The organism is Stenotrophomonas sp. GD03654 (genome assembly GCF_029845105.1).
Taxonomy (GTDB): Bacteria; Pseudomonadota; Gammaproteobacteria; order Xanthomonadales; family Xanthomonadaceae; genus Stenotrophomonas; species Stenotrophomonas africana.
The window spans coordinates 1-54,072 of the sequence record NZ_JAOCLC010000007.1 but is presented as its reverse complement, the minus strand read 5'-3'; the positions used below and the strand labels follow the sequence as shown (position 1 = coordinate 54,072).

The following is a 54,072-nucleotide window of genomic DNA, read 5'->3' as shown; positions in this document are numbered from 1 at the left end:
GGCGACGACAGTGGCCGAGGCTCGCAGGTTGCATGAGTGCAGGTGAGGCCTTGCAGCTGTCAGATCCCTTTGCCCGTGGCAAAGGAATCTGACCTGACGCAGGCTGGCCTCATCGTTCCATTTTTGTGTGCAATATTTACTTGCGCGCCAGATTGGCAGGTCTAGAATGCGCCCCATGAACCGGATGCCGCTCCTGAAGTTTTTCACTCTGACCCGCGCGAGCGCGGAACGGGCGTGTCTGCCTGGAGCCCCACGAGGCCGTTGAATCGGCCATCGCTGGACCTTCGACAGAGCGCCCTCCGGGGCGCTCTTTTCGTTTTTGTTTCTTGTTAGTCGACTAACAGTCGACTCTACCCAGTCGACTCTACCTACTCGACGCTACCCAGCACTGCAAAGGAGAACGTGCCATGCACCAGATCGCCGAGACCGAACGCTAGCCGCGCACCCTGTCGCCAACCGGGATGTGCGGCCCCTGAAGTTGGCTTTGCAGGAACCTTTCTCATGAACACCCAAGTCCTTTCCCGCCGTCGCAACCTTGGCATCATTGCCCACATCGACGCCGGCAAAACCACGCTGACCGAACGCCTGCTGTGGAAAAGCGGCGAAATCCACCGCGTCGGCGAAGTGCACGACGGCAATGCGACCACCGATTTCTCGGCGATCGAACGCGAGCGCGGCATCACCATCGGCGCGGCCGCGGTTCAGGCGCAGTGGGCGCCGCGTGACCTGCCGCCGCATCGGCTGACCCTGATCGACACCCCCGGCCACATCGACTTCGCGATCGAAGTCGAGCGTTCACTGCGCGTGCTCGACGGCGCGGTGGCCGTGTTCTCGGCCGTGGACGGCGTGCAGCCGCAGTCCGAGACGGTGTGGCGCCAGGCGCGTCGCCATCGCGTGCCGCTGATCGCTTTCGTCAACAAGATGGACCGCGTCGGCGCGTCGTTCGAGCGCGTGCTGGAGCAGCTGCAGGACAAACTGCAGGCGCGGCCGTGGGCGCTGGGCGTGCCGCTGGGCAGCGAAAGCGGCTTCAACGGCTGGGTCGATCTGGTCGATGAGCGCGTGCTGCAGTGGCAGGACGGCGCGGCAGCGACGGTTACCCCGTGGGACGACGCGGCGCGGGCCCAGTGGCAAGCCCAACGCGATGCGCTGCTCGAGGCTGTGGCTGATCATGACGAGCAACTGGCCGATGCCTGGCTGGAAGGTCGCGTGATCGATGCCGGGATGCTGCGTGCGGCGATCCGCCGGGCGACGCTGGCGGGTGCGGGCGTGCCTGTGCTGGCCGGTGCTGCGTTCAAGGACAAGGGTATCGAGACGCTGCTGGACGCCGTGGTCGATTACCTGCCGTCGCCGCTGGATCGTCCTGCCGTCAGCGCCGAAAGCGATGAGGGCGAGGTGGTGCTGCCGCCGGATCCGGAGGGTCCGCTGGCCGGCCTGCTGTTCAAGATCACCCACCAGCAGCACGGCGCACTGAGCTTCGTGCGGCTGTACTCGGGCACCTTGAAGGTGGGCGACGCGGTGGCCAGTTCGCAGCATCCGCAGGGTCGGCGCGTCAGCCGACTGGTGCGGGTACAGGCCGACCAGACCCACGACATCGAGCAGGCCGTGGCCGGTGACATCGTCGCGGTGCTGGGCTGGAAAGATGCGGTCAGTGGCGAAACGCTGAGCGGCCGTGCGCAGCCGCTGCGCCTGGAGAACATCCAGGCCCAGGCGCCGGTGCTGGCCTGGCGATTGGAGCCAGCGCGTGCGGCCGACCTGATCCGGATGGCCCAGGGCCTGGCCAGCCTGGCCCAGGAAGATCCCTCGTTCCGCGTCGAAACCGATCGCGACACGGCGGAGACCCTGGTCTGGGGCATGGGCGAGCTGCACCTGGAGGTGATGGTCGAACGCCTGCGCAGTGAATGGAAGGTGGACGTGGGCGTGGGTGCGCCGCGCGTGGCCTACCAGGAGACGCCGATGCGTTCGATGACCGGTGTGGTCGGGCGGCTGGTCAAGCAGACCGGCGGCCAGGGTCAGTTCGCGCACGTGGTGCTGGATGTCTCGCCGCGCGAGGACGACCAGGTGGTGTTCAACGACCGCATCGTGGGTGGCGTGGTGCCGCGCAGCTTCATCGCCGCGGTGGAGAAGGGCGTACGTGCTGCGCTGTCGGAAGGGCCGCAGGGTCATCCGGTAGTCGGTATCGAGGTCAGTCTTGTCGATGGCCAGACCCACGCCAAGGATTCGTCGGAGATGGCGTTCCACCGTGCGGGTGCCGAGGCGATCAAGGCGGCGCTGGCCGAAGGTGGCACGCAGTTGCTGGAGCCGGTGATGGCGGTGACGGTGCACTCGCCGTCGGCGTCGGTGGGTGATGTGGTCGGCGACCTCAACCGTCGCCATGGTCGCATTGCCCGCATCGACGACCAGGAGGGTCGCGCCGAGGTCAGTGGCTTTGCGCCGCTGGCGCAGCTGGTGGGTTACACCACGTCGTTGCGTTCGCTCAGCCAGGGACGGGCGAGCAGCGAGGCGCACCTGCACGGCTACGAGCCGGTACGTGCTGCATGAGGAAGGAGAGGGGAGCCCGTTCGCGGGCTCCTTTTTTTGTGGCCGGAGCCGTACATCCACACATGGCGTGCATGCGGCCCTCGGGATGCGATTTTTTGCACTGCATCGCAACAAAACTGCAGAAAAAGCTGGATTAAAGTGATGCCTCACGATAAATTGCGCACCCCCCGTTGCTCGCCGCCGCCCGCACCCCTCTCATGCGTGATGACAAAGACCCCGGAACCCTGGAGCTGACCCTGCCGCGAAAGCGCGGGCGTCCGCCCAAGTTCGGGTACGCCATGAGTGACGCGCAGCGGGCGGCGCGGTACCGCGCACGCCGGGCAGGGCAGGCCAATCATGCCGATGTGCGTTCATGTTCGGACATGGTGCTGCTGGACAAGATCCGCGCTGCGGTCAGCGCGCGCGACACCGAACTGGCCGGATTCCTGGTTCATGTCCTCTGGCAGCGCTACCCCCTGCAGCTGAAATAGGCCGTCGGTGGGGTGGCCGTTGTCATCGAGCTTGTTGATAATGCGGGATTCAGGTTGTTCCCGCTGGCGCGCCCGGGATGGCAGGCGCGCATGATCGAATGGTTCCCAAGATGACCACCACCAGCGACACCACCACCGAAGCGGCGCCGAGCGGCGCCCCCCTGTTCTACACCCGTCCGGTGCCGCTGCAGGCCGATGTGCACGCCGATCTGCGCATCCTGCCGGGCAGGCTCGAGTTTGCTGCTGGCAACAACGCCATTCCGCTGGTGCTCGGTGAGTTCTCGCTGGCGCTGCACCACTTCCCGATCCTGTTCGCTGGCCCGACCGCCGTGCCGATGGCCGCCGTCGGTGTTTCCGACCAGAACCTGTTCATCAAGGACGGCCTGTGGGAAGACGAGGCCTACATCCCGGCCTACCTGCGTCGCCATCCCTTCATCTTCATCGACACCGGTGCGGACAACGACTTCCTGCTGGGCATCGACGAAGAGAGCTCGCGCGTGGTCAAGGGCGGTGACGAAGGCCAGCCGCTGTTCGTGGACGGCAAGGCCACCGAGATGGTGCAGCAGGCGCTGGAGTTCTGCGGCCAGTACACCCGCGAGCACGAACAGACCCAGGCCTTCTCCAAGGCCCTGATCGACAACGGCCTGCTGGTCGAGCGCAATGCTACCGTGCGCACCCCGGATGGCCGCGAGTTCAATCTCAACGGCTTCCTGGTCGTGGACGTCGAGAAGTTCGTGGCGCTGCCGGAAGCGACTGTGATCGAGTGGCACCGCAGCGGCTGGCTGGCCCTGATCCACCAGCACCTGATGTCGCTGGGCCGTTTCAACGATCTGACCCGTCGCCAGGTCGAGCATCTGGCGGCCTGATCAGTCAGGCGGCATGGCTTCCGTACTGCGGGAGCCATGCCAGCACTGCAGTACCTGCAGCAGACGCCGCACCTCGGCCCAGTCGGGTGCGGCGTCGTTCCCGAGCTCCCATAGATCGGCCGCGATTCCGACCTGACCGGTTGCACCGCAGAACTGCAGCGTGCCCTGCAGGCGGTGTGCATGATGGCGCAATGCCGTCGCATCGCATTCTTCGGTGGCCCGCGCGATGCTCAGCAGCTCGCCGTTGATGTCGTCCAGATACGCCTGATCCAGTGGCGCCACGGTGTCCAGAGTCGTTCCCCCGGCCGCTAGCGGCAGCTCGAGTGCCTGCAGCAGCTGCCCGATCTGCAAGGGCTTGGCCAGGACCGCATGGAAACCTGCATCGCGGCAGCGGGCCCGATGCCTGCGGCCTGTCCGGGCAGACAGCGCAATCAGTCGCGGCGACGCGCCGGGCTGTCTGCGCAGCTGCCGGGCCAGCGTGTAGCCATCCATACCCTGCAGGCCGATGTCCACCAGCACGATCCGTCGTGGGTACCGGGCCTGCTCGGCCAGCGCATCGGCAGCGTCGGCCAAGGCATGCACGCCGGCCCCGAGGCGACGCAGTTGCTCGGCGATGATCTGGCGGTTCATTGCGTGATCTTCGACCAGCAACAATTCCAGACCGGAAAGTGGCAGACCGAAGGGGGGCCGCTCCGCTGGCGGCACGCCGGTCTTCGCGATCCGTGCCGGCAATCGCAGGGTAAACCGGCTGCCGCGACCGGGCACGCTGTGCAGGGCCAGTGTGCCACGCATGGCGTGCGCCAGTTCCCGGGCGATAGCGAGGCCCAAGCCGCTGCCGCCGCGCGCCTGCCCATCCTTGCCCTGCTGGAACGGCTGGAACAAGCGTGCAGCCTGCCTGGCATCGATGCCGATGCCGCTGTCGATCACATCGATCAGCAGTTCCTGCGGATCGATAGCGGGCCGCAGCTGTACGCGCAGATCAATCCCGCCGATATCGGTGAACTTCACCGCGTTGGCCAGCAGGTTGTCGACAATCTGCCGCAGGCCTTCGGGATCGAGGATGACCGCGGGTGCTCGCTCTGGGATGGCTTCGAAGCGCAGCTCCAGCCCCTTCAGCAGCGCCTGTGGGCGGATGGCGTCCAGCGACTGCCGGCAGAGCAGAAGCACATCGCAGGGCTGTGCGAGCGGTATGAATCCGCCCTCGGCCAGACGCGCGAATTCCAACGAGCGATTCAACATGCCGCGCAACGCATGGCCAGCCGCCTTGGCGGCGGCAAGTAGTTCGCGCTGGTGCGTGGGCGTGGGCGATTGACCGAGTAGATCGATCGAGGCGAGCACGACCTGGGCCGAATTGCGTATCTCGTGGCTGATCACACCCGCTGCGCGCGCCTGCTTGCGCGGGTCACGGTCCCGCTGCGGGTGCCGCGAAAGCCAGAGCACGGGAAGTCCGGCCAGCAGGGCAAGCGCGGCCAACAGCCAGGCCTGGGGCGGCATGCGCATCCAGCCGATCACCTCATCGGCCTGGGCCGGAAGTATCTGCAATGCCCATAGCTGCAGCAGGCCGGCATGCTCTTCCAGTGTGATGTCGTGCAGGGCCTGGTCGATGCGCGCCAGCAATTGCTGGTCCTCCCGGCGGACCAGCAGGCGCATGTCGGTGGAGAATCCCATCTGGAACGGCTGCACCTGCAACGTGCTGGCGAAGTGTTGCCGGATCATCGGTTGCAGTGTGGTTTCCACTCCGATCGCAACATCGGCCATGCCGGCCTCCACGGCGGACAGGGTGGCATGGCGATCAGGCAGGTGCAGCAGCGGGACCCGCGGGTGATGGGCGGCCAGCCATTCGGCATACGGCCCGCCGTTGACCACCGCCAGTGTGCGGCCGTGCAGTTGTGTGATGTCGTGTGGCAATCGGTCATCCGTGCGCCCGGCCAGCAGGGTCCGGCCGCCGCGGAAGGGGGCAGAGGACGCCAGGTGGTTGCAGGGCGGCCGCGGATGCCCGGCCGCCCCGACCACCAGCACGAGGTCGGCGTCGCCACGGCATACGGCGTGCAGTGATGCGTCGGTACTGGGGTAGGGGTGCTCCTTGAACTGCAATCCGGAGTGTCGTGCCACGAGATCAGCGTAGCCGTGCGCGAGGGTGGGCAACGATGCCGTATCCGCCAGGCCTGCTGGCAATGGACGCAGCGACGGAGCGGTGGCGACGCGGACTTCGCGACCGGGCGGCCACCGATGCGACTGCGCGTCCTCGGCCGAAGCGGCCGGCAGCAGAAGCAGTGCCAGCAGCAGGAGGAAGGGGGCAAGCCGGCGGGGAGGATCGCGCCGCTTCACGGGGCGTCCTGCGAGCGCCGCATGGCGTAGATTTCGGCATCGTTGCGCAGCCCGAGCTTGCGTAGGACGGCGACCTTCTGCGTGCTGACGGTCTTGACGCTGCGGTGGCGGTGCCGCGCGATCTCGGAGACGGTCAGGCCCGTCAGCAGCAGGTCCAGTACCTCACGCTCGTTGCGGCTGAGCTCAGCGTAGTCCGCCGGAACGGAGTAGTCGGGTGGCAGCCGCTCCAGCCCCTGTGAAACACGAATGATTGCTTCGGACAGCATGGGAAGGGGCTCGGTTTTGCTGACGACGCCACTGATGCCTGCCATGAGCAGGTGGTGGAGACGAGTGCAGGGGGAGAGGGTGGCGAAGGCGAGCAGCGGTGTCTCCGGGAATGCAGCGCGCAGCAGGGGGATCAGTTCTGTGCTGCTGCGGTCGCCACGCGCCAGCGTCAGATCGATGACGGCGACATCCACCCGCGTCTGTTGCAGCGTCTGGATGAAGGCATCGCTGTGCCCATGGCTGGCGATGATCCTGAAGCGGGCGTCCTGTGACAGGTGCAGGGCAGTGCCACGACGGACGATTTCATGGTCGTCCAGGAGCGCAAGGCGCAGTCGGCGCGGTGCGGGATGTCCTTTCATGCGCAGGGAGGTGATCGGCGCCCGGGGGCGTGGCGATCATTCTGGCGCTGGCGCCCTGCTGATCATCGAATCTGCAGGTATTTTGCGATTATTCCTAAGAATCGATGGATTGTGACCATCGATTCGCACCGATTGATTGAACTGATGGATCGCCAGGCCGGCATCAAGCGATTCGCGGGCAGCAGGTAGGCGCCCTGCTTCTGGATGAGCGGGCAAACAAGGATGCGTTGTCTCACCACGAAATGTACTTGCGTGGTGAGGCGCATGTTCCATGCGAGCCGATGGCTTCCGCATGGAAGTCGGACGTATCAGCGTGACGCGTCATGTCGGGCGGCGCACCTCATGGACAGTTGCCATTTCCGTGCAGTGCACGCGCCATCTCGCTGGTTGCCACCCAGCCCAACCCGGCATACAGCGGAGTCGCCTGGGCAGTGGCATGCAGGATTGTGTAGCTCACCTTCCGTTCGGCGAACGCGTCATCGGCCATCTGCTCCAGTACGTCCGCTGGGCGGCCACTCTCGCGGAACATCGCCTCGCGATGGGCACAGATCAGATCCAGGTCAGCGGGGTGCAAGGGGCGAATCGCAAGGCCGTCCCATGCCTGCGCGTCTGTCTTTCCGGGGTGTTCGCTCATCGTCCGCCTCATCCGTTTAAACCTTTCTGGCAACCCCCTGCATCGTATCTGCATGGAGCATGGCGAACGCAGGGGGAGGCACCTTCCATGATGGGCTATTACCTGAAGCTGGCGCTGCACAACGCCAGGCGCAATACGATCATGACCGCATTGATGGTGCTGGCGGTTGCCGTGGGAATCGGCGCCAGCATGACCACGCTGACCGTCACCCACCTGCTTTCCGGAGATCCGCTGCCCGGCCGCAGCGATCGGATCTTCTATCCGCAGGTGGATGTCGATCCCGGATCGAAAGGCCGCGAGCCGCACGACGTGCTCGACTACCGGACCGCGCATGATCTCTGGTCATCCGGCCAGGCGGACCGCCAGACCATGGTGGTGGTCAATCCGCTGAAGCTCCGTTCGGATCTGGCCGGGATGGCGCCGCTGATGGGATCTTCGATCTCGACCACGGCGGACTTCTTCCCCATGTTCGAGGTGCCCTTTCAGTATGGCCGCGCCTGGACGGCCGAGGATGACCAGCGTCGCGGCCGCGTCGCGGTCATCTCGGCCCGGTTGAACCAGCGCCTGTTCGGGGGGCGCGACAGTGTCGGACAGACCCTTCGGGTCAAGGACACCCATGTGCAGGTCATCGGCGTGCTGGATCACTGGCGGCCCTCTCCCTTGTTCTACAAGATCAGGGGCGGGCGGTTCTCGGGGGGGGGAGACCTCAAGCTTCTACGCCGCGGCCGATGACATCTATCTGCCGATGTCGACCAGCCTGGATATCAACGAGGGCGACTTCCAGCCCTTCACCTGCTGGGCGATGCCCGAGACCCCTGGGGTACTGCAGAACTCGCCCTGCGTGGCGGTCGCGGTCTGGGTGGAGCTCGGCAGCCCGGAGAAGGTGGCCAGCTATCGTCACTACCTGTCCAACTACGCGGGCGAACAACAGCGTCTGGGGCGCATCCGGCACGCGGACAACACCCGGCTCCGTTCGTTGATGGAGTGGCTGGACTTCAACCAGGTGGTGCCAAGTGACGTGAAGGTGCAGACGGTGCTGTCCTTTGCGTTCCTGGTGGTCTGCCTGGCCAATGTCGTCGGGCTGCTGCTGGCGCGCTTCCTGCGCCACGGTGGGGAAATCGGCCTGCGGCGCGCGCTGGGTGCCAGCCGGCGTGCGGTGTTCACACAATGCATGCTGGAAGCGGGGCTGATCGGTGTCGCCGGAGGGGTGGGCGGGCTGCTGCTGACCCTGCTGGGCCTGTGGGTGATCCGTGTCCAGCCGGTTGCCTACGCGGACCTGATGCATCTGGACCTGGCCATGTTCATGACCCTCTTTGGCCTTTCCTTGTTGGCCAGCCTGGTGGCAGGCGCGATTCCCGCCTATCGCGCCAGTTCGATCCAGCCTGTGGCGCAGCTCAAGCTGCTGTAAAGGAAACGATCATGCAAACCGGACTGATCATCGCAGCGCTGCGCAAGCACCGGCTGGCCACCCTGTTGATCGCAATGGAGATCGCGCTGGCCTGCGCCGTGCTGTGCAATGCCATCTTCATGCTCACGCAGAAGGGGCGTGCACTGAGCCTGGACAGTGGCATCGCCGAGTCGTCACTGGGCATCGTGCAGCTCTCCGGATTCGACGCCGCGCAGGCCGCCGATCTGAATGCCCGTGTGACCGGCGCGCTGCACGCGATTCCGGGCGTAACGTCGGTCGGCATCATCAGCGCCGTTCCGTTCGGTGAACCGGGCGTTCGCGCAGGCGTTCATACCGATGAGAGCGGCAAGGTCTTCGGTGGGGTCCTCGACTTCTACCTGGGTGACGCGGCAGCGATCCAGGCGCTGGATCTGAAGCTGTTGGCCGGGCGCTTGCCGGATGCCGCCGAGTACGCGCCGATCGGGCAGTACGTGCCCGCCAATGCGCCGATCCTGGTAACCCGGCAGCTGGCGGAGCGCTACTGGCCCGGTGAGCCGGCAGTCGGACACAGCCTGTGGTCGATGGACAGCCGTTTCACCGTCATCGGCGTGGTCGAGCACCTGGCCGTATCACAACCCGGTGGAGGGGAGGCGCTGGGTAACGACTGGTCCGTGCTGATGCCGGCCAAGCCGGGTCCGCAGTTGGCGGGGCGCTACCTGGTGCGGGCCGCGCCCGGAGCGCTGCCCCGGGTGATGGCCGACGCACAGCGGGCGGTGGCGGCAGTGGCCCCCGACGTGGTGTTCGACCAGGCCGCCAGCCGCACCGTCGCCGAGCTGCGCGCGGGCTATTTTCACGGGGGACGGTTGATGATGGCCCTGTTGGCGGGCGTGATCGTCGCGCTGCTGGGGGCCACCGCGCTGGGCATTGTCGGCCTTGCCAGCTACTGGGTAGAGCAGCGGCGCAGGCAGATCGGGATCCGCCGTGCGCTGGGTGCAACCCGCCGCGACATCCTGCGTTACTTCCAGCTGGAGAACTTCCTGGTCGTGAGCCTGGGTGTCGTCGCTGGTGCGCTGCTCGCCTATGCATTCAACCTTGGTCTGATGCGGTTCTACGAACTGCCACGGCTCCCCTTGGCGTACCTGCCGGTCAGTGCGCTGGCGTTGTGGCTGCTGGGGCAGGTGGCGGTGCTTGCACCTGCATTGAGGGCATCGTCGATCATGCCCGTGCAGGCCATCCGGTCTGCCTGATTTCCGTTGCTCAGGACGCTCTGCGGACGCACCCGGCATCGTGGGTGCGCGCCGTCTGGCCGGCGCGCAGTGTCCCTGCATTCGCGGGCTTCTGGCGAGTGCATCATCGCACCGACTGCGGCACGCGTCGCAGCTTGCGGGTGTCATAGCCCATCGCGGCAATGCGCTGCACCGCCTGCTGGTAGTCACTGTCCGACACCTGCGGGGTGCGGGCCATGTACCAGACGTAATCGCGCTTGCTTCGCGCCACGATGGTCTGGCGGTAGCTTTCGTCGAGCCAGGCGATCACGTACTCAGCCTGGATCGGCCAGATGAACTGCATGCCCCAGACCGCACCATTGCCTTCCTTCTCGACACGGCCGATGGGATGCATCGACTTCTGTGGTGCATCGAAGCTGCCTTTGCGGTAGGTGAAGGTGGTCTGGATGCGTCCATCGGGGCGCAGTGCATAGCTCTCCACGGCGTCGAAGGCCTCGCGTTCAGGGCGCGATGGGATATGCGCGATCACGTACCAGTCGCCCATGAAACGCGGCACATCCACCGACGGCGGACGCGGCAGCGGGCGGGTATCGCTGGAACTGCAGCCGGAACCGAACAGGCCGACCGCGATCAGGGGAAGCAGCGAAAACATGCGCATGGGGGACCTCAGCGGGGGCGGAACAGATAGTGGGCCACCAGCCACTGCTGGCCGTCGTCGTAGCCGAACAGCTCGGCGCATGCCATCCAGAACATCCGCCAGCGCTGCCACCAGATCTTCGCTGCAGCCTGGCCGTAGGTGGCGATCAATACCGGCATCACCTGCTCGCGGGCTGCATCCTGGTTGGCCAGCCAGTGGTCGGCCGTGCGCTGGTAGTGGGTGCCGTCCAGTAACCAGCGCTGGTCCAGGCGCAGGTCGCGCTGGAAATGCAGCAGCGTGTCGGCCGCAGGCATCAATCCGCCGGTGAAAAAGTGGCGGCCCATCCAATTGTCACCACCGTCTGTCTCGAACGGATACATCACCGTGCGATGGGCGAAGATGTGCACGAACAGTGCGCCATCCGGTTTCAACCACCGTGCGATGCCGGCCAGCAGGCGTTCGTAGTTGCGCACGTGCTCGAACATCTCCACTGAGACACAGCGGTCGAACCGCGCTGTCGGCAGGTCGAGTTGGTTGACGTCACACGTCAGCACCTCGACGTTGCCCAGGCCGCGCGCCTGGCACTGCGCCATGATGTGCTGGCGTTGGCTGTGCGAGTTGGACACAGCGGTGATACGCGCCTGCGGATAGCGTTCGGCCATCCACAGGGTCAGTGAGCCCCAGCCGCAGCCCAGCTCAAGAATCTGCTGGCCATCGGCCAGTCCGGCGCGCTGGCCGTACAGTTCCAGCATGGCGTCCTCCGCCTGGTCCAGCGTTTCGCGCCCGGTGGGGTAGTAGCAGCTGCTGTACTTCAGCCGCTTGCCCAGGCAGGTCTGGAAGAATGCCGCAGGAACTTCATAGTGCTGGCGATTGGCCGCGTCGGTATGCAGCGCGAGTGGACTGTCGGCCAGCTCGGCGATGCGCTGGCTGAAGCGTGCGGATTGGCCTTCGATGCCACCTTCGCTTTCCTCATGCAGGCGTTGCGCGCACAAGCGGCGGATACCCGCGCGCAGCGCCGCATCGGGGACCAGCCCGCGTTCGGCCCAGGCGATCAGCCCGGTTTCCGCATCTTCGGCTGGATTCAGTGACGGGATCGCGCTCATGCGGAATGCTCCTTGGAAGAACGGGGAAACCAGGGAAAGAACATCGGCGTGCTGCGCTGGTAGTCGCGGTAGTCATCGCCACGGCTGCGCAGCGCCTGCTTCTCGGTGAATGGAATGCCGCTGAGGTAGCGCAGGAACACGTACATCAGCAGCGGTCCGGCCCAGGCCAGCCACCACAGTGGTGAGCCGACCGCGAGCAGGACGTAGCTGAGCCAGTGCAGCCACTCGAAGAAGTAGTTGGGATGGCGGGAATAACGCCACAGCCCCTCGCGGCAGGTGCGGCCCTTGTTCGCCGGATCGGCGCGGAAGCGGGCCAACTGATGGTCGGCCAGGCTTTCGCCGCCGACGCTCAGCAGCCAGACCAGCGCTGCAGCCACCACCCACAGGATCAGGTCGGCCCGGGGATTGGCAGCCACCGCGACGAAGGGCAGGGCGAACAGGACGATCAGCAGCGCCTGCGCCATGAAGAAACCGAAGATCTTGCCCTGGTGGCCCTGCCAGTATTCGCGCAGATAACGATAGCGCCCGTCCTCCGGTTCGCTGCGAACCCGGTGCCACAGATGCAGGGCCAGTCGGCTACCCCACAGGCCGCCGAGTATGCCCAGCGCAACCCGTGGCACCATCGCGCCATCGCCGAGCAGCGCCAGCAGCAGGGCGGAGGCGCCCACGCCCTTGGCCCAGAGCACATCGACCACGCCGATGTTGTGGCGGCGGCGCTGCCAGGCCCAGCCCCAGCTCATCACCAACACGGCATACAACAGGACCCACAACAGATTGATCATGATGGTGCTCCGGCCAAAGGCGGAGGGGTGATGCGCGAGCCACGACGGGCGACCTGGCACAGCAGTGAAAGCGCGATGCTCCAGCCCACACCCAGCACCAACGGCCCCTGCCACAGCGGCGCTGTGAACCGGACCGCGTCGAATCCCCGCGCTGCGGAGAGATAGGCCAGCGGTGCCAGCAGCAGGCCGAACAGGGCCGGCAGGGCGAGGTGCCGCTGCAGGAAACGCATCGACCTGGTCAGCGTCATCGCGAACGCCGCCCACAACGCCATGATCCAGGGCGGCGGCACCCAACCCAACGGGGCTGCCGCGTAGCGCACCGTGCCGCTGGCGGCGGCACTGGCGTCGACCAGCCATGCGCAGGCCAGCGCCAGCATCATCAGCCGGACGTCCAGCCGCACCTGCGGCGAGGTCAGCAGCTGGCTGCCGATGTAAAGCAACGCTGCCAGCAGCGCCGGCCATTGCAGGCCGTGCCCGACACCGGCTACGGCACAGAGCCAGACCAGCTGGTTGCCAAGCAGATTGCCCCATGGCCGGCGCATCTCAGGTGGCCTGGCCGGGCGGGACGGCGGGCCGATGGCCGGGACGTGCGAGAACCAGATGCGATACGCCGATCGAACGCTCGAGGAACCCACCCTCGCAGTAGGCCAGGTAGAACTCCCACATCCGGCAGAAGCGGGCGTCGAAGCCCTGCGCCTGTACCGTAGGCAGCTGCGCCAGGAAGCGCTGGCGCCAGGCGCGCAGCGTCAGTGCATAGGAGTGTCCGAAGTCCTGCTGCGCGATCAGCTGCAGGTCGCTGGATCGGGTCTTGGCGGCCATGATCGCGTTGATCGACGGAATGAAGCTGCCCGGGAATACATAGCGTTTGATGTAGTCGACGCTGCGCCGGGCCTGCTCGTAGCGATGATCCTCGATGGTGATGGCCTGCAGCAGGGCAACACCATCGGGCTTCAGCAGTCGCTGCAGCGTGGCCATGTAGGTGTCCAGGTATTCGGCGCCGATCGCTTCGATCATCTCGATCGATACCAGCTTGTCGAACTGGCCCTGCAGGTCGCGGTAGTCCTGCATCAACAACGTGACCTGGTCCTGCAGTCCTGCGTCCCGCACGCGCTCGGTGGCCAGCGCATGCTGCTCGGCAGAGATGGTGGTGGTGGTGACATGGCAGCCGTAGTGCCGCGCCGCGTGCTCCGCGAAGCCACCCCAGCCGGTACCGATTTCCACTACGCGATCGCCGGGCTTGAGTTGCAGCTGCTGACAGATGCGGTCCAGCTTGCGGCGCGAGGCGGACTCCAGCGATTCGGATTCGCTGGTGAACAGCGCCGACGAATACATCAGGTCAGGCGACAGGAACAGGGCGAAGAAATCGTTGCCCAGGTCGTAGTGGGCGGCGATGTTGCGCCGGCTGCCCTCACGGCTGTTGCGGTGCAGCCGGTTCCATCCGCGCAGCAGCCAGCCAGCCACACGGGCCGGGCCCTGCTCCATGCCGTCCAGCAGCTCGCGGTTGCGTACCAGCAGTTGTATCAGGGCGACCAGATCATCGCAGTGCCACTCGCCCTGGATATAGCTTTCACCTGCGCCCACACTGCCTTGGGCAGCAACCTTGCGATAGAACGCGGGGTCATTGATGGTGACAGTGACATGCAGTTCGCCACGGGCGTCGCCCAGCCAGACTTCGCCGAGTGCATCGCGCACGCATAGGCGGCCGTCGCGCAGGGGGGCAAGCTGCGCCAGCAGGCGGCGGCGCAGGAAGGCGTCCAGCGCACCGGGGCGCGGCAGGGCCACCGAAGGTGTCATCGAGTTCATCGCGGTTTCCCGGCAAGGGTGGGGTGGTCGTGTACGGGGTTGCGCTTCAGCCATAGCCGCAGTGCGTGCCAGTGGATGGCGGCCACCACCTGGGTGGTCATCAGGGGATAGCAGGCCAAAACCCGGGCCAGTCCGCGACCATCCAGGGCACGTCGCTGCATGGCCTGGGTGGCATCGAACTGGCGCACGCCGTCGCGCCAGACCTGCATGTGCACGCGCAGGTCCTGGTCCGGGCGGTTGAACCGCCAGTCGTAGCGGCAGTCCATCGGCATGAACGGCGAGACATGGAAGCACTTGTCGAACTGCCAACGCAGTGAACTGCCTTCGTGCGTGGCGGTAGCGACCGGCAGCACATAGGTGTGTCGTTCCTTCCAGGGCGTGTTGGTGATCTCGGCTACGATGCAGTCCAGCGTGCGGCCGTCGGCCTGGTAGCAGTAGTAGAAGCTGACCGGGTTGAAGACATGCCCGGCGAAGCGGAGATGGGTGAGCAGGCGCACCGGGCCGGTCGGCCGGTAGCCGAGCGTGCCCGCAGCGTGGTCGCGCACCGCATCGGCCAGTGGCCGGGCGGGGTCGCCGAAGTAGTCGCTGCGGCGGAATTCGGCCAGATTGCGGCGATTGACCGACCACAGCCAGCGCCCGACAAACACGGTCTCCAGTTCATCCAGGTCGAGGAGCAGTTGTGCAACCGGGTAACGGAACGCATGCGGATGCGGATGATGCCGGCGATGCATCACCTGCCCGAAATAGAGCGCACTGGCGCTCATGCCGCCACCTCGCCCGGAGCCTGTGCCCGCTGGTGTGGCGCGCAGGCCTGCAGGGCGTCGACCACGCGTCGGGCACTGCGGATACCATCCTCGTGGAAGCCCCAACCCCAATAGGCGCCTGCAAACCAGGTGTGGCGACGGCCCTGCAGTTCCGCCCAGCGCTGCTGCGCCCGCACTGCGGCGTGGTCGTGTACCGGGTGCGCGTAATGCAGGGTTCGCAGCACCTTGGTGGGGTCGATTGCCTCGCTGCGGTTAAGCGTCACTACCAGGGGGGTGTCGCCGGGCAGGCCCTGCAGCAGATTCATGCAGTAGCTGACGGTGCAGGGCGCGGCGCGATCCTGCGGCACGTGCGCGTTCCACGCTGCCCAGGCCTTGCGGTTGCGCGGCAGCAACGAGGCATCGGTATGCAGCACCGCCTCGTTGGACTGATAGCGGATGGCGCCCAGCACCTCACGCTCGCCAGCGTCGGCATCGGCCAGCAGGGCCAGCGCCTGGTCGCTGTGGCAGGCCAGGATCACTTCGTCGAAGGCCTCCACGCCAGCAGCGCTGTGCACGCGTGCGCCCCAGGGCATGCGTTCGACGGTGCTGACGGGGCATTGCAGCCGCTCATGCACGCGCCAGCGGCGACGCAGCGCATCCACGTAGCGCGCCGATCCGCCGCTGACTACCCGCCAGCTCGGGCGGCCGGTCATCTGCAGCATCTGGTGATTGGCCATGAACTGGGCCAGGTAGCGCGCCGGGAAGTCCTGCACGGTGACCGCCGGTGAGGACCACAGTGCCGAGGCCATCGGCAGCAGGTGCTCGTCGATGAACGCCTGGCCATAGCGCTGGCTGCGCAGGTACTCGCCCAGCGTGGGGCCGTCTTCTTCGGCCAGCAGCAACGGCGCGTCACGATAGAAGCGGCGAAGGTCGGCCAGCATGCCCCAGAAACGCGGCGATACCAGGTTGCGGCGCTGGCAGAACAGCCCATCCAGCGAGGTGGCGTTGTACTCCACGCCGCTGCGCTCACTGTGCATGGAGAAGCTCATCGTGGTCGGTTGCGAGGCTACACCCAGCTCGTCGAACAGCGCCGTCAGCAGCGGATAGTGCTGGGGGTTGAACACAATGAAACCGGTATCCACCGCCAGGCGTGCGCCATCGACCTGCACGTCGTGGGTGTGGGTGTGGCCGCCAAGGTAGTCGTTAGCCTCGAACAGCGTGACGTCGTGCTGGCCATCCAGCCACCAGGCACTGGCCAGCCCCGCGATACCCGAGCCGATGATCGCGATACGCACGTCAGTACCTCGCCTTGGCCAGAACCCACTCGGGGATGGGCTTGAGCCCTTTGATCAGGCCCAACATCGACATCGCGCGCAGTCCGTACCAGGTCAGGTCCACTTCCCACCAGCGGAATCCCTGGCGAACGGTGCCGGGGAAGAAATGATGGTTGTTGTGCCAGCCTTCGCCGAAGGTGAGCAGCGCCAGCCACAGATTGTTGCGGCTGTCGTCGCGGGTCTCGAAGCGGCGGCGACCGAAACGATGCGCCAGCGAGTTGATCGTGACGGTGGCATGGAACAGCACGATGGTGGAAATGAAGAAGCCCCAGACCAGCAACTGCGGTCCCGAGGTGTGCAGGCCAGGCGCCCAGCGCTCCAGGGCGGCGCCCAGTGCGTACAGCGCTGCGGCCAGCACGACCGGCACTGCGGTATCGAAGCGGTCGAGCCAGCGCAGCTCGGGGAAGCGCGCCAGGTCGGGTACCCGCGACAGATCCGTGGTGAAGGCTTCGCGGGTCAGGAACCAGCCCATGTGGCTGCGCCAGAAGCCGCCTTCGCGAGGCGAGTGCGGATCCAATGGCTGGTCGGCGTGACGATGGTGGTGGCGATGATGGGCAGCCCACCACAGCGGACCGCGCTGCACGCTGGAAGCGCCGATGACAGCGAACACGAACTGCACCGTTCGTGACGCCTGGAAGGTGCGGTGCGAGAAGTAGCGGTGATAGAACGCGGTGATGGCGAACATGCGCACCGCATAAAGCGCCATGGCCACGGCGACCGCCGTCCACGACACACCTACCCAGATCACCGCGATGCACGCCAGGTGCATCAATGCGAAGGGTACCGCGCGCAGCCAGTCGATGCGGCCGGGCCGTTCACCGGTGGCCACTACGCCATTGCCGGTATCGAACCAGCTCTGGAACGTACGCAGCAGGCGCCAGCGTCGACGGGGGAGGGGCGCTACAGAGGCCATGGCGGATCTCGGCGGGTGTCTTGGCTATCTGTACGCAGCAGAGCGTGCAGTGGATGCGGCGCGACACGGAAAATTTAGCCTTCACCCGGGCGTCACGGTGCAGCGGTCAACCAAGGGCTGCGTCCATACCCGCTGCCAGTCGCTTGCCGGTCGCTCGGCAGCTGGCGAGCTGAAGCGCACCGTCACCGGCGGGTAGCTGCCGCGGGCATCACGCAGGTTGCTGGTGCCTCGGAACTCCAGCAAGCGACGGTCCGCGTTGGCATAGAGCAGTGACAGGCGGGGCGCGACGCCGCCGTACCAGGTGTCCAGACTGACGTCGATCGATTGGCCATCGATACCCTGCCAACGTACCGGACCGATGCGCCGCACCTGCACCGGGAAATAGCGCTGCCGTCCCGGCACCAGGAAGGGCAGGCTGATGCGTTCGCCGCGCAGCAGCGCCGACCAGTGCGCGCGCACCGCGGCGTCGAACCCTGCATCGATCACCGCGTCCGGCGGCAGTTCAAGCTGGCGACGCCGCAGCTCGCTGGCGGCATCCTCCTTCCAGGCAATCGATACCGAGTCGCCAGTGGCATCGACTACAGCGGTCTGGCCGCTGCGGCGGTCTTCCAGCGAGTAACCCCGTGCCTGCGGGCGGGCACTGGCGGGCAGATGCTTGCGGGCGAAGGGCTGGCCATCCGGGCACTGGTACAGCACCCAGCGCTCGGCGCCCTCCGTTGCCTCTCGCCGCCAGTGCACTTCACGGTAGAGGATGTCGCCCTGCGCGGAGGTAGCCACGCCCTCACTTCGCAGCCAGGGTGCCGCCAGCGCGGCATGGGGCAGGCACAGCAGCAGCCAGGCAGTGCGCATGGTCTTCATCCGGAGGTGGAGGGCTCAGTTGATACGGCGGGGGCGGCCGGTTGGATGCGCAGTTCCGGCTGCATCCAATTGCTGCCCCCGCGCGTACAGAGGACAGACCTTCACCCGCCCGCCGCGAACGCCGATGTACCCTGACGCCGCCAGCACTCTCCTCAACTTCGATACCGCACGCACCGTGTCCAGTTCCCAGCAGCCGAGCAGCGAGCCGACGAACTGGGCCGGGGACATGGATGGCGTAGCGCGCCTGCGCGACCGCGACTGTTTCATGCGGATCTACGACTACTTCATGCCGCGGCTGTGCGTGTACCTGCGCGGCTTGGGTGCACCGGATGCGGTTGCCGAGGAACTGGCGCAGGAATGCCTGCTGCGCCTGTGGCTGCGAGCGGCCGACTACGATGCGGCACAGGGCGCGCTGAGTACGTGGCTGTACCGGATTGCGCGGAACCTGCATATCGATCGCATCCGTCGCGAGCGAAGCTGGATGCAGGTGCAGTCAGCGGTGGAGGACGCCGCCACACTGGACGTGATCGAGCGCAGCAGCGCAGAGCAGTTCGCAGACCAGGCACGGCTGCGCCAGCGCATCAACGAGCTGCCCGCGGTGCAGGCGCGGCTGGTGCGGATGTCCTACTTCGAAGCCAAGAGCCACAGCGAGATTGCCGAGGCGCTGGGCATGCCGTTGGGGACGGTGAAGTCACACCTGCGGCGTGCGTTCCTGCAGCTGCAGGCCAAAGTGGGAGGTGCGCTGTGAGCCCGCACCACCACCTGCACGAATCCACCCTCATGAGCTATGCCGCAGGCGCGCTGCCGGCGCCGTTGAGCATCGTGGCCGGTGCCCACCTGGAGCAGTGCCCGCATTGCCGTCAGCGACTGCACGAGGCAGAGGCTATCGGCTCGGTGTTGCTGGAGCAGACGCAGCCGCCTGCCGCCGACGCGCGGCGCGAAAAGTTGCGCGAGGCGATGCTGATGCAACTGGCCACGGAAGCGCCGATGACCATGGCTGGGGTCGTACGCCCCGTGTCGAAGGAGCGGCCTGAGGCCGATCCGGATCATCTCCCGGCCTCGCTGCATCCCTACTTCGGTGCGTCGCTCAGCGGACTGCATTGGCGCTGGATGGCGCCGGGTGTGCATTGCATCCGTGCCGAGCAGATGCCCTCGCTGATCATGCTGAAGATCGCGCCGGGCAAGTGCCTTCCCATGCACAGCCATGGCCGCAGCGAACTGACCCAGATTCTGCGGGGTTCATACAACGATGCGCTGGGGCTGTTCGCGCCGGGCGATGTTGCGGACCTGGATGAAGATGTGGAGCATCAACCGGTGACCGCGCCAGGGGTGCCGTGCATCTGCGTGTCGGCGCTGGATGCGCCGCTGGTGTTCAGTGGTTGGCTGGCGCGGAAGGTGCAGCGGTTTGTGAAGCTCTAGGGCGGGTGTGACGATGGCCGGGACGGGTGCACTACGGATTCTGTTGACCGGCGCCGCCGGCCTGGTGGGGCAGGGCGTGGCGCTGGCCTGCCAGCGCTCGCCGGAGGTCGCCGGACTGACCGCGCTGGTGCGACGCCCAGGCAGTCTGAGCGGGCCCGGCAGCGAACTGATCGTCCCGGACTTCCTGCGTATCGACGCACGGCCTTATGAACTGGCCGGGTTCGATGCCTGCTTCTACTGTGCTGGAGCACCGCCGGTCGGCACGGCCGAGGGCGAGTATCGGCGCGTGACCCTGGACACCACGCTGGGCGTGGCCCGCGCGTGGGCTGCCGTGAACCCGCAAGGCTGCTTCCTGTATGTATCAGGTGCCGGTGCGGACCCTACGAGTCGATTGATGCCGCTGAGGGTGAAGGGCGAGACCGAGGTGGCATTGCAGGCCCTGCCGGTGCGTACCGTGATGCTGCGCCCGGGGGGCGTCAGGCCGGTCCCGGGCACCGGCACCCGTCATGCCCTGCTGAAGCCCCTGTACTGGGGCGGCGCGCCGTTGATGAAGCTGGCCGGCGCGATTACGCCATCGTTGATGACCAGCAATCTGGCTCTCGGTCAGGCGATGATCGCGCTGGCCGGCAGAGAGCATCCGCCGGCAACGGTGGAGTGCGCGGACATCAACTGGATCGCAGCTGGCGAACGCGATCCGGGGGCCTGACCTCAGTGTGGCGCGGCCTCCAGCGCGGTGCGCACCGCGGTCGCCAGGTCACTGCGAGTAAACGGCTTCGGCAGCAGCGCAACCGCGCGTCCCTGGCTGCCCGCCTGGTCATGGTCACGTGGATAGCCCGAGGTGAACAGCACGGCAACTTCCGGCCAGCGTTCACGGACTTCACGCACCAGCTCCCAGCCCGACATGCCGGGCATCACCACGTCCGAGAACAACAGGTTCACCCTGGTATCGGGGCGTTCCAGCAGCCGCAGCGCGGAGGGGCCGTCGTGGGCTTCCAGCACGCGGTAGCCGAGCAGCCGCAGCGAATCCACCGTGTGGGCGCGGACATCGTCGTTGTCCTCGGCCACCAGAATGGTTTCCTCTCGCGGTGAGTAACCCGCCAGACCGGTCTGCGGGGTGCGTGCTTCGCAGGGCAGGGCCAGCGGTGAGCGCGGAAACATCATGGTGATGCTGGTGCCACCGCCTTCCACCGAATCGATCAGCACGTGGCCGCCGGACTGCTTGACGAACCCATGCACCATCGACAGACCCAGCCCGGTGCCGCGGCCGACCTGCTTGGTCGTGAAGAACGGTTCGAACACGCGGGCCAGGGTCGCCGCATCCATGCCGTGGCCGTTGTCCCGCACCCGCAACATCACGTACTCGCCCGGTGTTGCATCCGGGAACAGGGCGGCGTAGTCGTGATCGAGGTGACTGTTGTCGACCTCGATCACCAGCCGGCCGCCATGCGGCATCGCATCGCGGGCATTCACCGCCAGGTTCAGTACGGAGGCCTCCAGCTGGCTGATGTCGATCTCCACGCACCAGATGTCCTCGGCGCTGCGGATCTCCAGCTGCACCAGCTCACCCAGTGCACGCTGCAGCATGTCGTGCATGTCCAGCAGGCGCTCGTGGAGGTTGGCGGCCTGGCTGTGCAGCGGCTGGCGTCGGGCAAACGCCAGCAGGCGCTGGGTCAGGCTGGCGGCACGCCCGACACCCTTCAGCGCGTTGTCCAGCGCCCGGCTGACCATCGCCCCGGCTTCGCCCGCGCGCTCATTCAGCAGCATGGCGTGCTCGACGTTGCCGGAGATGACCGTCAGGATGTTGTTGAAATCATGCGCGATGCCGCCGGTGAGCTGGCCGACCGCCTCGATCTTCTGTGATTGGCGCAGTGCATGTTCGGCCTGGAGGCGCGCCGTCGTTTCCACAGCCTCGGAGACCACGGCGGTGACCACGCCTTCGGCATCCAGCAGCGGGCGGAACGAAAAATCGAAGCTGCGCGGCCCGGTCGGGAGTTCCAGCTCCAGTGAATGCAGCGAACTACGGCCCTGCACGGCTGCAGCAACGGCCCGATCGATCAGCGCGCCGATGCCATCGGTTGTGGCGAACCAGAGCGATTCACCGAAGCGTTGGCCAACCACGTCCTTCTTGTCCGCCAGCACTGCGGCCAGTGACGCGTCATTGGCATCCATCACGCGCCCGGACAGATCCAGCAGCATCTGATGCTGGAAGCTGGATTCGAAGATCGCCTGCAGGCGCCGCTTGCTGGCGCGCAACTCGGCTGTGCGCGCCTGCACCTGCTGCTCGAGCAGCTGGTTGTCCTCGCGCAGGGCCAGCTCGGCCTGTTTCAGCTGCGAGACGTCGCTACCCAGGCAGATGTAGCCGGCCACGCTGCCGTCGGCCGCATGCTCAGGCACGCAGTCCATCTGCACGAATCGTGATTGGCCGCTGCGGTGCACCAGCTCGACCTGGAAGCTGGTGCGTTCGCCCTGCAGTACCCGTTCCAGGCTCGGCAGGGCGCGTTCGAAGGCGGAAATGCCGCTGACATCGCGTGCTGTCCGGCCCAGCAGCTCGGCCAGGCTGAATCCATGCCAGTCCAGGAACGCCTTGTTGGCGAACCGGTAGCGATGCGCGTTGTCGAGCTGGGCGATCAGCGCCGGAACCGCATCGGTCACCTGCTGCAGCTGTGCCTGGCTATCGTTCAGCGCAACCTGGGCCCGCACAAGCTGGGTGCGTTCATGGGCCTCCTGCCGTGCACGACGGATCGCGTCGGGCAGCCGCTGCAGGCGCTGCTTGACAACGTAGTCGCGCGCGCCGCGGGTCAACGCCTGCACGGCCAGCTCTTCGGTCAGCGTGCCGGAGACGAAGATGAAGGGGGTCTGCGGAACCCGCTCGCGTGCCAGCGCGAGGGCGGCATCGCCGTCGAATCCCGGCAGCACATGATCGGCCAGGATCACGTCGAACGGCCGGCTGTCGATGGCCTCGATGAAGGCGTTGCGGGTCCACAGGCGCTCAGCCTCGAAATCGAGGCCGGCACGCTGCAGCTGGGCGCTGATCAGCTCCGCATCAAGCGCGCTGTCCTCCAGCATGAGGATGCGCAGGCGCTCGCTGCGGCGCGATCCATCACGCATTGTGCTGCCCCGAGCCGTTGGGCCGATGCGGCGGTGGCTGGTTGGTGATGCCCCAGAACATGCCCAGCCCTTGGATGGCGTCGAAAAACTCCTTGAAGTCGACCGGCTTGACCACGAAGGCATTCACGCCCAGCTCGTAGCTGCGAACCAGGTCCTGCTCCTCGCGCGAGGAGGTCAGCATCACCACCGGGGTGCTGCTCAGCTGCCGGTCGCCACGCACCTGCTCCAGTACTTCAAGGCCATTGACCTTGGGCAGCTTCAGGTCCAGCAGCACCACCACCGGGCCGCCGTGCATGGCGCCGGCGAACTTGCCTTCGCAGCGCAGGTAATCCAGCGCCTCGGCGCCGTCGCGTACATGGATGACGTCGTTCAGCAACTGGCAGCGTGACAACGCGGCCATCGTCAGCTCTGCATCCTTGGGGCTGTCCTCTACCAGGAGGATCGGCCGCAGGTCCCTCATGGGTGTTCTCCTGTGAAGCGGGGTAGGGTGAAATGGATCGTGGCGCCCTTGCCGGGCTCGCCCTCGGCCCAGGTACGGCCGCCATGGCGGCCGATGATGCGGCGGACATTGGCCAGGCCGATGCCGGTGCCTTCGAACTCTTCGACGTGGTGCAGGCGCTGGAACACGCCGAACAGCTTGTCCACGTAGCGCATGTCGAAGCCGCAGCCGTTGTCGCGCACGAAGAAGTGGTCTTCGTCGTCGTTTCGCTCGTGACCAACCTCGATCACCGCGTGTTCGCGCTCGCGGGTGAACTTGATCGCGTTGGCCAGCAGGTTCTGCCATACCAGGCGCAGCATCGTCGGATCGGCCTCGACCTCCGGCAGCGGTGCGAGCGTCCACTGCACGTCGCGGCCGGTGTAGTCCAGGGCCAGGCTCCGGCGCACATCTTCGGCCAGCGCGCTCATGTCCAGCCGCACACGCCCCAGCGTGGAGCGCCCCATCTGCGAGAAGCTGAGCAGGTCATCCACCAGTGTTCCGGCGGACTTGGCCGATTCCACGATCGTGTCCAGGAATCGGCGCTCGGTATCGTTCAGGCGCTCGCCCGCCGAGCTGCCCAGCAGCTCGGAATAGCCGACAATGTGACGGAACGGAGCGCGCAGGTCGTGGCTGACCGAATAGGAGAAGGCTTCCAGTTCCTTGTTGCTGCGGAGCAGCTGCTCGTTCAGTTCGGCCATTTCCTCGGCCTTGCGCAACACGATATCGACGATGGCCGTGCGCATCTCGTGTGCCGCGTCGCAGTCAGCGTCGCTCCACGGCAGGCTGCGCTGCTGCACGGTCTCCTTCCAGGCCTCGAACGAGTTGCGCGGGGACAGCGCCACGCCCGGTGCTGCTTCCTTGCGGGGATCGCCACCCCATCGCACGGTGCGCACCACTTCCGGCCGGAACCACATCAGGTAACTGTCATGCAACTGCGAAATGGACACCGCCAGCAAGCCGCTGGCTACGTCGGCCAAGTGCGCGGCAGGCGGCCAGTCGGCTGCCAGGTGGTCGGTGCAGTAGGTTTCCTGGCCGGCCTGCTGCGTGGCCAGCCAATTCGCCAGGGCCAGCACGTCGCTGGCGGAAGGGCACTGGCCGACACGCAGGCACTCGCCCTTGTGCACGATCGCTGCGCCGGCCGCGCCAGTCAGCGACAGCAGGCTGGCTTCGTCCTGGCGCAGGGCCGCCATGAATTCTTCGTCGCCGGCCATGCGACCCAGTAGTTTGACCAGTATCGAGCGACGGGCAACGCGCTCTTCGATCGCACGCGCACGCTCCTTCAACGCAATCTGCAGCGACAGGATCTGGCCCATGAACTCGCAGGCAGTGCGCACGTGGTAGGGCAGGCGGCGCGGCTGCACGGTGTGGCAGGACACCAGGCCCCACAAGCGACCTTCATGCACCAGCGACACCGACATCGACGCGCCGGTACCCATGTTGCGCTGTAGTGCAGGTGCACCGGCGAGACGCTGCGCAGCACCGCCAGGCTCAGGTCGGTGGGCGGCGCGTCGCGATGGTCCTCGGCCCGCATCAGCGGGGCAGGGGTGTAGTTGTTGTCCGCGATCAGGCGGACCCGGTTGCGGAGGTAGAGTTCGCGGGCCTGCGCGGGAATGTCCGATTCGGGGAAGCGCAGGTCCAGGTAGGACGGCAACAGGCCGTTGCCATCCTCCGCCACCACCATGCCGTTCCAGCCAGCATCGAACTGATAGACCAGGGTGCGGTCGAAGCCGGTGAGCCGGCGCATGTGCGCGGCGGCCAGCGTGCACAGGTCTTCCACCGTCGCCGCCGATTCAATGCCGGTCATCAGTTCGCGGATGGCCGGATACAACTCTTCCAGTGAGCCCGGCTGGCCCAGGACCGGTGCTTCCAGCTCGACCAACAGATCGGTGGCCGAACGGTGCACCAGCAACTGATGCCGGCCGTGGCCGTCCAGATGCACGGCACCGACGTGGGCACTACTGCCGACCATGGCCTGCTGGAACAACCCCTGGAACGGGGCCAGCACCCCGCCCAGCACCTCGCTGACAGGCTGCATCAATGGCTCGCCAAACTGCTGCAGCAGCCCCGGGTGGCTGATGGCGCGCTCGCGCACCAGCAGGGAGTGCGGCTCAACGACAAGAAGCACGCCGTACGGCTGGATCGCGCCGGGGGTGTGGATCGGTTCGCGCGCGCAGCCGGACAGGGCAGTGTCGTGTGCGGACTCAGCAGAAGGCATCAAGGGCAAGACTCACGATTCGTGGATGGCTGGAAAGCCCAGTGATACATCCGGTATCCATGGATGGTGAAGCAAAAGTGTGCATCCGCATACCACCACGTGTACGTGAAAGGCATTTCATTCAAACCTGAATTCTTCATCTACGCACCGGCGAACGAACTGGAAGGCGTCTGTCGCGGCTACGCAGGCCTGCGCGCGCTCGTCGGCACTTAAAACGAGCGCATCCAATCCGTCGCGCTCGCGTCTCCAGCACTCCGCCACGCCCAGTTCGGACGGGCGCAGGTGACGCGCTCCGTAGCCGGCATGAAGCTGCAACGCCGCGGCCATCTTCAACAGCACGGCGGCACCGAGCGTTGAGCCCTCCGCCACATAGCGCCAGCCCACCGCGGCCGCCTTCGAGAACGCATGCGGCTGCGGTCGCCACGCGTGGGGTACCGGCACGATCGCGCCCAGATCACGAAGGTCCTCTTCGATCAGCGCCAAGCGGGTCGTGCCCGGATCCCACATCCGGTACAGCGGCGCAATGGTGTGGTGGAAGTGCCACTGCACGCGCAGGAAGCCGAGATAGCGCTGGCGCGACGCGAAGATGTGCTGGTGCAATAGATGCTGGTCGAGGCGAGCATGGACCGTTCGCGTGTGTTCCTTCAACGCGACGCTGAGCGCAACGTGATCAGGCTGTGCTGGCAAGATGGGAGTAGGCATCGGCGCGCAGCCTAGCAGACTCGGGCGTAAAGGCCGGCAGGGGTTTCGCAGTCGGTACATCTGAACTGCACGCCGGCTCGACAACGATTGCCCTACGATGACTCCACTCTCCATAGATGCCATGCCCGTGAACCTGCAGACCGTGCCCGCGACCCCGTACCGCATGCTCCCTGACAGCTGCCAGTTTGAACTGCTGGATGTGGATGCACTGCAGGATCCTGCCAGTGGCCGCTTGTTGCATCTGTACTCGCTGGTCGCCCGCTGCCTGTCCTGCGAGACGGTCTTCAAGGCAGAAGAAGGGCAGGGCCTGGTCAGCCATACGGCGGCGCGGGTGGTGCGATGCCCCACCGGCTGCGGCCAGCAGGCATTCAAGCCGGCGCTGCTGCGGTCATGGCGCCCGCAGGCCATTGCCCAGGCCTGAGCGGTAGACAATCCTGTCACGTTGTTACAGCAGCCCGGGATTGGCTCGCCAGACCGCGAAGTTGAGTGCCGAAGCAAACGAGATCCAGGCAAGGTAGGGAAGCAGCAGCACCGCTGCGACCGGGCGGATGCGCGCAAACGCGACGATCGTTGCGCACACCAGCACAATCAACACAAGAATGTCAGCGAAGGCGAGGGCGCCCAGCCTCCAGCCGAAGAACAGCCAGCTCCACAGCCCGTTGACGGCCAGTTGCAGCAGATAGAGCACCAATGCCGGTCGTGCGCCTCGCCAGCCACGTTCGCGCCAGGCCAGCCACGCGGCAAGCGCCATCATGGCGTAGAGCAGCGTCCACACCGGACCAAACACGCTGGCCGGTGGCGCCCAGGTGGGAAGGGCGAGGGTGGCATAGAAGCTGGCGGCCGATGTGGATGCCCACGCGCCCAGGGCGGCCACGACGAAGGTGATCGCCACCCATCCCAGAAATCCGGAAACCTGTGAACTCCGCTTCATACCGTGCAGCTCCGTGATGCGCATGCCAACGCATACGCACAGAGGCCGCGAATGGATGCAGGTTGGGGCGTTCAGTCCGAAGAACTGGCGGTACCCGTTCCCTGGCTCGCTGGCAGCAGCGAAGGCCGTTGATCAAACCACTCGCGTGCCTTGGCCAGATGCCATTGGCGCTGGTCACCGTCCAGTTCGATCCCCGCACCCAGCAGTCCCCACCGAAGATAGAGATCACCGCGTTTGCGCTGTTCGAACAGATCCAGTCGCGCGCGTACCGACAGGCGATCGTTCTCGGCCTGCAGCCCATCGATGACCAGATGGCCAGGGCGCCAGCGCAGCGTCGCCTGGGCCTGCACCTGGCCGGAGTCCAGCAGGGACAGGGTCCAGCGCGGGTAGTCGGTGCGCTCTGCGAACAGCGCCAGCAACGGTCGTGCATCGCTGAGATCCAGATCCGTGGTGGCGTCCACCTGGAACGGCGACTGCGCATCGATACGACCACGCTTGAAGACCGCGCGGCCTTTCCATGCAGTCGAGCCCTGCGTGCCCGCCACCTGCACGTTGCGCAGCTCGACCGTGGTGCCGGACAGATCGAAATGACGCTGGTTGAAGTCACCACGGCGCAGGGTTGCGTTCACGTCGACGTCGCCGCCCATGTCCAGCCCCGCCACCTTGGCACTGGCGTTGCGCCCCAGCAGCCGGGCCGTGCCATGGCCGACGCGCCCGTCGGTGTCGAGGGTCGCGTCACCGCTCAGGGTGCCAGTGCCACGGAGCAATCGCACCTGTGGCGAGCCAAGGTAGCGGTTGTAGGCGGTCAGATCAGGAATGGTTGCTTCCTTGAAGCGCAGCTGGGCGCGGACACCTTTGCGCAGTTCCTGCAGGCGGCCATCGCCGGTCAGGTCGAGGGCCAGATCACGGCCGTCGAACAGGCGCACGTCCTTGGCATCGGTTGGCCGCGCAGTGAATCGCGGCAAGCGGACGGCCAGCTGTGCCTGATTGGGGCTGCCGGCCTTCAACTCGCCATGGGCGCTGGCCGTTCCCGCCAGGCGGACGCCGGCGACTTCGGCGACGGCCTCGGCGGCGGGGATGTCCACGGTGCTGCCTTCGATCAGCTCGCCGTTGCGAAGCTGCAGGTCCGCCTTCAGCGTGCCGCCACCATCCAGCTGCAGCCATGGCTTGCGCACGAACAGGGCAGAGATCCAGTTGAGCGAGGTGAATGTCCATTCGCCGCGCACGGTGCCCGAGCTGCGTTCCAGCAACCGGGCAGGCGCCTGGAACGGGATGTCGCGCCCGCTGATGTGCAGATCCGCATCCACTTCGCTACCCGAGCCGCGACGCATGGGCAGGCGTGCCTGCAGGCGCAGGTCGTTGGCCACGTTGAGCTGCAGGGCCAGCAGGCCGCGATCCGGGGCACCGTCGCCCAGGTGGAGCGGCACCTGCCAGAGCGCGTGGTCGCCGGGCTGGAGCTGACCGTCGATCATGTGGAGCGTCAGCTGGAGGCGTCCAGGCACCGGAGCACTGGAAATCTTCGGCGTGGCGACATCAGTGTCCATCCGCAGGCCCTGGCTGCGGGCATCGACCTCGAGCTGGGCATGCAGAAGTTTCAGCTTGGCCAGGCCGGGCGCCTGGTCCCGATAGTGGCGCGGATAGCTGAAGCGCGCAGTGAGATCCATGTCGCCCAGCAGCTGCACACCGTCAAAGCTGGTGTCCGCATCGCTGAACGCAACCTCGGATTCGAACAGTTCGGATGGGCCGCCACGCAGCTGCTTCAGGAACCCCACGGTACCCTGGCCCTTGCCGATGATCAGCAGCTTGCCGAAGCGTGCGCTACGGATGCTGTCGCTGTGGATGGCGTTGAAACGCAAGGTCCAGCCCTGGTCGCTGCGCGGCGGTGAAGGGATGGCCTCTTCGACGCGGCTGATCTCGGCGGAAACTCCGGTGGCCTGCAGCCTTGGCACCCGCACCTCGCGCTGGAACAGGGGCAGCACCGCCAATCGGGCGCTGGCGCGGTCTGCATGCAACACGTAGACGGTGTGGTTCACGTGGCCGCGCATGTGCACGTTCCAGGCAATGACGTGGCCGGGCAGCACGGTAATGGCCGGCCCGGTGGTCATCACGAACTTCTGCGGCTTGCGGTTGGTGACCTGGTCGAACAGAGGGGTGTTGAGGAAGATGTTGCCGGCCAGCAGGTACAGCAGGTAGATGCCAAGCAGGAGGTAGCCAGCCACGCGCCATCGTCGGAAGCGGTGTGGGATGCGCGCGGAAACAGGGGGCATTTACTGCTCAAAAGGTTGGAATTTCCTCAACTATTACGGAGCGGATGGCGGTGGCGCGTGAAGCAGCTACGGGGCCGGAGCTCGATTCTGGTAGTGTCCGGCCTGGTCACGACCACAGATCTGCAGGAGACGCATGGAGATCCGGCCCGCCCGTGCAGGCGATTTCGAGGTGATGTGGGGCATGTTCAAGGAAGCCATTGCGATGCAGGATGCGCTGCCCTTTGCCGGCTCTTTCGCCGTCGAGACGTTTCGCGCGCATTGGTTCCAGGTCCAGGCACCTCATGTGGCTGTGCTGGAGGGCCGGGTGGTGGGCATGTACAAGATGGGCCCGAACTTCCCTGATCTAGGGGCGCACGTGGCCAGCGCCACGTATGTGGTGGATGCGCCGGAACAAGGGCAAGGTGTGGGCCGGGCGCTGGTGGAACACAGCCTGGAGCGGGCGAGGGCGGAAGGATTCCTGGCCATGCAGTTCAATTACGTAGTCAGTACCAACGACCCGGCCGTGGCGCTGTACCGGAAGCTGGGGTTCGATGTGGTCGGGACGTTACCGAAGGCGTTCCGGCACGGTCAGTTGGGGTTGGTCGATGTCTTCGTGATGCACAGGTTCCTGTAGTGCCGTCGCCGGGTCGGTCGCCTCAATCAGCGTTCTTTGGGAGCGTGATGACGAATGAAGTGCGACCATCCCGCCATCGTCCATGGACAGTGCCGCGGTGCGCGTGGCAGATTTCCCGCACCAGGAACAGGCCGAGGCCCAAGCTCGCGTGTTCGCCTTGTGACGCGTTGTGCGAGCCTCTGCGCAAGGGATCGAACAGACTGTTGAACGCTTCGTCCGATAGTTCGGCCCCGGTGTTGCTCACCGTGATCATGATCTGGTCGACGAGGCCCTCAAGGCTGATCCGCACATCGGTGCCGTGTTCGCCGTACTTTGCAGCGTTGGTCGTGAGGTTGTGAACCGCCTCGCGCAACGAAGAGGCGTCGAAGCAACCGTGGGCATCGCCTTCAGCCTCATACTTGATGGGGACGTGGGGCAGGGAAGCGCGAAGCAATTCGACTTCTTCGCCAAGCGATTGTGCAAGATCGCAGTCCACCGGATGAATGGCCATGCCATCGCCCAGCTTGCTGCGGCTGTAAGCCAGCAGGTCGTCGAGCAGCTTGTTCATGCGCATGCTGCCATTGAGGATCCGCTCGGCCTGCCTGGACAATGCCGGATCCTGCAGTCCACTGGCCAGAGTGTCCGCCGAGAACATGACCGCTGCCAAAGGACCTCGGAGATCATGCCCGAGCGCTGCCAGGAAGATCTGCCTCCAGGACTCGACCTCGGCAGAGAACTGAGCAAGGGATTCGGCGACCGCCTGATCGATGGCCTCATTGAAACGAAGGATGTCATCGATCGATGGAGTGATCAGCTGCTGGTCGGATGCCCATCGCCGAAGTACCGAAGCCCGGAGTGCTCGATACTCGGCCACCATCTGGTTGAGGCTAAAGCCGGCGATGGCGCGGGTTCGGCCATGATAGGACGCGGCGGACTCGGGGCCGGGCTTCAACGGTGCAAGCCCGTGGGACTTTGCGACCTGCTGGGAGGCTGTCTGCGGCGATCTGAGATCGTCTACAACTGCCTGAAGAATCTGGGGAAGATGATTCCGAAGTTGCTTTACGCTGAACTCGACAGTATCGGGCGCCTGCGTTTCGGCGAATGCCACCGCGTCTTCCAGGATTTCCCGCGCATTCCGTTCGATAAAATCAGCCAGGCGCATCGCCAAACCCGTCCTTAAGTGGTGCGTCGAGCCTACACCGGCGGGCCTGCATGCTGGGGGAGAAGGTTGGCGCCGTGGAGCCTGGTTCTGGGGGCGTTGGGAGGGTTACTTGAAGGGGGGTAGCATGCGGCCAGGACTGGACTGCTTGGGGTTCGTCTGGGCAGACTTCTTTGTAACATAATATACAGAATGCGGCTGATCGGAGCCGGAAAAGCCTTGTGAATCAATGGCCTTAGCGCGTGCGGCGCCTGGTGCTGCGAACACTACCAGCATCAGCACTGCCGCCGCCGCGCTTAACCTGTCCAGCACTGAGCGCCAGACCCTACGCTGAGCGGGGGTCTCGGCCTGTTCCTCCATCACTCGCACGACGATCTCGCCATCCAGACCAGCGATGGCGGCCAGCGCAGTTGCGTGCATTTCCGTGATCACTCCGCCCTTGCGCCACTTCGATACGGCGCTTGCGGTCACGCGCAATTTCTCCGCCAAAGCCCTGTCCGACGGGCGTTCGCACTTCTCGCGGGCCTTGTCTAGCAGTAGGTCGATGCTTCGCATGTGGAGTACCAGTTGACACAGGGATCAACTGTGAGTTTATATCGCCCCGCGTCAACTGGTAGTTGATGCCCCGCCACCGGCACCCCAAGGCCGCTGGCGGGTTCTCTTGGGGCTTGGGGTAGGGGAGTAGGGATGATCGATCCGTTCATTGCCTTCGTGCTGCTGGCGGCCATCGTGGCCGTATCCATTGGCAGCGCCAAACTCGTTTCGTGGTGCCTCGACCGGCGTGGGGAGTCCGCCCGTCGCAGCGCACACGAAGCGGCCTTCGTAGCCCAGGCACGCGCCGAACTGGCCGCAACCGGCTGGACCCCGAATCGCGAAACGCTCTATCAGGCCGAAATTGCCGCCACCAAGCGCGGCGATCTGCTGGCCGCTGCTCGCTATGCCGAAGAGCAGGAGCGCGCCGCATGAGCAGGTTTCCCTCATTCGCCGAACTGGCGGAGTTCGATATGGGTCTTGCGGCGTGCGCCGTGCTCATCGCCGCTTGGCTGGGAGCGGCATTGCTCTCCATCGTGATCGAGCAGGCATGGCTGGGGCTTCGTCGCCTGTGGAAGCTCGGTAAGGAGCGCTCCAATGGCCGTTGATCGCGCTCGCTTCAGGATGGCCGTTGAGGGCGGGGCAAGGGGCTTTTCCCCGCTTTCGCCCGGTCAAAAGGGGCAGCGGGCGGCGGCGGAGATTGGCCCGGGGAGTAACACGGGCCAAAAGGGTCAGCAGGACGCAATCATCGACTACCTGACCTTTGTGGTCCCGCTCTCCGCCCTTGAGGAAGTGAACTGCCAGAAGCTGGACCTCTTGCTTTTCCGCATCTTTGGTTTCCGTGGCGAAGTGGTTGCCGGTGCGATTCGTGAGAAGAACTGGAACTTCTACGAGCAGTCGGCGGTGTTGATCGACCGGGAGAATGAGGTTGTTGGCCGCGTGGGCATCGGCGGCAAGAAGCACACCGTGTGCATCAGCCTCACTGGTATGGGTTGCAAGTGGATTCGTGACCCCGCCCGAATCTACAAGCAGCTGTCCATGCTTGATGGGAAGATCACCCGCGTTGACTGCGCGCACGACGACTACGAAGGCGAACGCCTGGACGTGCATGCGCTTCGCGAGGTTGCCGCGCAAGGCGGCTTCACCGAAGGCGGTTGCCCGCCCCGTCACCGCTTCATTTCCGATGAAGGCCACAACACCGGCTGCACGCTGTACGTCGGCGGCAAAGGCCACAAGGAACTGTGCGTGTACGAGAAGGGCAAGGCCGAGGGCCTGCCGTCATCGCGCTGGGTGCGCGCAGAAGTGCGTTTGTATGGCAAGCACATGGAAATCCCGCTCGATGTGCTGTTGAACCCGGGCGCGTATCTGCGCGGTTCGTATAGCGCCTTGCAGAACCTCATTACGGGCGTGTGCACGCGACTGCGCACGCTGCAAAAGCAAGTGGAAACCTCTGTCGAAGCCGGTATCGAGTGGGCGCATCGACAGGTAGGGCCTTTCCTCAACGTCCTTCGCGGAGCGCTCGGCGATTCATGGGCCGACTTCGCAGAGAGCCGCATCCTCCGTGACGGTCACCCCGGACGGTTTCGCGGTATTGCCAAGGGTGAACCACTCCATCGCTATGTGAGGGAAGAACTATGCCTATCTGCCGCGTGAAGTCCGCTGCCGTCGAAGAACGGCACAACAGCAAGACCAACTCGATCATCCGTTCTCAGATGGTCGGTCTCGATTTCGGCAACGGCTTCGAACTGCCGTTCCGTGTCGGCCTCGGCTCGCGCCCGCCGTACCCGCCGGGCGAGTACGACATTGATCCCCAGTCGTTCGCACTGAGCCAGTACGGGGACCTGATCCTGAAGCGTTACGTGGACCTCGTTCCGCTGCAGGCGAAGGCCGCAGCCGCACCGGCGAAGCCGTAAGCCATGGCCGTGCTGATCCCTGCGTGCCGCGAAGCCGACCTGGACACGGCCACGGGGACCTGCACGGCTGTGATCTGGATTCCTCAACCGGCACTGCTGCCGGAACTGCCGATTGAGGATGCACAGGCCATCGGCGCAAAGATCGCGCTCCTGTGGGCTGTCGCGTACGTGTTCCGGCTCATTCGCAAAAAAATCGAACAGTCCTAGGAGGACACATGCACAAGATGTTGAAGGCCCTGAAGGGCAAGAGCGCCGCACTGGCGGTCGTCGGTACCGCTGCGCTGGTGTCGGCGCCGGCATTCGCGTCGGGTGGTGGTACCAGCGTGGACGTGGGCGCTGTGGTTTCGGCCATCAACGCGGCCTTGGGTCCCATCGGTCAGATCGGTGTCGCGGTGCTGGGCGTGCTGGTCGGCATCAAGGTCTACAAGTGGGTGCGCCGCGCGATGTAACGGCAACCGGGGGGCAGGGCCGACTCCCTCCCCCCGGTCTTCTAACGCCCTGGACAGGGCAGGGGGCTTGGGATGGAAGGGTGGATTTGGCTGTGCGCATGGCTGGTGGCGTGCGCGATCATCTTCGTGGACTTCAGCTAATGCACTGGCTTGCACGCGTGTTTGCTTCCGCGATTGCCAGACGCATTGCATATGCGCTGATTGCGGTGCTTCTGGCATGGCTCGGTCTCGGTGACGCTCACGCTCAGGCCAAGAACTGTCGGAATGAATCTGAACGCTGTTCGGTCGCGGAAGCTCAGGCGCAGTGTGAGGCCTTCCAACCCAGTATCGCTGGAAATACCAGCATTGTTTCGTTCAGTCGCAAGAATTGCGAGCGTGATGGCGGTGCTAGCAATGGCCGCTTCATCGTCCTGTACTGGGGCAAGGACAGGAATGGGACAGAGCAGGGCCCATTCAATCCGGGGGCCTACTTCTACTGGATCAACAAGTGTTCTTCTGAGTCGCAGTACACGGGGGCTGGGCCATGGTCCAGCATTGGCGGCTCAGCTCGTAGCGGAAGTCTCGGGTGCCGGAATGGTTGCTACGGGATGTGGACGAAAAACGCGGATTCGACGTTTACGTGGGATTCCGTGGATATTGTTTGCCCTGTTGATGAGAAGAATCAGTGCGATCAGCCACAGAATGCCAATGCAGGTTTCTACTGGAACCCTGTCCTCAGGGTCTGTGAGCCGCCGAAGACGCAATGCGAGGGCGGTAAGAACCCAAATTCGCTCGGTCAGTGTGCGCCTGAGCCCTGCCCGGAAGGGATGGCACAGCAGCAGGACGGCACCTGCAAGAAGAAGGAAAGTGAGTGTCCTGCGGGGCAAGTTCGTTCGCCGGATGGCAAGTGCCTGCCCGGCGACGGCCAATGCGCAAAGGGTGAGGTGCGCGGCCAGGACGGAACTTGCAAGAAGGACGCTGACGACGATGGCAAGCCGGACCCGGTAACCGACGAATCGTTCAGCGGCGGCGATGATTGCAGTGCTCCGCCGTCGTGCAGTGGTTCGCCGATCATGTGTGGTCAGGCGCGCATTCAATGGCGCATCGACTGCAACACGCGCAAGAACCGGAATATCGCAGGTGGCACCTGCGCTTCCATGCCGATCTGCACTGGCGACAAGTGCGATGCGATGGAGTATGCCGGGCTGTTGATGCAATGGCGGTCAGCCTGTGCACTGGAAAAGATGGCGCAAGGCAACGGCAATGGCGGTGGCGAGAACGCTGATCTCAAAGCGATTCGTGACGCAATCACCGGCACCGGTGGAACTGTTACGTTGCCGCCTGACCGCCCCGCATCTGACGCATGGGCACCCAGTGGCGGCACCGCCACTACGCCTGATACCAGCGGATACGGCTGGGGTGGAACCTGCCCGCAGCCTCCGAGTATCGAAGTTTTTGGCAATGCGATTCAGATCAATACAGCACCGCTCTGCAATTGGCTTTTTCTCGGTGGCTACTTCGTTATGGGCCTTGCCGCGCTCGCCTCTCTCCGCATCGTTGCATCTAAGGACGCCTAACCATGCCGTGGCTTATCAGCTCACTACTGACCGGCCTTGCCGGGATCTTTCGTTCGAAGTGGGGCCCGTGGGTTACTGAGGCCATGGTGTGGCTCGGCTTGTCCTGGGCAACCAATGAGTTCCTCGTTGATCCGTGGATCCAGCAGATGGAACAGGCCATGCGAGCGGGCGCGCCCGGCGGTGAATTTGGCGCACTGGTGGTGGCCTATGCGGGCATCATGAAATTCGACGTGGCCTGCACGATGATTGCCTCGGCGGTGACTGCAAAGTTCGCTGTGGGTGCAGTGAAAACAGTTCTGACGAAGCGGACCTGACATGCCTATCGAACTGTTTACCGGTCAGCCCGGCAATGGCAAAACAGCGCTGATGATGGAGCGGCTTGTCGCTGAGGCGAAGGCCGCAACCCGGCCAATTTTCGCCGCTGGCATCGACGGGCTTGATCCTGGCCTTGCGACTGTTCTGGATGATCCGCGGCACTGGAACAACAAGGACGCTGAGGGGAATTACATCGTTCCGGATGGGTCTCTGATCTTTGTCGATGAGGCGTGGAAGTGGTTCGGCCATCTGCATGACGCAACTCGCCAGCAGACGCCGCGTCACGTGCTTGAGCTGGCTGAGCATCGGCATCGTGGCCTGGACTTCGTATGGACCACGCAGCAGCCGAACCAGCTGTATCCGTTCGTGCGCGGCCTGATCGGATCGCACGCGCACGTGGTTCGTCGCTTCGGTACGAAGATGCTCGACGTCTATCGCTGGGGCGAGTTGAACGAGGAAATCAAGTCACTTGCGAAGCGTGACATGGCGCAGCGCACGACCCGGCTCCTGCCGTCGCAGGTTTTCGGCCAGTACAAGTCTGCTGAGGTCCACACGATCAAGGCGCGCATTCCATTCAAGGTGATGTTGCTGCCGGTGCTGGTTGTTGTTGCCCTCGTTTTCGCCTACTTGGCCTATAGGTCGCTCACTTCATCCGGCCTTACGGGGGGCGAGGGGAAAGAGGGGACGCAATCGGCGTCAGCCGATGCGGCCCCTTCGCCGTTCCGTCCAGCGGGAGCCAAGGAAGAGGCGCCGCGTTGGCCTACTGCCGCTGCGTACGCCAAGGACCATCTGCCTCGCATCAGCACCATGCCCTGGACTGCGCCGGTGTTCGATGAACGTCAGGCGCGTTCCGATCCGCAGTTGGTGTGTATGTCGTCACTGGAAGGGCTGGATGCGCAGGGCGTGCGACAGGAGGCCAGCTGCCGTTGTCTTACGGAGCAGGGCACAGCATATGAGCTGAGCCAGCCGGAATGCCGCACGCTCGCACGCAACGGACCTGTCTACAACCCGTACCGCGAACGTTCAGAGGAACGCAGTAAGCAGCGATTTGATGACTCCGGTCGATCCCAGCCGGATGCGGCAATGGGGCGTGTCGGTGGTGTGGCCCAGCACGTCGAGCGCTCCATGGGCACGTTTCCGGAGTCGCCGTCCTACCGATCGGATTCCTACATGACCACGGCGCCGGGGCCGAACAAGCTGTGACCAGTAGCGCGCGCGAACTGTTGAAGTGGTTGGCCGTGATCCTGATGACCGGAGATCACGTTGCCAAGGTGATCTATGGCGGGTACGTGCCTGGACTCAGCGAAGCGGGGCGGGTGGCCTTTCCGCTGTTCGCACTGGTGATGGCCTACAACCTCGCTCAGCCAGGCGCAGATGTGGGCAAGTCCGTTCGTAGGCTCGGCGCTTGGGGGTTGGTCGCACAGCCGGTTCACGCGTTGACGTTCGGGTACTGGCTGCCGCTGAACATTCTGCTCACGTTCGCCCTTTGCGCAGGAGCGGTCTACGCGGCATGTCAGCGCAGATGGGTTGTCCTGGCATTCACCGCGGCGGTGTTTCCGCTGTTCGTGGACTACCAGTGGGCCGGGGTAGGGTTCGTTCTGCTGGCATGGTTGGGATTCCGCACAGGGCGGCCGCTGCTGACCTTGGCGGCGTTCGCGCCGCTGTGCGCGTTCAATGCCAGCCTGTGGGCGCTGGCGGCCATTCCCGTGGCCGTGTGGCTATCCCATGCGACGTGGCCGGTACCGCGCGGCCGTTGGGCCTTCTATGGATACTACGTGGCCCACCTTGCGTGCATAGGCCTGCTGGCGCCTATACTGCGGCCATGAGCCTGCGCCGATACCTCGACATTCACTACTGGATTGCCCGATGGATGGATCGGGCGTTCGCGCGCGAGCGAAGCCGCAGGCGTAGATGATCAGGGGCAGGGCGCGCCAGGCACGTTCTCCCAGCCTCCAGGAATGCGGCGGAATATTACGCCGCCGATGCATCGCAGCCCCTCGTTTCGTTCCTTCGCCTCAATGTCCCTTTGCACAGCGGCTTGGCGAGTTCGCATTTCAGCGAGGCGAGCTTCTTTCTCGGCCTGCTCTCGGCGCGCCCTGATCTCGGCGATGAACGCGTCCTTTTCCGCTGTTGTCGGCTGCGTCGTCACGGATGGGTGGGCCACAACTGACGGTGGCTCGTGGCTCTGGAATCGTGCATTCCAAGCGTTACCAGTCTTCAAATGCAGCCAGATACCGGCACCAGCCATGCCCAGCAGCAGAACTGCCCACATGCCGAGCCACGGAAACTCCCAGCGCGTGCGTGGGATGGGTTGTAGGTACTCCGGTCGTTCGCGTGCCATACGGCCCCCAAGGCGTCCTGCGCGCATTGTAGCCGGGGTGTAGGGGCGGCGCCCCTACGGAAGCGCCTCACACGCGCTGGCGGCGTTTCGGCCCCGGTACCGGTAGGACTGCCGCGGGCGGCTCGGCGTCGGGGCCAGCCATCGCCACCGTTGACCGCTTTTCCCGGCGATGTGCCAAGGCATCGGAGAGGTTCACCACGCTGGCGGCGTTGAAGGACAAGGGTTTCCGTGGCTTGCCGATCGCGCGGCCGGCCTCCATCATCCGGCGCCATTCCTGCGCTTGGGCAGCAGTGAGCGACAGCCAGGCCAGATCCTGCGGCTCCAGCTCGCGGCCTTCGGGTGTGACCAGTCGGCCACCCTTAAACGAAAAACCGGCCCAAGGGCCGGTCAGTTTCCGATCACGCACGATCAGGCTCCATGCCAGAGTAGATGCCGGGGCAGCGGCAAGAGACGTGCCAGCCACCCCAAGATGATCTGAACATAATATACATTATGCGAAATTGTATCAGGCGCTTCGGTAAGCGCTGGTCCTCCTTCGTCGGCTCCGCGTGGCAATGGCTGGGCCTCTGGCTCGGCTCTTGCCTGCGGCCTGGGACCCCGGCCAAGGATGAGATCGCGGCATGATTGAGTTCGACCCGCACCACCGTATCGACTTGACCGGCCCTTGGGCCGGTTTTTCTTTCCTGGGTGACCGTCTGATTACGCCCGAAGGCCGCGAGCTGCTGCCCGAGGATCTGGCCTGGCTGTCGCTCACTGCCTGCCAGGCGCAGGAATGGCGCCGAATGATGGAAGCTGCCCGTTCAACTCCGTCGATCGACAGTTCCAGAAATGCGCGCAATCGCGACGCCGGCATTCGCCATCATCCTGCCACTGTCGTCAATCTCCGGGATGTGGTCAGCAGACGCAAAGAGCGTTCGGCAGTGGCGAAGGCTGGCCCTGACGCCGAGCCGCCAGCAGCAATCCTGCCGCTATCGGGGCCAACGCGTCGCGAGCGCGTGTGAGGCGTTTTCGTAGGGGCGCTGCCCCTACACCCCGGCTAGAATGCGGGCAGGACAACTTGGGGGCGCTATGGATAAGGGCGGATGGCAGATCACGTCTGCGGTACTGGCAATGGCATTAGTAGGCACGGGGTTTGCGCTCCAGGCGAATCGAACTGCCCTGGCGCAGGCCAACGAAGACCTCAAAGCCGCGAGAACGGTTGAGACGGTGACTATCCACGAGGTTCACCGCGAGGCGTGCCAAACATCACCAACGCAGCTACCGGACAACGAAGTGATTCCGTGGCCGGCTGGAGCCAAATGCATGGGGGGACGTCTAATCAGCAGAACAGCAGACGGCTGGGAATCCGTGACGCACAAAGGGCGCCCTGTGATCTGCGCCCCCTAGTGCTACATCACTAGGGCGGCAAAGATTCCCAGCACAAGCAGATGGCCCACATAGTAGGCATAGAAGCCCCTGCCCGCTCGCGGAATGCGTGCCGGTAGTTCGCCCAGGACGATGACAGGCAGGGCCAACAACGCCCAGCCGTTCCCGTTGTAGAGGCAGAGCAGACCCATGCAAGCCCATACCCAGATCGGCAGCACCAGGTAGAGGCGTTGGCGACGCCAGTCCCAAGAGCCCAGCAGGAAGTGCGTGCGCCTTCCATGATTCTTGAACCACGCCCACGCCGCCAGAACGAGCCATACGCCGGGCCAAGCGTAGTCAAGGACAACGGGAGCCACGATACATAGCAACGCAGCCAGCGCCCACTGACGGCATTCCAAGGCCCATATGCAGCCGGCCGCGGCGGCGAACGTCAGCAGCACATTGAGCGGCAGCGCCTGGCCGAATGCCACCACAGCCGCGGGAGTGGCAACCAAGCCCCAAAGTGCCAGGCGCCGAGCAGACTTCCCCGCATCGGCGCCAGGTTGCGCAAGGTTGTAAGCCATGACCAGGGCGAACACAGGGAACGCAACACGGCCGAGCTGGGACACGACTGGCACGTGACCGAGGCCGAACACAGTCACGATGTGATCGCCGGTCATCAACACCAGGGCGAGCCATTTGAGCAGTTCACGCCCGCCACTGGTCATAGCCGATTCTCCCCAGGTTGCGTGGTGAGGTAGGTGCCTGACTGCGGCTGAGGTGATTCAGGGAAAGTGCCCATGGCGCGGGGTTGGCGCTCAACAGCGACGCCCTGCCCCCGCTGCTCGATCTGATCCATGGCGCGATTGATCTGCGTCTGACCATCCACAAGCCTGTTCTCACGCCGAGGCAGATAGGGCTCGTACTGGCCGCGCCGGGCGACGTAACGGCACGTCGGTTCGTCCAGGTCGTAACGACTGCCCTGCTCCGTCACGCAATTGCAGCTGGGTTCGTCGTGACCACCGAGACCATTCTCGCCACCCAGCGACGACATGCAGAAAACGCGCGGCGGCTCGCTGGGGACGCTAAGCGCATCGTCATATACGGGTGCGCTCCAGGGCTGGGATGGGACACGCGGTAGGAACCTGTCGACGTATTCCTTTAGCGGTTGTGCCGACTTTGCCGCCACCGCTCCGCCCGCCGTCGCTGACGCTCCGTCGCGCGGAGCGCTGACGCCACTGGCACCACCTGGTGCGGGAAGGTCGCCACCGCTCATGCGCTTGTCCATTCGCCCAAACGCGACGTACAGCATCACCACCGCAGCGACAATCAAGATCGGAAGCGCGATGTAGTACCAGGGAATCTTGCGCTCGGTGGTATCAAGTTCGGTGGACTTGTACATGCCCATCGGACGCTTGGGGAGCGTCTTGCGCTTGATCGTCAGGGGCGTGGCCTTCTCAGCCCGTGCCTCGAACTTGTCGAACTCGCGCAGATGAACAAACTTCGTTCCGAAGCGACGACGCACATGGACATGCCGTTCAATCAGATCATGTACGAACTGATCGCACTGCTTGTCGGGGGATTGACTTACGAAGATGAAGTCCAGGCCCTTATGTCGATGCTTGGCAAGTTGCTCCACGTGATGCGGCACCTTCGCACCGGCTGGACGCTTGGGGAGCATGCCATGCTCATACGCCTCATCGACCAGGGCGACAGCGCCATCAGGAAGGAAGTTCGGCCAGTCGCGGAACTGCTCCGGCGTCATCTCTAGAACGCCAGTTTTGGCATAGTCGAACTCGCGAATGTTGCACGCGTATACGATGCGCCCCTGATCTTTGAACTCAAGCAAGCGCTCGATGGCGTGGAGCGTCTTGCCGTGCCCAGGCTGGCCGGTATACCAATAGATCATGAGCCCGCTCCCAGCTGATCAGCGACAGCCTTCGGCACGATGAAGACCTTCCACGCCATGCGGACCGTCAAAGCGGAAAGGATCATTGAGAACGAAATGCCAACGCCCAGGTAGTTGAGCATCTGCATCGCAGGCCCATCCAAGCCGCCGACAAATTGCATAACGAACTCTTTAAGTTTGGGCAACAGTGCATTGAACGTGACCGTAGTCAGGCCAAACGTTGCAAGCCCCTTGCCAATCAGCCCGGCCGCAGCATCTTTCAGCTTGCCGACAAGCGACGTTGTCGCGTCAACGATCCAGTCAGAAACCATGCCCATCAGAAGGCCGCTCCCATAAGAATGCGAATTGCCGTGTATGCGCCAAAGATCAAGATCAAGGCGCGCAGGATCGCCGCGATGCGGCAGAAATAGGGGAAATCAGCAGAGTTGACCGTCTTGCCCATGATCGTGATTGCGGGAGGCTCAGGACACGTGCCGCCACCGCCGAACATGTTGCTCGTATCGAGATTGCTCGTTGAAAGCCCGATGCCCCACTTCTTTGCGCTGGCAACATCAGCAGTACCGTCACCAATCGGCGTCACGTCTCCCCTGCCCTCCAGCACATCGGCCACGCCATTGCCGTTCGCATCGCCTTGATTGCCACCTTGTCCGGGCGTGTCCTGCTTGGCGGCAAGCTTCTCCACTGCACAGGCGGAACGCCACTGCATGAGTAGTTGCGAGTACTCCATGGCCTTGCATTCCTCGCCCGTACAAATTGGCATGCCCGACTGAGAGCAATGGCCGCCGCTGATGTTGTTATTGCGACGGGTATTGCAGTCAATCCGCCACTGAATCCGAGCCTGACCGCACATGATCGGCGAGCCGCTACAGGACGGCGGCGATGTGCAAGTGTCACCACCAGAAAAGCTCTCCGGATCATCCGTGTCGGGCTGGCCGTCACTGTCCTTATCCCTCTTGCAGGTGCCATCAGGCCCGCGCACCTCACCCTTGGCACACTGGCCGTCACCGGGGATGCAGCTGCCAAGCGGGCTGCGAATCATGCCAGCCGGGCACTCGTTGTCTTCCTTCTTGCAGGAGCCTGCAACGAGAGCCATACCATCGGGACAGGGCTTCTCATCTGAGCATGTGTTGCCGACCTTTACCTTGCCCTGGGGACACTCAGGCTCCACCGGCTGACAAACGCCCAGCATGGCATTCCACACCATGTTTCTGCCTTGTGCCGCGCAATCAGGCTTCTTGTCGCAAACCTTACCGTTTGGGCTGTAAGTAGAGGTGTCATCGGCATTCGGTCGATACGTGACCTCGCAGGCATCAATGCATCGAACCGAGCCGGATGGCGGAAAGAATGGCGTGGTCTTGCTGGGTTGGGTGGCGCATGTATTGCGCCAATACCAGGGCCCGGCGATGAACGGACCGACCTCTGATCCTGCGGAGTTCTTCCCCCAATACCAAAGGTGTATCCGCCCCTCATTGGCCGCGCCAACAGTCTCGAACCGACATTCCCTCCTGGTCACACCACCAGGAATACTTGCGTTGGCGCCGGTGCCGCTTGCATTGCACTGTGACTGCGCCTCACCAGGGGTGCACCTTGCGTTCTCGAATCGGCAGTCCTTTTCCTGCGCGCCAGCTTTCCCGATACCGAGCCACAGGGCCAGCAACGCAACCAGCACATAGGCGACTCGCCTGGCAATAGAGACGGCGAGGATGCGAGCAATCCACCTCATCACACGCCCTCGAACGCGATCCAGCATGCACCGCAGAAGGCAACGATTACGAAGTACCCCATGACACTTCTCCCTAACAAAAAGGGGGCGAGCGTTTCCGCGCACCCCCGTGAGTGAACTTGCGCCCCGATCAACCCTTGGCGGCGCGCTTGGTGAAGGCCCACACCACCAGGATGCCCAGCAGCAGGGCGATGGCGCCGATCACGATTGCCATGTCTGCATTGCCCTTCGAGACCTCGGCAGCGATGGCGGCGCCGGGGGACGTGCTGCCCGAGGCCAGGGCTGCGCCCGACGCAACCAGGGCACCGGCACCAGCGCCGATCTTGGTGAAGGTGGAGGCGCCAAAACGGCGCAGGGTGTTCATGTGCTTCATTGCGGTTTCCTCGTCATTAGTAGACCCCTATGCGCGCAGCGCGGAATACGAGGCGCGCCTTCAACCCAATCGCCCAGGACAAAACAATCGCTCCTGCAACGAGGGTCCCATCGGCCAAATCCAGGGGAGGCAGAATTGGCTGGTGGTATGGCATCCAGACCGGCACCGAGCACGTGCCGTCCTGCTGCACGTTCTCAGCAGCGCAACCGACCACGTAGAGAGGTGCTGGGCCGGACATGATCAGGCCGCCTTGTTAGCCGGCTGCGGCTTCGCGCCTGCCGGATCAACCAGGGTCATGCGGCGAGCGAGTTCGACACCGAAACGGCCCGGCACCAGGTCCGTGGTCAGGTCCCATTCCTTCACCGCGCCAACCGGATAGCCCTTGTCCAGGCCATCGACTTCGACTTCGATCTGGATGCGCATGGCCTCGGTTTCGAGCGTTGCACGCTGGCTGTAAATCGGTTTCTGCATGCCCTTGCTGGTGGTCACGGTGCGGGTTTCGACGGCGGTATTGATCGTGATCTTCGGAGCGTTCATGGGTTCGATTCCTTGGTCTGTTTGGTTGGCGTTGTCGTTTCGTCGTTGGCAAATTTCGGGCGGTACTGTGGGGTCAAGCTAAGTCCCCCCCTACCCCCCCGCAGGGAGACGTGGTGGACCGCTTGTTGCCCCGTTGCGCGATGCTTGCATCAGTCCGCCCGGTGACCAGGTGTCGCCCCGGCCTGTCGGATCGCGTGTTGCTGTCGCCTGCGATCAGGGCGTCTTGCTCTGGGCGGCGCGTGTAATCGATGGGCGGGGGGTTCCATGCCCCGAAGTTCCGCGAGAAATCGACCACACCACCTTTCGTGACGTACTTACTTACGTAGCCCGTAATGTCTGCCTGGCTGCGCGGCGCTTCGATGCGATTACGACCGAATTCCCGGTACCACCACTCGTGCCACTCGTAGCGGCTGGCGAGGCGGTTGAGGTCATCGGTAGGTGCAGCTGCAACGGCGTGGAAGTGCAAGCGGCCGTCGCGATGGAACTCCTGCCCTCGCGCCCACTGGATGCCGCCGTGCCAGCGCGATGCCCACTTCGGACCGTAGATGCTGCGGTTGAGGCAGCTGACGAAGTAGCGGAACGCTTTATCAGCCGCTTCCTCGTGCATACCACCTGTTCGACTGGTCTTGCTGAGCTTGAACGTGAGCGTCCAGAACTGTTGCCAAGGAACGCGCTGGAGTAGCTCGGCGTATCCCTGAGCTTGGTAATCAACGTGCCGCAGCTGGTGCAGCAGTTCAGCGTCGCATCCGATGCTCGGAGGGTCTGTAGGCTGCCCCCGCACAGGTAGCACGGACTGTTGGGGAAGTGACTGTTCATCGGACATCGCCCTTCCGCCGCTTGAACCAGTGACGAAGTGCCAGCCACGCCTGCTCAATGACTATGGAAATGATGCCCAACCCGAGTACCAGGGCCACAAAGGCGGCGACTGCCGCAAGGCCCATATCGAACTCCGCCAGCTCGGCGAATGACGGATATCTGCTCATGCGGCGCGCTCCTGCTCTTCAGCGAGCTCGGCAGCGGCGAGCAGGTTGCCGCGCTTAGTGGCTTCAATTTCCATGCGGCGAAGGTCAACGACCGCCTGGGCAACAAACTGGCTTTCGCGTGCAGTGCGACCAGCGGAGAAAGCACGCCGATCAACACACCACGTCACGAATTTGGCTAACCCCAACGACACGGCTGCGATACACCCCAGCAGCACGGCGAGAACAAGTGCGTCCATGTGCCCTACCCCTCCCCAAGCCCCAAGGGGACCCCCCGACCGGCCTTGGGGTGCCGGTGGAGGGGCGCTCAACGCCGTTGAACGCGGAGCAATGTATAAAGGGGTTGAACACGGGTGTCAACAGGGTTGAACGATGCAGACGGTTACAGACCTCATCGATGCAGCGCGGAAAGCGCTGAACGTCAGTAGTGACGCGGAATTTGCGCGCCAGCTCGGCGTGTCGCGCGGAACGATTGCGAACTGGAAATCAGGCTATTCGCTGCCGGATACCGTAATGTGCGCAACTTTGGCGGGCCTGACCGGCCTCCCGCTGGCCCGTGTCCTGGGCATCGTCGGAGAAGCGCGAGCGGTCAGCCGCGAGGAAAAGGCGGTATGGCGCAAGCTCGCAGCCACAGCGATGGCGCTATGCCTGGCTGTAGGTTTCGCCCTGCCCCACAAGGCTCAGGCGTCCGTAGGGGGCTTCGATAACGCCCACGTTGTATACATTATGCGAAATGAAGTATGCGCCGGTCGGCGCGGCCTGGCATTGCTTTTGTCGGTTCCTGTCAGTTTTCTTGGTTCTTGTCCTTTTGCTTAGGATCGTGCCCCTTGTTGATTCTATTGAGAATTTTGAGGCGCTCAGGAAAACGATCCTAAGTAAGCAAGTATGTGTCCGCTGTCGCTGCCTTCGATCTTGTTCCTAATGGCGCTTCCCTCAGCCTGCCGCCGGGTCTGCTGTGATTCTATGCATCAGACAATTGGAGTACGCTCTTTCCATGGTCAAGACCAATTCCGGCAGTTCCGAATCTGAGTCAGCTGAAGTGGCCGAGAGCTACAACCAGTGGCTCCGTGAAAAAATTGAGCGCGCCATTGCCGATACACGACCGGCGATTCCTCACGATCAAGTGGTGGCGCGTGTGCAGGCGAGAATCGATGCGGCCAGGATGCGTCGGAAAGCTGCAGAAGATTGATGCATCTCTTCGAGAACCCCTGGGCGGTTACGCTCACGTCGACTTCGGGCTCTGCCGCCGTGCGCGCGACGTTGGGGCCGCCTCCTTCGGTGCGTTCCGCTTAAAGGCTGCCTCCAGCTGCGCCGGAAGTTCTCGCAGGCTGCTGAGTTGCTGCTCAAGGGCCTCGCATCTGCCCCGGAGAACATCAGTAGCTTGACCGGCCGAGATGGCTGCAGATTGGGCTGCATGCAGCTCCTTGCGTAGCTGCTCCTCAATTGCCCTCTGGGCTTTAGCCTGATTGTTGAGTTGAGTCTGGAGATCTTTCGCCTCCTGGCGAGATCGATCCACTTCGCTGAGCGTTCGATTCTCGATAGATCTGACGTACTCGGTCCAGTCCTCTCGCTCAGATTTCGCCGTTTCCAGCGTTTCATTAAGCCGGGCATCAAGTTGCTGTCTTGCTGCCTCAGATCGATCGGCTCTCCGAAGCTCGAGATCCCGCTGCTCCGTGAGCTCTGAGATCTGCAGGCGCAGCTGATCGACCAGCCGCTCCAGTTCTGTAGCTTGCGTACTAGCAAGGCGTTCGCCGGCGATAGCGGCGGCCCGCTCTGAGCGCATTTGACTCAGTTCATCAGCCACAACTCGTGACCTGGCATCCAGTGCATCACGTTGGGTAGCCAGTGACAGCTCAGTCTCCGCGAACTCTCGAAGAGTCGCCTCCCTAGCGTGCTTCAGCGCCAGCTCCCACCATTGCCCAGCCAGTTCCGCCAATTCAGCTGGTGCGTCATCAAAGTCCGAACGCCGTGGCTGCAGGCGCGTGCCAAGCCGGTTCCACCACGTCTCCAGCCAGCGAGTGACGGTGTTCGGAGAGCCGGTCCCCAAGTGAGCCCGGATTCGCTCAACGGTTGGACGCTCGCCCTTGGCTACCAGCTCGTCGGCGGCGGTGTGAACGTCAGATTCGGTGATGCCGCGGGCCATGCGAAGTCTCCTGTACCGGCGCCCTGCTCTACTGGTAACGTACTCGCGATAAGTGATGATTATCGCGGGTAAGGACCCCGTGTCGTATTATACATTACATAGTATGAAATATAATTCTGCTGTCCCTGTGCTGGCGGCGACCAGCAGCTTGGTGCTGCCCGAACAACTGGCCCGGCAGGCCGCCGATGCGGTCCGCGAGTTGCTGGCCGAAGCGGCGGCCGAGAACACTACCCGCAGCTACAGCAGCGCTCTGCGCTACTGGGCCGGCTGGCATGCGGCGCGCTACGGCATCGAGTTGGCCTTGCCGGTACCCGAAGCCACCGTGCTGCAGTTCGTGGTCGACCACGTACAGCGCCGGTCGGCTGACGGCGAATTGGCCTGGGAACTGCCTCCGGCCGTCGATCAGGCCTTGGTGGCGGCCGGCCTGAAAGCCAAACTTGGGCCCTGGACGCTGGCTACCGTGAGGCATCGCGTTGCTGTGCTATCCACCGCACACCGGCTCAGGCAAGCCACCAATCCCTGCGAGCAGCCGGCGATTCGCACCGTGCTCAGTCGCGCCGCGCGGGCCGCGGTCAAGCGCGGCGAGCGCCCACGCAAAAAGACTGCGATCACCCTGGCCGAGCTGGAGGCCATGTTGGCCACCTGCGACAACAGCCTGGACGGAATTCGGGATCGCGCCCTACTCTGCTTCGGGTTCGCTAGTGGCGGCCGCCGGCGCAGCGAGATCGCCGCGGCCGATCTTCGCGACCTGCGTCGGATCGGTGGCCAGGGCTACATCTACCGGCTGGAGCACAGCAAGACGCAGCAAGCCGGCGTCACGGCCACATCGACGCCGGACAAGCCGGTCCTAGATCGGGCCGCCGTCGCACTGCAGGATTGGTTGGAAGCGTCTAGGATCACCGAGGGGGCGATTTTCAGAAGGTTATGGAAACAGCGCGTCGGTCCTGCCCTGTCCCCGGCTGCGGTCGGTGAGATAGTGCAACGACGGGCGCGCCTGGCCGGACTGGAAGGGGATTTTGGCGGGCACAGCCTGCGGTCGGGGTTCATAACCGAAGCGAGTCGCCAAGGCGTGACGCTGCCTGCCATCATGCAGTTGACCGAGCACCGGTCAGTGTCAAGCGTACTGGGGTGCTTTCAAGCTGGTGGTGCTGCAGCAAACCCAGGCGCTCGGCTACTTGAAGACTGAGGCGAGCGATCATTCAGTGATGCAAACTTCTCATCGGACAAACTTATGAGTAGATTTTATTTTTCCATGACGCGCGGCGCCAAGGATTTCATGGACGCGTTCACTCAAAGGTTGGCAGAAGCGCACCACGAGGCAACGCAGAAGTTTGTATCTGGCAAGAACGTGCACCACTTACGACACGGCGCCGGATGGAGACTCTGGAGTGCGAGCGAGAGATCGGATGACGATTCGTTCAAGGTCCACTCGACAGAGATACAAACTAGCCTCGACGACATCGCGGATCACAACGTTGAGAGCCTAGTATCTGCTATGCGTCGGGCTGCAGAAGATATGGAGGCGCAGCTCGCAGGAAGTGTCTATGGGCTGCTTAGCGAAACTTGTGAGTCCTCAGGTAACGTGGTCTCAGCGAGTTCGCAAGCATCCTTGGCGGAGACATTCTACGAGACCATCGACAAGATCGAATTCGGCGCCGACAGATTTGGCAACGTACAACTCCCTGCTCTTCATACGGGCAAAGAAGTGGCCATTAAAATGATCCATGCCTTGGAGTCAGCGTCGGATGATTTCAGGAAGAAATTTGAAGAACTAAAAGAAAGGAAGATTCAGGCCGCTCTCCAGCGTGAAATTGAACGAAAGGCACGCTTCGTGAGCTACGGGGGAGAGTGAGAATGAGAGCTCTTCTGGCAATTGGATGTGACTCCTATGATCATGTAACTCCTCTCTCGGGGGCAGAGAGGGATGCCGATAGGGTTTTCAACGCGCTTTTGAGCGCAAAAATCCCATTCTATGATGTGGATCGATCAACTCTACTTCGTTCTCCGTGCACCGACGTCGTTCGGTTGGCTCTGAAAGAGCTGCTTTTTGATGGCCCGAAGCTCGACGTACTGACCCTCTACTTCGCCGGGCACGGCAAGGTGGCGAACGGAAGCTTTTTCATTTGTCTGCGCGATACACGAATTGGTGCGCTCTCTGTAACTTCGTTGTCGTTGGGGGACTTGTTTCGTTACATCAATGAAGCCAAGCCCGCTCAGACAAACATCGTGATAGATGCCTGTGAAAGTGGTGGCCTAATAGAAGACCTCAACGTCCTCCTCAAGGGAACCTTGTACGGGGAGGCCGGCACACCTGGTATCACTTTGTTTGCTGCATCTGCGAGCAATCAGGTTGCCAAGGAGACTGCCGAAGGAGGGTTTGCAACTCAAGCACTCGTGTCGTACATAACAGGGGAGAAATTTCTTCGAGACGATAGCCAAACTCTGGATTTGTTGGAGGTTGGCAGAAGAATTCACGAGAGCTTGAGCGTGATTGGACAGAGCCCTGTAATGTGGGGTCTGAACCTCTACGGTCCACCGCAGTTCTGCATCAATCCGAACTACTCTTTGAATAATAGCGAGCTGCGGCAGGTGTTGAAGACGGCGGGCGATGCATATGATCAGCCTGCGCAGCGTGAAATATCAGATTTGTGGAAGATTCACTATACTCTTCCCGAGGTTTGGGAGCCCAGGACTTTCGTTGATGCGCTTGGCGCATGCCTCAAAGCATTTGGCTCAGATGGCAGTCGAAGGGCTATGCTCGCTAGGACATACTACGAAGCCACCTGTTCCCGAATAGTCGGAAGCAGCGAGGTCATGCTTAGATCAGAAGTTTGTGCGGCGCTGCTTGCGGCTCTCCTGCCGTGGTTGCATGAGGCGGAGTGCCATCAACTTTCCCGGGATGTGTGTGACGACTTGGTAGCGGAATGCTGTTCAGCACAACTGAGTGTAAAGAGCATTGTGTCCGAAGATAGGCTGGCCATGCTCCGCCATCCAGGGGGCGGACTGGCAGATCTATTCAACCACCCAATAAGAATATCTGCCCTGATGGCTTGGACCGCATTGCCGCTTATTGTATACGGTGAGGCAGCAGGGCCGGAGAGTGTGGCGAGTTTCGCTGCATGCGTTGAAGAACTCTTGAAGGCATATCCGGCATGTATGACTGTCGTATGCGAGGAGCAAGCACCCCTCATTGCTGTGGCTGTTTCGATGCTCCTTTTGACCGGGAATCAGGGTCTAGCGGAGGAGGCACTCGGCTACTATTTCTCCTCCTTAACCGACTCTCGATCGAGGATCGCCGCGAGCTCTCTAGATGGGAAGGCTGCCTTGAGCTGCCTCACTTCCATGCAGGACCGTACGGATGAGTCACTCTTTGAAGGTGTGGCGAATCCATGCGAAGCATTAGCGGTGGTTCTGCGGCTAGGCCACGCTGCGAATCTGGATGACGTTTTTGATCCGTATCTTTGGCAGCTCGACGGAGCTGCGGGCGTTCTCTTCGTTACTGATGCTTGGGCTGAATTCTCAGCTGAGAGAATTTCACAGGGTAAAAATTCTACGTTTGAGATTGGTCGAGATGTCTTTCGAATAGCTCACTTGTCTGCAGTAGATGTATCTAGTTCCCCTTCTGATCCCGTCCAGCGGCTCGCTGTCGTGGCTACTGCACTCCTCTTTCCCGATAGGGTTCCTTGGTTCCTTGTCGAAGAGGCGCTACTACGAAATCAGCTAACGACCGTCTCACGGAAGGCGGTGGAAGGTTCGTGACCTGACATTTGGCTCCACTGGCGCCAACGCCATGTTTAGAACTAATTTGAGAGGTGTGGTCGAAATGCTCTTCTCCTCGCTCATGAATCTGAGCTACGCCGAATCAGGCAGGATTGAACTCGATGCGCTACGCCAGGCGCTTCCGTCCACTCCCGAGGACATCCTCATCCAAGTTTATGCAGACCACGGACGAAACTGCGCCTTCCAGAAGCAATATGGTCACCTCGACATCAGTCGCATCGAATGGCAGCTGGATCGTGTCCCTGCCGAGGAAATTGTAGTCTGTACGGTGTGGCGGGATTTCCAGGATTGGTTCGATAGTGTGGCGGCGCGAGTCAATGCTTTTGCCACCCATGGCTGGAAATGCGTCGATGTGCGCGCCGACGTCCGCTTGAGCTGGGAATGCGAGCGCACTTGGATAAGGCCTCCTATCCTTCTGGGTGGAGTCCTTGCTCCATATGCCCCAAGGCTGCATCTTGTCGAAGGGCACACTAGGATCGGATTGCTTAGAGGGCTCATCGCGGCGGGCGTACTGTCAGGCATGTCAGAGCACCTCGTATGGATTGGAAGAGCCCCCTGTTCTTAATTGGGCCTCGCCGTGCGCTGCCCGCCCTACCCCCGCTAAATCTTCCTAATCCCCTGCCCCGCCGATGTCCGCTTCCGGTTAGAAGCGGAACCCGGGAGCATTTACTAGAACACGAAATGTCATTGGATTCTTACATCCAGACCGATCCGCGCAGCCGGAACCGACACTTCAGTAAGCGGCCCAAGCACCCTGGCAGAAAGCCACAGGCGATGCGCCCCCCTCACCCCAATTCCGCCACCGTCCCGGCAATGACTTATCGCTGCCGCAAGGTGTATCTGGCGGCTGTCGTCAGTTATCACAAGCCGGATGGGGTCAGCCATGGCACCTCTTAAATTTGATGCCAGATCCGCAAGGGCACTTGTCATTGCGGCCGGTTTTACCTTTCGAGTAGGCTGAGCCGGGTTGTACAAACTCAGTGATTCTTTGCTCGTATGACTTTGCGTTGGGAGTACCGAAGAAATGCCACTCTTTGTTCAGCTCTTCGTAATGAGGACGAGTCTCCTCGGTCCATGTCTCACACGGCATGAGAAGAAAGTCTTCAGAGTTGGTGTCGCCAGCGTACATCGGGGCGTCCATCCCAATACCTACAACCTTCACCAAGTTGGAAAAAGTATTCTTTGCAGCGCCGCATGCGATCTCGAGAAGCTTTCTTCGCATGGCCAAGTAGTCGGGGTGACGTCTCATGTCTTCCGGAACGCGAAGCTGCAAGAACACGTAGTTCACATTGGAATAGAACGATGGCATCAGCGACACGTGGCGTGTGATGCCTGGCAAGTCCGGAAATGAAAGCACGTTCTCCCGCATCTTCGCAGCAAGAGCGCGTCGCACAAAGCGCGGCTCCTTCACCATTTCAATGATCGCGCTCTGGCCGCGAAATAGGTCTGTATTCCCGCCTAGCTTGCCTTCTAAGGCGTTCTGACAGGTCCTTTGGATTAGTTCATCCCAGAAGTACGAGATCTCATTCTCTGCCTTAGTGTTTGAGTAAAGTTCTGACCTGCTGAACCGTTGCCACTCTCCTTCTCCGATCATCAATGCAGTGATCTTCTCATCGCCACCTATAACATGCCTCCCTAACTTTTCGTCGAAGTTCAAGAGGTAATGTGCAAGCAGGTCTTCTTCACCGCAGTACGATAGCAACTGGTGGCGCGAGATTGCTCGAACCTTCTCATCCAGATAGCGCGATAGGTCAGCAATCGTATCAAGTTCCCCTAGAACGATTGGAAGCGTGTGGCTATCGAAGAGGTGGATGGGCTTGCTTCGATCAATTTCGATATGAAAGGGCCATGCGTGGTCATTGCCTTTTGGTTGCGCGGTGTCCATGTAGGTGACTGCTAAGCTGCCGAACACGTTGTCTATCGAGCTTCGCAAGCATGCGTCTTTAGCGCCGTGTGCGACGACGATCTTATGGATCGTCGCCGCGACCGGATCGATCTGTAGGGGGAACGGGATCGTACCCTTGGCGTCTAGGAAGATGGAGCGGCCCTTGCGGATGTACTTCTCCGCCCCGTGCGCAGTGATGATCTGTCGGTCGACCGCCCGACTTTTCCATCTTTCCCAAGCAATCATCGGATCTGCATCTGGATCCGGGTCTTCCTTAAACAATTTCTCTCGATCAAAGAATATGAAAACGTGGTTGCCGAACACAGCAAGCACATCACATAGCTCCTTTCCATCATCTTTGAAGGGGTTGGGATAAGTCCAGAGCTTCAGAAGAGACCGCTCGCAGAAGCCGGCGAGCAGGCGCTCCGTTGCAGTTACGCCAAGTGACCTGTTAGCAACTTCCACATCTATGTCTCTGCTCGGGAGGAGGCTTAGAGCGTATCGCAGTCTCTGCTCGAACTGACCTGGGATATAGGCGGGACGGCCCTGCTTTTCGTTATGAGGTCGCCAACAGGGCTGGCAGCCTAGGATCATGTAGCAGGTGTTGGGCAGCCTCAAATCCCGCTTTCTCGCCGGCTTTCGATGCCAGGACAATCGCAATGCAGTCCGTCAGCCCAACATGGTGGTTTGGTCGGAGGGATGTGGCCAAGAGGGTGACCCAGTGAATCGCCCGCCGGTGCGACCTCCCAAGCCCCCTGCGTGGACGCGCCCATTCATCTTCTCGCCACGCCTTCACACTTCATAGCTTCCTCCTCCGCACACCCCGCATATCTGGCAGGTACAGCCCTAAGAGATTTTGTACTTGTCGTTTCCGCCGGAAGCGCTCGGACTGGGTCGGCCGGAGTTTCGTAGACAGCGGCCAGCGTCTCTGCATGTCTGCTAGCAGCCAGAAGAGGTCATCCGGCCTACCCTCGATAAATCTTCCTAATCCGCAGATGATCTTGAGCCCGCCGCGGTCCCGAGATGGAAGACAGGGTGGGCTCGAATCATAGTGCTGGCCCAATTGGCTCCAACGTCCCAACTCTCCGATGGATCCCTGAACACGCACTGCCCTTTCTTGCGGAAACTCAGCCAGTAGTCGCCCTGCGGCAGCCCCCACTAATCGCTGAGGTGACCA

At 63.4% G+C, this 54,072-nt stretch carries 61 protein-coding genes and 1 pseudogene (1 of these 62 only partly in view); 29 read left to right on the top strand and 33 right to left on the bottom strand.

Annotated features, from left to right (window positions below; translation table 11 throughout):
* From N5J73_RS04685 to N5J73_RS04670, 4 genes are all read left to right on the top strand, one after another.
* Positions 1-46, top strand: the final stretch of a protein-coding gene (locus N5J73_RS04685) for a hypothetical protein (RefSeq protein WP_049449508.1). The gene continues 704 nt to the left of window position 1, outside the view; 46 of the gene's 750 nt are visible here — the last part of the coding sequence; its start codon lies beyond the left edge, outside the window; its stop codon occupies positions 44-46.
* A 455-nt stretch (positions 47-501) separates the two neighbouring features.
* On the top strand, positions 502-2,538 hold the full coding sequence (gene fusA / locus N5J73_RS04680) for an elongation factor G (protein WP_049449507.1): 2,037 nt from the start codon (positions 502-504) through the stop codon (positions 2,536-2,538).
* 197 nt (positions 2,539-2,735) lie between these two features.
* The gene (locus N5J73_RS04675; protein ID WP_005409616.1) at positions 2,736-3,008 is read left to right on the top strand and encodes a hypothetical protein; all 273 of its coding nucleotides are present in this window, start codon (positions 2,736-2,738) and stop codon (positions 3,006-3,008) included.
* Positions 3,009-3,118: 110 nt separating this feature from the next.
* Complete coding sequence (locus N5J73_RS04670; protein WP_049449541.1) at positions 3,119-3,874, top strand: SapC family protein; 756 nt, start codon at positions 3,119-3,121, stop codon at positions 3,872-3,874.
* On the opposite strand, the gene N5J73_RS04665 is transcribed toward N5J73_RS04670, so the two are convergent.
* The 3 genes from N5J73_RS04665 to N5J73_RS04655 all read right to left on the bottom strand — a co-directional run bounded on the left by N5J73_RS04665 (position 3,875) and on the right by N5J73_RS04655 (position 7,459).
* The gene (locus N5J73_RS04665) at positions 3,875-6,202 is read right to left on the bottom strand and encodes an ATP-binding protein (RefSeq protein WP_080354953.1); all 2,328 of its coding nucleotides are present in this window, start codon (positions 6,200-6,202) and stop codon (positions 3,875-3,877) included. It abuts the gene before it with no gap.
* A complete protein-coding gene (locus tag N5J73_RS04660) occupies positions 6,199-6,825 on the bottom strand; it encodes a response regulator transcription factor (protein ID WP_088479366.1) in 627 nt (208 codons plus the stop codon). Before N5J73_RS04660 ends, N5J73_RS04665 begins: the two co-directional genes overlap by 4 nt.
* 340 nt (positions 6,826-7,165) lie before the next feature.
* Positions 7,166-7,459: a hypothetical protein gene (locus tag N5J73_RS04655; RefSeq protein WP_080354952.1), complete on the bottom strand. Its 294-nt coding sequence runs from the start codon at positions 7,457-7,459 to the stop codon at positions 7,166-7,168.
* Positions 7,460-7,546: 87 nt separating this feature from the next.
* Here N5J73_RS04655 and N5J73_RS24200 point away from each other — a divergent pair, with 87 nt between their 5' ends.
* The 3 genes from N5J73_RS24200 to N5J73_RS04645 are packed head-to-tail and all read left to right on the top strand — an operon-like array spanning position 7,547 to position 10,093.
* A complete protein-coding gene (locus N5J73_RS24200) occupies positions 7,547-8,191 on the top strand; it encodes an ABC transporter permease (RefSeq protein ID WP_345782445.1) in 645 nt (214 codons plus the stop codon).
* 13 nt (positions 8,192-8,204) lie between these two features.
* Entirely contained in the window at positions 8,205-8,867 is a 663-nt protein-coding gene (locus tag N5J73_RS24195; protein WP_345782444.1) for an FtsX-like permease family protein, read from the top strand.
* 11 nt (positions 8,868-8,878) lie between these two features.
* On the top strand, positions 8,879-10,093 hold the full coding sequence (locus N5J73_RS04645; RefSeq protein WP_049449501.1) for an FtsX-like permease family protein: 1,215 nt from the start codon (positions 8,879-8,881) through the stop codon (positions 10,091-10,093).
* 103 nt (positions 10,094-10,196) lie between these two features.
* Here the strand turns inward: N5J73_RS04645 and N5J73_RS04640 are convergent, their stop codons facing one another.
* From N5J73_RS04640 to N5J73_RS04600, 9 genes are all read right to left on the bottom strand, one after another.
* Entirely contained in the window at positions 10,197-10,730 is a 534-nt protein-coding gene (locus tag N5J73_RS04640) for a lipocalin family protein (RefSeq protein WP_049449500.1), read from the bottom strand.
* Positions 10,731-10,738: 8 nt separating this feature from the next.
* Positions 10,739-11,812: a cyclopropane-fatty-acyl-phospholipid synthase family protein gene (locus N5J73_RS04635; RefSeq protein WP_049449499.1), complete on the bottom strand. Its 1,074-nt coding sequence runs from the start codon at positions 11,810-11,812 to the stop codon at positions 10,739-10,741.
* A complete protein-coding gene (locus N5J73_RS04630; RefSeq protein WP_049449497.1) occupies positions 11,809-12,594 on the bottom strand; it encodes a DUF1295 domain-containing protein in 786 nt (261 codons plus the stop codon). Before N5J73_RS04630 ends, N5J73_RS04635 begins: the two co-directional genes overlap by 4 nt.
* Complete coding sequence (locus N5J73_RS04625) at positions 12,591-13,136, bottom strand: DUF2878 domain-containing protein (RefSeq protein WP_164078441.1); 546 nt, start codon at positions 13,134-13,136, stop codon at positions 12,591-12,593. Before N5J73_RS04625 ends, N5J73_RS04630 begins: the two co-directional genes overlap by 4 nt.
* Position 13,137: 1 nt before the next feature.
* Positions 13,138-14,397, bottom strand: a complete 1,260-nt coding sequence (locus N5J73_RS04620; RefSeq protein WP_049449493.1) for a cyclopropane-fatty-acyl-phospholipid synthase family protein — start codon at positions 14,395-14,397, stop codon at positions 13,138-13,140.
* Positions 14,394-15,161, bottom strand: coding sequence for a DUF1365 domain-containing protein (locus tag N5J73_RS04615; protein WP_049449492.1), 768 nt, complete (start codon positions 15,159-15,161; stop codon positions 14,394-14,396). The genes N5J73_RS04620 and N5J73_RS04615 overlap by 4 nt, the downstream gene beginning before the upstream one ends.
* Complete coding sequence (locus tag N5J73_RS04610) at positions 15,158-16,435, bottom strand: FAD-dependent oxidoreductase (RefSeq protein ID WP_049449490.1); 1,278 nt, start codon at positions 16,433-16,435, stop codon at positions 15,158-15,160. Before N5J73_RS04610 ends, N5J73_RS04615 begins: the two co-directional genes overlap by 4 nt.
* Position 16,436: 1 nt before the next feature.
* Positions 16,437-17,387 (bottom strand): acyl-CoA desaturase, encoded by a 951-nt coding sequence (locus N5J73_RS04605; protein WP_049449488.1) that lies wholly within the window; start codon positions 17,385-17,387, stop codon positions 16,437-16,439.
* Between the two features lie 81 nt (positions 17,388-17,468).
* Positions 17,469-18,236, bottom strand: a complete 768-nt coding sequence (locus N5J73_RS04600) for a hypothetical protein (RefSeq protein ID WP_049449537.1) — start codon at positions 18,234-18,236, stop codon at positions 17,469-17,471.
* 133 nt (positions 18,237-18,369) lie between these two features.
* Here N5J73_RS04600 and N5J73_RS04595 point away from each other — a divergent pair, with 133 nt between their 5' ends.
* Genes N5J73_RS04595 through N5J73_RS04585 form a run of 3 tightly spaced genes read left to right on the top strand, consistent with a single transcriptional unit; the run spans position 18,370 to position 20,370 of the window.
* The gene (locus N5J73_RS04595) at positions 18,370-18,993 is read left to right on the top strand and encodes a sigma-70 family RNA polymerase sigma factor (RefSeq protein WP_049449486.1); all 624 of its coding nucleotides are present in this window, start codon (positions 18,370-18,372) and stop codon (positions 18,991-18,993) included.
* On the top strand, positions 18,990-19,664 hold the full coding sequence (locus N5J73_RS04590) for a ChrR family anti-sigma-E factor (RefSeq protein ID WP_049449484.1): 675 nt from the start codon (positions 18,990-18,992) through the stop codon (positions 19,662-19,664). The genes N5J73_RS04595 and N5J73_RS04590 overlap by 4 nt, the downstream gene beginning before the upstream one ends.
* Before the next feature lie 13 nt (positions 19,665-19,677).
* A complete protein-coding gene (locus tag N5J73_RS04585; RefSeq protein ID WP_164078443.1) occupies positions 19,678-20,370 on the top strand; it encodes an oxidoreductase in 693 nt (230 codons plus the stop codon).
* A 2-nt stretch (positions 20,371-20,372) separates the two neighbouring features.
* Here N5J73_RS04585 and N5J73_RS04580 read toward each other — a convergent pair whose 3' ends face one another.
* The 4 genes and pseudogenes from N5J73_RS04580 to N5J73_RS04560 all read right to left on the bottom strand — a co-directional run bounded on the left by N5J73_RS04580 (position 20,373) and on the right by N5J73_RS04560 (position 26,167).
* Positions 20,373-22,772 carry a hybrid sensor histidine kinase/response regulator gene (locus tag N5J73_RS04580; RefSeq protein WP_049449481.1) on the bottom strand — a complete coding sequence of 800 codons (2,400 nt, stop codon included), beginning with the start codon at positions 22,770-22,772 and terminating at the stop codon, positions 20,373-20,375.
* Positions 22,765-23,232: a response regulator gene (locus tag N5J73_RS04575; protein WP_049449479.1), complete on the bottom strand. Its 468-nt coding sequence runs from the start codon at positions 23,230-23,232 to the stop codon at positions 22,765-22,767. The genes N5J73_RS04580 and N5J73_RS04575 overlap by 8 nt, the downstream gene beginning before the upstream one ends.
* Positions 23,229-25,465: pseudogene (locus tag N5J73_RS24190) on the bottom strand (ATP-binding protein). The gene N5J73_RS04575 and the pseudogene N5J73_RS24190 overlap by 4 nt, the downstream one beginning before the upstream one ends.
* Positions 25,466-25,582: 117 nt before the next feature.
* Positions 25,583-26,167, bottom strand: a complete 585-nt coding sequence (locus N5J73_RS04560) for a biliverdin-producing heme oxygenase (protein ID WP_157804561.1) — start codon at positions 26,165-26,167, stop codon at positions 25,583-25,585.
* A 127-nt stretch (positions 26,168-26,294) separates the two neighbouring features.
* Here N5J73_RS04560 and N5J73_RS04555 point away from each other — a divergent pair, with 127 nt between their 5' ends.
* Entirely contained in the window at positions 26,295-26,588 is a 294-nt protein-coding gene (locus N5J73_RS04555) for a hypothetical protein (protein WP_049449534.1), read from the top strand.
* A 24-nt stretch (positions 26,589-26,612) separates the two neighbouring features.
* Here N5J73_RS04555 and N5J73_RS04550 read toward each other — a convergent pair whose 3' ends face one another.
* Both N5J73_RS04550 and N5J73_RS04545 read right to left on the bottom strand, forming a co-directional pair.
* The gene (locus N5J73_RS04550) at positions 26,613-27,098 is read right to left on the bottom strand and encodes a TspO/MBR family protein (RefSeq protein ID WP_049449532.1); all 486 of its coding nucleotides are present in this window, start codon (positions 27,096-27,098) and stop codon (positions 26,613-26,615) included.
* 71 nt (positions 27,099-27,169) lie between these two features.
* The gene (locus N5J73_RS04545) at positions 27,170-29,365 is read right to left on the bottom strand and encodes a hypothetical protein (RefSeq protein ID WP_049449472.1); all 2,196 of its coding nucleotides are present in this window, start codon (positions 29,363-29,365) and stop codon (positions 27,170-27,172) included.
* 133 nt (positions 29,366-29,498) lie between these two features.
* Here N5J73_RS04545 and N5J73_RS04540 point away from each other — a divergent pair, with 133 nt between their 5' ends.
* On the top strand, positions 29,499-29,978 hold the full coding sequence (locus N5J73_RS04540) for a GNAT family N-acetyltransferase (protein ID WP_049449471.1): 480 nt from the start codon (positions 29,499-29,501) through the stop codon (positions 29,976-29,978).
* Between the two features lie 22 nt (positions 29,979-30,000).
* Here the strand turns inward: N5J73_RS04540 and N5J73_RS04535 are convergent, their stop codons facing one another.
* The gene (locus tag N5J73_RS04535) at positions 30,001-31,119 is read right to left on the bottom strand and encodes a sensor histidine kinase (RefSeq protein WP_049449469.1); all 1,119 of its coding nucleotides are present in this window, start codon (positions 31,117-31,119) and stop codon (positions 30,001-30,003) included.
* Between the two features lie 105 nt (positions 31,120-31,224).
* Positions 31,225-31,671: a DUF3693 domain-containing protein gene (locus tag N5J73_RS04530; RefSeq protein ID WP_279940654.1), complete on the bottom strand. Its 447-nt coding sequence runs from the start codon at positions 31,669-31,671 to the stop codon at positions 31,225-31,227.
* Positions 31,672-31,803: 132 nt separating this feature from the next.
* Between N5J73_RS04530 and N5J73_RS04525 the strand changes: the two genes are divergently transcribed.
* From N5J73_RS04525 to N5J73_RS04480, 10 genes are all read left to right on the top strand, one after another.
* Positions 31,804-32,082: a hypothetical protein gene (locus N5J73_RS04525; RefSeq protein WP_279940652.1), complete on the top strand. Its 279-nt coding sequence runs from the start codon at positions 31,804-31,806 to the stop codon at positions 32,080-32,082.
* On the top strand, positions 32,079-32,255 hold the full coding sequence (locus N5J73_RS04520; RefSeq protein WP_241877150.1) for a hypothetical protein: 177 nt from the start codon (positions 32,079-32,081) through the stop codon (positions 32,253-32,255). Before N5J73_RS04525 ends, N5J73_RS04520 begins: the two co-directional genes overlap by 4 nt.
* Positions 32,245-33,300 carry a replication initiation factor domain-containing protein gene (locus tag N5J73_RS04515; protein WP_279940646.1) on the top strand — a complete coding sequence of 352 codons (1,056 nt, stop codon included), beginning with the start codon at positions 32,245-32,247 and terminating at the stop codon, positions 33,298-33,300. The genes N5J73_RS04520 and N5J73_RS04515 overlap by 11 nt, the downstream gene beginning before the upstream one ends.
* Positions 33,282-33,560: a single-stranded DNA-binding protein gene (locus N5J73_RS04510; RefSeq protein WP_279940644.1), complete on the top strand. Its 279-nt coding sequence runs from the start codon at positions 33,282-33,284 to the stop codon at positions 33,558-33,560. The genes N5J73_RS04515 and N5J73_RS04510 overlap by 19 nt, the downstream gene beginning before the upstream one ends.
* Positions 33,561-33,563: 3 nt before the next feature.
* Entirely contained in the window at positions 33,564-33,767 is a 204-nt protein-coding gene (locus N5J73_RS04505; protein ID WP_065184837.1) for a hypothetical protein, read from the top strand.
* Positions 33,768-33,775: 8 nt separating this feature from the next.
* Positions 33,776-34,009 (top strand): major capsid protein, encoded by a 234-nt coding sequence (locus N5J73_RS04500; protein ID WP_164078447.1) that lies wholly within the window; start codon positions 33,776-33,778, stop codon positions 34,007-34,009.
* Between the two features lie 80 nt (positions 34,010-34,089).
* Positions 34,090-35,565: a virulence factor TspB C-terminal domain-related protein gene (locus N5J73_RS04495; RefSeq protein ID WP_279940641.1), complete on the top strand. Its 1,476-nt coding sequence runs from the start codon at positions 34,090-34,092 to the stop codon at positions 35,563-35,565.
* 2 nt (positions 35,566-35,567) lie between these two features.
* A complete protein-coding gene (locus tag N5J73_RS04490; RefSeq protein WP_001145882.1) occupies positions 35,568-35,879 on the top strand; it encodes a DUF2523 family protein in 312 nt (103 codons plus the stop codon).
* A gap of 1 nt (position 35,880) precedes the next feature.
* Complete coding sequence (locus tag N5J73_RS04485) at positions 35,881-37,083, top strand: zonular occludens toxin domain-containing protein (protein WP_164078448.1); 1,203 nt, start codon at positions 35,881-35,883, stop codon at positions 37,081-37,083.
* Entirely contained in the window at positions 37,080-37,706 is a 627-nt protein-coding gene (locus tag N5J73_RS04480; protein ID WP_279940639.1) for a TraX family protein, read from the top strand. The genes N5J73_RS04485 and N5J73_RS04480 overlap by 4 nt, the downstream gene beginning before the upstream one ends.
* Positions 37,707-37,795: 89 nt before the next feature.
* Here N5J73_RS04480 and N5J73_RS04475 read toward each other — a convergent pair whose 3' ends face one another.
* A complete protein-coding gene (locus N5J73_RS04475) occupies positions 37,796-38,221 on the bottom strand; it encodes a hypothetical protein (protein WP_279940637.1) in 426 nt (141 codons plus the stop codon).
* Positions 38,222-38,288: 67 nt separating this feature from the next.
* Positions 38,289-38,627 carry a DUF3653 domain-containing protein gene (locus N5J73_RS04470; protein WP_279940636.1) on the bottom strand — a complete coding sequence of 113 codons (339 nt, stop codon included), beginning with the start codon at positions 38,625-38,627 and terminating at the stop codon, positions 38,289-38,291.
* Positions 38,628-38,841: 214 nt separating this feature from the next.
* On the opposite strand from N5J73_RS04470, the gene N5J73_RS04465 reads away from it, so the two are divergent.
* The gene (locus N5J73_RS04465) at positions 38,842-39,222 is read left to right on the top strand and encodes a DUF3653 domain-containing protein (protein ID WP_164078451.1); all 381 of its coding nucleotides are present in this window, start codon (positions 38,842-38,844) and stop codon (positions 39,220-39,222) included.
* A gap of 387 nt (positions 39,223-39,609) precedes the next feature.
* Here N5J73_RS04465 and N5J73_RS04460 read toward each other — a convergent pair whose 3' ends face one another.
* The 9 genes from N5J73_RS04460 to N5J73_RS04420 form a co-directional block, all read right to left on the bottom strand.
* On the bottom strand, positions 39,610-40,293 hold the full coding sequence (locus N5J73_RS04460; RefSeq protein WP_164078452.1) for a TraX family protein: 684 nt from the start codon (positions 40,291-40,293) through the stop codon (positions 39,610-39,612).
* Entirely contained in the window at positions 40,290-41,474 is a 1,185-nt protein-coding gene (locus N5J73_RS04455) for a zonular occludens toxin domain-containing protein (protein WP_164078453.1), read from the bottom strand. The genes N5J73_RS04460 and N5J73_RS04455 overlap by 4 nt, the downstream gene beginning before the upstream one ends.
* Positions 41,471-41,791, bottom strand: a complete 321-nt coding sequence (locus tag N5J73_RS04450) for a DUF2523 family protein (RefSeq protein ID WP_099589541.1) — start codon at positions 41,789-41,791, stop codon at positions 41,471-41,473. Before N5J73_RS04450 ends, N5J73_RS04455 begins: the two co-directional genes overlap by 4 nt.
* Positions 41,791-43,197 carry a virulence factor TspB C-terminal domain-related protein gene (locus tag N5J73_RS04445; RefSeq protein WP_164078454.1) on the bottom strand — a complete coding sequence of 469 codons (1,407 nt, stop codon included), beginning with the start codon at positions 43,195-43,197 and terminating at the stop codon, positions 41,791-41,793. The genes N5J73_RS04450 and N5J73_RS04445 overlap by 1 nt, the downstream gene beginning before the upstream one ends.
* A 130-nt stretch (positions 43,198-43,327) precedes the next feature.
* Positions 43,328-43,570: a hypothetical protein gene (locus N5J73_RS04440; protein ID WP_021201816.1), complete on the bottom strand. Its 243-nt coding sequence runs from the start codon at positions 43,568-43,570 to the stop codon at positions 43,328-43,330.
* A gap of 240 nt (positions 43,571-43,810) precedes the next feature.
* Positions 43,811-44,107: a hypothetical protein gene (locus tag N5J73_RS04435; RefSeq protein ID WP_049447980.1), complete on the bottom strand. Its 297-nt coding sequence runs from the start codon at positions 44,105-44,107 to the stop codon at positions 43,811-43,813.
* A gap of 73 nt (positions 44,108-44,180) precedes the next feature.
* Positions 44,181-44,930: a replication endonuclease gene (locus N5J73_RS04430; protein WP_239508828.1), complete on the bottom strand. Its 750-nt coding sequence runs from the start codon at positions 44,928-44,930 to the stop codon at positions 44,181-44,183.
* A complete protein-coding gene (locus N5J73_RS04425) occupies positions 44,920-45,090 on the bottom strand; it encodes a hypothetical protein (protein ID WP_164078455.1) in 171 nt (56 codons plus the stop codon). The genes N5J73_RS04430 and N5J73_RS04425 overlap by 11 nt, the downstream gene beginning before the upstream one ends.
* The gene (locus tag N5J73_RS04420) at positions 45,087-45,326 is read right to left on the bottom strand and encodes a hypothetical protein (protein ID WP_154350807.1); all 240 of its coding nucleotides are present in this window, start codon (positions 45,324-45,326) and stop codon (positions 45,087-45,089) included. Before N5J73_RS04420 ends, N5J73_RS04425 begins: the two co-directional genes overlap by 4 nt.
* Positions 45,327-45,459: 133 nt before the next feature.
* Between N5J73_RS04420 and N5J73_RS04415 the strand changes: the two genes are divergently transcribed.
* Together N5J73_RS04415 and N5J73_RS04410 are read left to right on the top strand one after the other, a co-directional pair.
* Positions 45,460-45,903: a DUF3693 domain-containing protein gene (locus N5J73_RS04415; protein ID WP_164078456.1), complete on the top strand. Its 444-nt coding sequence runs from the start codon at positions 45,460-45,462 to the stop codon at positions 45,901-45,903.
* Positions 45,904-46,081: 178 nt separating this feature from the next.
* Entirely contained in the window at positions 46,082-46,276 is a 195-nt protein-coding gene (locus N5J73_RS04410; RefSeq protein ID WP_080354913.1) for an antitoxin, read from the top strand.
* Between the two features lie 33 nt (positions 46,277-46,309).
* On the opposite strand, the gene N5J73_RS04405 is transcribed toward N5J73_RS04410, so the two are convergent.
* A complete protein-coding gene (locus N5J73_RS04405; RefSeq protein WP_049447976.1) occupies positions 46,310-47,230 on the bottom strand; it encodes a DNA-binding protein in 921 nt (306 codons plus the stop codon).
* Between the two features lie 103 nt (positions 47,231-47,333).
* Between N5J73_RS04405 and N5J73_RS04400 the strand changes: the two genes are divergently transcribed.
* The 4 genes from N5J73_RS04400 (at position 47,334) to N5J73_RS04385 (ending at position 51,575) form a co-directional block, all read left to right on the top strand.
* On the top strand, positions 47,334-48,416 hold the full coding sequence (locus N5J73_RS04400; protein ID WP_049447975.1) for a site-specific integrase: 1,083 nt from the start codon (positions 47,334-47,336) through the stop codon (positions 48,414-48,416).
* A 45-nt stretch (positions 48,417-48,461) separates the two neighbouring features.
* A complete protein-coding gene (locus tag N5J73_RS04395) occupies positions 48,462-49,082 on the top strand; it encodes a hypothetical protein (RefSeq protein WP_049451715.1) in 621 nt (206 codons plus the stop codon).
* A 2-nt stretch (positions 49,083-49,084) separates the two neighbouring features.
* Complete coding sequence (locus N5J73_RS04390; RefSeq protein ID WP_164078457.1) at positions 49,085-50,989, top strand: caspase family protein; 1,905 nt, start codon at positions 49,085-49,087, stop codon at positions 50,987-50,989.
* 64 nt (positions 50,990-51,053) lie between these two features.
* Entirely contained in the window at positions 51,054-51,575 is a 522-nt protein-coding gene (locus N5J73_RS04385) for a hypothetical protein (protein ID WP_164078458.1), read from the top strand.
* Positions 51,576-51,887: 312 nt separating this feature from the next.
* Here N5J73_RS04385 and N5J73_RS04380 read toward each other — a convergent pair whose 3' ends face one another.
* Positions 51,888-53,360 (bottom strand): SEC-C domain-containing protein, encoded by a 1,473-nt coding sequence (locus N5J73_RS04380; protein WP_080354912.1) that lies wholly within the window; start codon positions 53,358-53,360, stop codon positions 51,888-51,890.
* Between the last annotated feature and the right edge of the window lie 712 nt (positions 53,361-54,072).

Bases quoted from the DNA above. Each gene is read 5' to 3' on its own strand.
- fusA (WP_049449507.1), top strand. From the start codon at position 502: ATGAACACCCAAGTCCTTTCCCGCCGTCGCAACCTTGGCATCATTGCC.
- N5J73_RS04675 (WP_005409616.1), top strand. From the start codon at position 2,736: ATGCGTGATGACAAAGACCCCGGAACCCTGGAGCTGACCCTGCCGCGA.
- N5J73_RS04670 (WP_049449541.1), top strand. From the start codon at position 3,119: ATGACCACCACCAGCGACACCACCACCGAAGCGGCGCCGAGCGGCGCC.
- N5J73_RS04660 (WP_088479366.1), bottom strand. From the start codon at position 6,825: ATGAAAGGACATCCCGCACCGCGCCGACTGCGCCTTGCGCTCCTGGAC.
- N5J73_RS04655 (WP_080354952.1), bottom strand. From the start codon at position 7,459: ATGAGCGAACACCCCGGAAAGACAGACGCGCAGGCATGGGACGGCCTT.
- N5J73_RS24200 (WP_345782445.1), top strand. From the start codon at position 7,547: ATGATGGGCTATTACCTGAAGCTGGCGCTGCACAACGCCAGGCGCAAT.
- N5J73_RS24195 (WP_345782444.1), top strand. From the start codon at position 8,205: ATGTCGACCAGCCTGGATATCAACGAGGGCGACTTCCAGCCCTTCACC.
- N5J73_RS04645 (WP_049449501.1), top strand. From the start codon at position 8,879: ATGCAAACCGGACTGATCATCGCAGCGCTGCGCAAGCACCGGCTGGCC.
- N5J73_RS04640 (WP_049449500.1), bottom strand. From the start codon at position 10,730: ATGCGCATGTTTTCGCTGCTTCCCCTGATCGCGGTCGGCCTGTTCGGT.
- N5J73_RS04635 (WP_049449499.1), bottom strand. From the start codon at position 11,812: ATGAGCGCGATCCCGTCACTGAATCCAGCCGAAGATGCGGAAACCGGG.
- N5J73_RS04630 (WP_049449497.1), bottom strand. From the start codon at position 12,594: ATGATCAATCTGTTGTGGGTCCTGTTGTATGCCGTGTTGGTGATGAGC.
- N5J73_RS04625 (WP_164078441.1), bottom strand. From the start codon at position 13,136: ATGCGCCGGCCATGGGGCAATCTGCTTGGCAACCAGCTGGTCTGGCTC.
- N5J73_RS04620 (WP_049449493.1), bottom strand. From the start codon at position 14,397: ATGAACTCGATGACACCTTCGGTGGCCCTGCCGCGCCCCGGTGCGCTG.
- N5J73_RS04615 (WP_049449492.1), bottom strand. From the start codon at position 15,161: ATGAGCGCCAGTGCGCTCTATTTCGGGCAGGTGATGCATCGCCGGCAT.
- N5J73_RS04605 (WP_049449488.1), bottom strand. From the start codon at position 17,387: ATGGCCTCTGTAGCGCCCCTCCCCCGTCGACGCTGGCGCCTGCTGCGT.
- N5J73_RS04600 (WP_049449537.1), bottom strand. From the start codon at position 18,236: ATGCGCACTGCCTGGCTGCTGCTGTGCCTGCCCCATGCCGCGCTGGCG.
- N5J73_RS04595 (WP_049449486.1), top strand. From the start codon at position 18,370: ATGTACCCTGACGCCGCCAGCACTCTCCTCAACTTCGATACCGCACGC.
- N5J73_RS04585 (WP_164078443.1), top strand. From the start codon at position 19,678: ATGGCCGGGACGGGTGCACTACGGATTCTGTTGACCGGCGCCGCCGGC.
- N5J73_RS04580 (WP_049449481.1), bottom strand. From the start codon at position 22,772: ATGCGTGATGGATCGCGCCGCAGCGAGCGCCTGCGCATCCTCATGCTG.
- N5J73_RS04575 (WP_049449479.1), bottom strand. From the start codon at position 23,232: ATGAGGGACCTGCGGCCGATCCTCCTGGTAGAGGACAGCCCCAAGGAT.
- N5J73_RS04560 (WP_157804561.1), bottom strand. From the start codon at position 26,167: ATGCCTACTCCCATCTTGCCAGCACAGCCTGATCACGTTGCGCTCAGC.
- N5J73_RS04550 (WP_049449532.1), bottom strand. From the start codon at position 27,098: ATGAAGCGGAGTTCACAGGTTTCCGGATTTCTGGGATGGGTGGCGATC.
- N5J73_RS04545 (WP_049449472.1), bottom strand. From the start codon at position 29,365: ATGCCCCCTGTTTCCGCGCGCATCCCACACCGCTTCCGACGATGGCGC.
- N5J73_RS04540 (WP_049449471.1), top strand. From the start codon at position 29,499: ATGGAGATCCGGCCCGCCCGTGCAGGCGATTTCGAGGTGATGTGGGGC.
- N5J73_RS04535 (WP_049449469.1), bottom strand. From the start codon at position 31,119: ATGCGCCTGGCTGATTTTATCGAACGGAATGCGCGGGAAATCCTGGAA.
- N5J73_RS04530 (WP_279940654.1), bottom strand. From the start codon at position 31,671: ATGCGAAGCATCGACCTACTGCTAGACAAGGCCCGCGAGAAGTGCGAA.
- N5J73_RS04525 (WP_279940652.1), top strand. From the start codon at position 31,804: ATGATCGATCCGTTCATTGCCTTCGTGCTGCTGGCGGCCATCGTGGCC.
- N5J73_RS04520 (WP_241877150.1), top strand. From the start codon at position 32,079: ATGAGCAGGTTTCCCTCATTCGCCGAACTGGCGGAGTTCGATATGGGT.
- N5J73_RS04515 (WP_279940646.1), top strand. From the start codon at position 32,245: ATGGCCGTTGATCGCGCTCGCTTCAGGATGGCCGTTGAGGGCGGGGCA.
- N5J73_RS04510 (WP_279940644.1), top strand. From the start codon at position 33,282: ATGCCTATCTGCCGCGTGAAGTCCGCTGCCGTCGAAGAACGGCACAAC.
- N5J73_RS04505 (WP_065184837.1), top strand. From the start codon at position 33,564: ATGGCCGTGCTGATCCCTGCGTGCCGCGAAGCCGACCTGGACACGGCC.
- N5J73_RS04500 (WP_164078447.1), top strand. From the start codon at position 33,776: ATGCACAAGATGTTGAAGGCCCTGAAGGGCAAGAGCGCCGCACTGGCG.
- N5J73_RS04490 (WP_001145882.1), top strand. From the start codon at position 35,568: ATGCCGTGGCTTATCAGCTCACTACTGACCGGCCTTGCCGGGATCTTT.
- N5J73_RS04485 (WP_164078448.1), top strand. From the start codon at position 35,881: ATGCCTATCGAACTGTTTACCGGTCAGCCCGGCAATGGCAAAACAGCG.
- N5J73_RS04475 (WP_279940637.1), bottom strand. From the start codon at position 38,221: ATGGCACGCGAACGACCGGAGTACCTACAACCCATCCCACGCACGCGC.
- N5J73_RS04465 (WP_164078451.1), top strand. From the start codon at position 38,842: ATGATTGAGTTCGACCCGCACCACCGTATCGACTTGACCGGCCCTTGG.
- N5J73_RS04460 (WP_164078452.1), bottom strand. From the start codon at position 40,293: ATGACCAGTGGCGGGCGTGAACTGCTCAAATGGCTCGCCCTGGTGTTG.
- N5J73_RS04455 (WP_164078453.1), bottom strand. From the start codon at position 41,474: ATGATCTATTGGTATACCGGCCAGCCTGGGCACGGCAAGACGCTCCAC.
- N5J73_RS04450 (WP_099589541.1), bottom strand. From the start codon at position 41,791: ATGGGCATGGTTTCTGACTGGATCGTTGACGCGACAACGTCGCTTGTC.
- N5J73_RS04445 (WP_164078454.1), bottom strand. From the start codon at position 43,197: ATGAGGTGGATTGCTCGCATCCTCGCCGTCTCTATTGCCAGGCGAGTC.
- N5J73_RS04440 (WP_021201816.1), bottom strand. From the start codon at position 43,570: ATGAAGCACATGAACACCCTGCGCCGTTTTGGCGCCTCCACCTTCACC.
- N5J73_RS04435 (WP_049447980.1), bottom strand. From the start codon at position 44,107: ATGAACGCTCCGAAGATCACGATCAATACCGCCGTCGAAACCCGCACC.
- N5J73_RS04430 (WP_239508828.1), bottom strand. From the start codon at position 44,930: ATGTCCGATGAACAGTCACTTCCCCAACAGTCCGTGCTACCTGTGCGG.
- N5J73_RS04425 (WP_164078455.1), bottom strand. From the start codon at position 45,090: ATGAGCAGATATCCGTCATTCGCCGAGCTGGCGGAGTTCGATATGGGC.
- N5J73_RS04420 (WP_154350807.1), bottom strand. From the start codon at position 45,326: ATGGACGCACTTGTTCTCGCCGTGCTGCTGGGGTGTATCGCAGCCGTG.
- N5J73_RS04415 (WP_164078456.1), top strand. From the start codon at position 45,460: ATGCAGACGGTTACAGACCTCATCGATGCAGCGCGGAAAGCGCTGAAC.
- N5J73_RS04410 (WP_080354913.1), top strand. From the start codon at position 46,082: ATGGTCAAGACCAATTCCGGCAGTTCCGAATCTGAGTCAGCTGAAGTG.
- N5J73_RS04405 (WP_049447976.1), bottom strand. From the start codon at position 47,230: ATGGCCCGCGGCATCACCGAATCTGACGTTCACACCGCCGCCGACGAG.
- N5J73_RS04400 (WP_049447975.1), top strand. From the start codon at position 47,334: ATGAAATATAATTCTGCTGTCCCTGTGCTGGCGGCGACCAGCAGCTTG.
- N5J73_RS04395 (WP_049451715.1), top strand. From the start codon at position 48,462: ATGAGTAGATTTTATTTTTCCATGACGCGCGGCGCCAAGGATTTCATG.
- N5J73_RS04390 (WP_164078457.1), top strand. From the start codon at position 49,085: ATGAGAGCTCTTCTGGCAATTGGATGTGACTCCTATGATCATGTAACT.
- N5J73_RS04385 (WP_164078458.1), top strand. From the start codon at position 51,054: ATGCTCTTCTCCTCGCTCATGAATCTGAGCTACGCCGAATCAGGCAGG.